The 57,671-nt window shown below is 38.8% G+C and carries 44 protein-coding genes, 1 rRNA gene and 2 riboswitches; of the genes, 42 read left to right on the top strand and 3 right to left on the bottom strand.

The window, feature by feature from the left end:
- Positions 1-296: 296 nt before the first annotated feature.
- Complete coding sequence (locus tag F4694_RS29545) at positions 297-869, top strand: integrase (RefSeq protein ID WP_257029484.1); 573 nt, start codon at positions 297-299, stop codon at positions 867-869.
- Here the strand turns inward: F4694_RS29545 and F4694_RS29540 are convergent.
- Positions 866-1,654, bottom strand: coding sequence for a hypothetical protein (locus tag F4694_RS29540; protein ID WP_179603493.1), 789 nt, complete (start codon positions 1,652-1,654; stop codon positions 866-868). The genes F4694_RS29545 and F4694_RS29540 overlap by 4 nt on opposite strands.
- Positions 1,655-2,361: 707 nt before the next feature.
- Between F4694_RS29540 and F4694_RS31910 the strand changes: the two genes are divergently transcribed.
- The 30 genes from F4694_RS31910 to F4694_RS29395 all read left to right on the top strand — a co-directional run bounded on the left by F4694_RS31910 (position 2,362) and on the right by F4694_RS29395 (position 38,637).
- A complete protein-coding gene (locus F4694_RS31910; protein ID WP_218895891.1) occupies positions 2,362-2,610 on the top strand; it encodes a hypothetical protein in 249 nt (82 codons plus the stop codon).
- Positions 2,585-3,580, top strand: coding sequence for a LacI family DNA-binding transcriptional regulator (locus F4694_RS29535; RefSeq protein WP_179603492.1), 996 nt, complete (start codon positions 2,585-2,587; stop codon positions 3,578-3,580). Before F4694_RS31910 ends, F4694_RS29535 begins: the two co-directional genes overlap by 26 nt.
- 182 nt (positions 3,581-3,762) lie before the next feature.
- Positions 3,763-5,214, top strand: a complete 1,452-nt coding sequence (locus tag F4694_RS29530) for a sucrose-specific PTS transporter subunit IIBC (protein ID WP_179603491.1) — start codon at positions 3,763-3,765, stop codon at positions 5,212-5,214.
- 55 nt (positions 5,215-5,269) lie between these two features.
- Entirely contained in the window at positions 5,270-6,748 is a 1,479-nt protein-coding gene (locus F4694_RS29525) for a sucrose-6-phosphate hydrolase (protein ID WP_179603490.1), read from the top strand.
- A gap of 27 nt (positions 6,749-6,775) precedes the next feature.
- Positions 6,776-7,744 carry a carbohydrate kinase family protein gene (locus F4694_RS29520; RefSeq protein WP_179603489.1) on the top strand — a complete coding sequence of 323 codons (969 nt, stop codon included), beginning with the start codon at positions 6,776-6,778 and terminating at the stop codon, positions 7,742-7,744.
- A gap of 243 nt (positions 7,745-7,987) precedes the next feature.
- Entirely contained in the window at positions 7,988-8,953 is a 966-nt protein-coding gene (locus tag F4694_RS29515) for a bile acid:sodium symporter family protein (protein WP_179603488.1), read from the top strand.
- A 327-nt stretch (positions 8,954-9,280) separates the two neighbouring features.
- Complete coding sequence (locus tag F4694_RS29510; RefSeq protein WP_179603487.1) at positions 9,281-9,610, top strand: hypothetical protein; 330 nt, start codon at positions 9,281-9,283, stop codon at positions 9,608-9,610.
- A gap of 29 nt (positions 9,611-9,639) precedes the next feature.
- Positions 9,640-10,806, top strand: coding sequence for a hypothetical protein (locus tag F4694_RS29505; protein WP_179603486.1), 1,167 nt, complete (start codon positions 9,640-9,642; stop codon positions 10,804-10,806).
- 64 nt (positions 10,807-10,870) lie between these two features.
- Positions 10,871-11,206 (top strand): hypothetical protein, encoded by a 336-nt coding sequence (locus F4694_RS29500; RefSeq protein ID WP_179603485.1) that lies wholly within the window; start codon positions 10,871-10,873, stop codon positions 11,204-11,206.
- A 94-nt stretch (positions 11,207-11,300) separates the two neighbouring features.
- Complete coding sequence (locus F4694_RS29495) at positions 11,301-11,636, top strand: hypothetical protein (protein ID WP_179603484.1); 336 nt, start codon at positions 11,301-11,303, stop codon at positions 11,634-11,636.
- Positions 11,637-11,695: 59 nt separating this feature from the next.
- Positions 11,696-12,499 carry a hypothetical protein gene (locus F4694_RS29490; protein WP_179603483.1) on the top strand — a complete coding sequence of 268 codons (804 nt, stop codon included), beginning with the start codon at positions 11,696-11,698 and terminating at the stop codon, positions 12,497-12,499.
- A gap of 240 nt (positions 12,500-12,739) precedes the next feature.
- Positions 12,740-17,359, top strand: coding sequence for a type VII secretion protein EssC (essC, locus tag F4694_RS29485; protein ID WP_179603482.1), 4,620 nt, complete (start codon positions 12,740-12,742; stop codon positions 17,357-17,359).
- Positions 17,352-17,603, top strand: coding sequence for a ubiquitin family protein (locus F4694_RS29480; RefSeq protein WP_179603481.1), 252 nt, complete (start codon positions 17,352-17,354; stop codon positions 17,601-17,603). Before essC ends, F4694_RS29480 begins: the two co-directional genes overlap by 8 nt.
- Before the next feature lie 43 nt (positions 17,604-17,646).
- Complete coding sequence (locus F4694_RS29475; protein ID WP_179603480.1) at positions 17,647-18,402, top strand: hypothetical protein; 756 nt, start codon at positions 17,647-17,649, stop codon at positions 18,400-18,402.
- 4 nt (positions 18,403-18,406) lie between these two features.
- A complete protein-coding gene (locus F4694_RS29470) occupies positions 18,407-19,783 on the top strand; it encodes an Mbeg1-like protein (RefSeq protein WP_179603479.1) in 1,377 nt (458 codons plus the stop codon).
- A gap of 20 nt (positions 19,784-19,803) precedes the next feature.
- A complete protein-coding gene (locus F4694_RS29465; protein ID WP_179603478.1) occupies positions 19,804-19,995 on the top strand; it encodes a hypothetical protein in 192 nt (63 codons plus the stop codon).
- A gap of 40 nt (positions 19,996-20,035) precedes the next feature.
- A complete protein-coding gene (locus tag F4694_RS29460; RefSeq protein WP_179603477.1) occupies positions 20,036-20,338 on the top strand; it encodes a WXG100 family type VII secretion target in 303 nt (100 codons plus the stop codon).
- 96 nt (positions 20,339-20,434) lie between these two features.
- Positions 20,435-20,737, top strand: coding sequence for a pore-forming ESAT-6 family protein (locus F4694_RS29455; RefSeq protein ID WP_179160617.1), 303 nt, complete (start codon positions 20,435-20,437; stop codon positions 20,735-20,737).
- Between the two features lie 115 nt (positions 20,738-20,852).
- The gene (locus tag F4694_RS29450; RefSeq protein WP_179603476.1) at positions 20,853-21,695 is read left to right on the top strand and encodes an FHA domain-containing protein; all 843 of its coding nucleotides are present in this window, start codon (positions 20,853-20,855) and stop codon (positions 21,693-21,695) included.
- Between the two features lie 16 nt (positions 21,696-21,711).
- Entirely contained in the window at positions 21,712-22,479 is a 768-nt protein-coding gene (locus F4694_RS29445) for a PP2C family protein-serine/threonine phosphatase (RefSeq protein WP_179603475.1), read from the top strand.
- Positions 22,480-22,497: 18 nt separating this feature from the next.
- A complete protein-coding gene (locus F4694_RS29440) occupies positions 22,498-24,441 on the top strand; it encodes a serine/threonine-protein kinase (RefSeq protein ID WP_179603474.1) in 1,944 nt (647 codons plus the stop codon).
- A 14-nt stretch (positions 24,442-24,455) separates the two neighbouring features.
- A complete protein-coding gene (locus F4694_RS29435) occupies positions 24,456-24,899 on the top strand; it encodes a hypothetical protein (protein ID WP_179603473.1) in 444 nt (147 codons plus the stop codon).
- A 15-nt stretch (positions 24,900-24,914) separates the two neighbouring features.
- The gene (locus tag F4694_RS29430; RefSeq protein ID WP_179603472.1) at positions 24,915-29,792 is read left to right on the top strand and encodes an Ig-like domain-containing protein; all 4,878 of its coding nucleotides are present in this window, start codon (positions 24,915-24,917) and stop codon (positions 29,790-29,792) included.
- A 286-nt stretch (positions 29,793-30,078) separates the two neighbouring features.
- Entirely contained in the window at positions 30,079-30,915 is an 837-nt protein-coding gene (locus F4694_RS29425; protein WP_179603471.1) for an ABC transporter permease, read from the top strand.
- Positions 30,908-31,687 (top strand): ABC transporter permease, encoded by a 780-nt coding sequence (locus F4694_RS29420; protein ID WP_179603470.1) that lies wholly within the window; start codon positions 30,908-30,910, stop codon positions 31,685-31,687. The genes F4694_RS29425 and F4694_RS29420 overlap by 8 nt, the downstream gene beginning before the upstream one ends.
- A 42-nt stretch (positions 31,688-31,729) precedes the next feature.
- Positions 31,730-32,770: an ABC transporter ATP-binding protein gene (locus F4694_RS29415; RefSeq protein WP_179603469.1), complete on the top strand. Its 1,041-nt coding sequence runs from the start codon at positions 31,730-31,732 to the stop codon at positions 32,768-32,770.
- Between the two features lie 26 nt (positions 32,771-32,796).
- Positions 32,797-33,855 (top strand): ABC transporter substrate-binding protein, encoded by a 1,059-nt coding sequence (locus F4694_RS29410; protein WP_179603468.1) that lies wholly within the window; start codon positions 32,797-32,799, stop codon positions 33,853-33,855.
- 82 nt (positions 33,856-33,937) lie between these two features.
- A complete protein-coding gene (locus F4694_RS29405) occupies positions 33,938-35,650 on the top strand; it encodes an adenine deaminase C-terminal domain-containing protein (protein WP_179603467.1) in 1,713 nt (570 codons plus the stop codon).
- Positions 35,651-35,655: 5 nt separating this feature from the next.
- Positions 35,656-36,978 (top strand): amidohydrolase, encoded by a 1,323-nt coding sequence (locus F4694_RS29400; RefSeq protein ID WP_308806897.1) that lies wholly within the window; start codon positions 35,656-35,658, stop codon positions 36,976-36,978.
- A 228-nt stretch (positions 36,979-37,206) separates the two neighbouring features.
- On the top strand, positions 37,207-38,637 hold the full coding sequence (locus F4694_RS29395) for an alkaline phosphatase PhoX (RefSeq protein ID WP_308806883.1): 1,431 nt from the start codon (positions 37,207-37,209) through the stop codon (positions 38,635-38,637).
- Positions 38,638-39,205: 568 nt separating this feature from the next.
- Here F4694_RS29395 and F4694_RS29390 read toward each other — a convergent pair.
- Positions 39,206-40,648 (bottom strand): glycoside hydrolase family 1 protein, encoded by a 1,443-nt coding sequence (locus F4694_RS29390; RefSeq protein ID WP_179603465.1) that lies wholly within the window; start codon positions 40,646-40,648, stop codon positions 39,206-39,208.
- Between the two features lie 481 nt (positions 40,649-41,129).
- On the opposite strand from F4694_RS29390, the gene F4694_RS29385 reads away from it, so the two are divergent.
- From F4694_RS29385 to licT, 3 genes are all read left to right on the top strand, one after another.
- Positions 41,130-43,049, top strand: coding sequence for a beta-glucoside-specific PTS transporter subunit IIABC (locus tag F4694_RS29385; protein ID WP_179603464.1), 1,920 nt, complete (start codon positions 41,130-41,132; stop codon positions 43,047-43,049).
- A gap of 68 nt (positions 43,050-43,117) precedes the next feature.
- Positions 43,118-44,539: a 6-phospho-beta-glucosidase gene (locus tag F4694_RS29380; RefSeq protein WP_179603463.1), complete on the top strand. Its 1,422-nt coding sequence runs from the start codon at positions 43,118-43,120 to the stop codon at positions 44,537-44,539.
- A 111-nt stretch (positions 44,540-44,650) separates the two neighbouring features.
- Positions 44,651-45,481: a BglG family transcription antiterminator LicT gene (gene licT / locus F4694_RS29375; protein WP_179603462.1), complete on the top strand. Its 831-nt coding sequence runs from the start codon at positions 44,651-44,653 to the stop codon at positions 45,479-45,481.
- Positions 45,482-45,576: 95 nt separating this feature from the next.
- Here licT and F4694_RS29370 read toward each other — a convergent pair whose 3' ends face one another.
- The gene (locus tag F4694_RS29370; protein ID WP_218895890.1) at positions 45,577-45,939 is read right to left on the bottom strand and encodes a glutamate ligase domain-containing protein; all 363 of its coding nucleotides are present in this window, start codon (positions 45,937-45,939) and stop codon (positions 45,577-45,579) included.
- A 179-nt stretch (positions 45,940-46,118) separates the two neighbouring features.
- Here F4694_RS29370 and F4694_RS29365 point away from each other — a divergent pair, with 179 nt between their 5' ends.
- From F4694_RS29365 to F4694_RS29330, 8 genes are all read left to right on the top strand, one after another.
- A complete protein-coding gene (locus tag F4694_RS29365) occupies positions 46,119-47,060 on the top strand; it encodes an AAA family ATPase (protein ID WP_218895894.1) in 942 nt (313 codons plus the stop codon).
- A gap of 1 nt (position 47,061) precedes the next feature.
- Positions 47,062-48,279: a DUF58 domain-containing protein gene (locus F4694_RS29360; RefSeq protein WP_179603459.1), complete on the top strand. Its 1,218-nt coding sequence runs from the start codon at positions 47,062-47,064 to the stop codon at positions 48,277-48,279.
- On the top strand, positions 48,276-50,474 hold the full coding sequence (locus F4694_RS29355) for a transglutaminase TgpA family protein (RefSeq protein ID WP_179603458.1): 2,199 nt from the start codon (positions 48,276-48,278) through the stop codon (positions 50,472-50,474). Before F4694_RS29360 ends, F4694_RS29355 begins: the two co-directional genes overlap by 4 nt.
- A 43-nt stretch (positions 50,475-50,517) precedes the next feature.
- A riboswitch (purine riboswitch) is annotated at positions 50,518-50,619 on the top strand.
- A gap of 133 nt (positions 50,620-50,752) precedes the next feature.
- Positions 50,753-52,273, top strand: coding sequence for a glutamine-hydrolyzing GMP synthase (gene guaA / locus F4694_RS29350; RefSeq protein WP_179603538.1), 1,521 nt, complete (start codon positions 50,753-50,755; stop codon positions 52,271-52,273).
- A gap of 106 nt (positions 52,274-52,379) precedes the next feature.
- Positions 52,380-52,481: riboswitch (purine riboswitch) on the top strand.
- A gap of 107 nt (positions 52,482-52,588) precedes the next feature.
- Positions 52,589-53,914: an NCS2 family permease gene (locus tag F4694_RS29345; protein ID WP_179603457.1), complete on the top strand. Its 1,326-nt coding sequence runs from the start codon at positions 52,589-52,591 to the stop codon at positions 53,912-53,914.
- A 240-nt stretch (positions 53,915-54,154) separates the two neighbouring features.
- Positions 54,155-54,997 (top strand): glucose PTS transporter transcription antiterminator GlcT, encoded by an 843-nt coding sequence (glcT, locus tag F4694_RS29340; RefSeq protein WP_179603456.1) that lies wholly within the window; start codon positions 54,155-54,157, stop codon positions 54,995-54,997.
- A 183-nt stretch (positions 54,998-55,180) separates the two neighbouring features.
- Positions 55,181-57,253, top strand: a complete 2,073-nt coding sequence (gene ptsG / locus F4694_RS29335) for a glucose-specific PTS transporter subunit IIBC (RefSeq protein WP_179603455.1) — start codon at positions 55,181-55,183, stop codon at positions 57,251-57,253.
- A 349-nt stretch (positions 57,254-57,602) separates the two neighbouring features.
- A 16S ribosomal RNA gene (locus F4694_RS29330) occupies positions 57,603-57,671 on the top strand; the annotation flags it as partial.

Here is a 57,671-nt window from a genome sequence, read left to right as displayed (position 1 = left end):
CCGTCTATATAAGCCCTATTTATTAAAAATTTCAAATTAAGCGGAATTTGTCCGTCTATTTATCCTCGGATGCTTCTTCTAACCTGATCCCCCACACCCATAAATCTTCAAATGCGGAACTGAACCAGCTTTTATCGACTAGCTTACTTGTTGCTGCCGAATTTATTTTGATATATATTCTAATAGTTGTGGGAAAGCTCATAAAATAAAATATGTGAATAGAAGACTTCCACACTATCAATTAGCGTAAAATAATTATATGCATCAAAAATTATATGAGAAAGCCAGGGGGAAAATTGAATAATAAGAGTAGAAAGAACTGGATTGAGCAATTAATACATTCAACAATGAGAGCTGTTGGAATAGAAATTGAACGGAAGCAAAACCCTACTGGGGTGAATATGAGCTATAATTTTATCCTTAACTATATAGGATATGATGTGAAACGTATAGAAGAAGCAATGAAGGAAATGCAGGCTCAAGTTTCACTCGAATGTTATATTAAAGCTTTCACATTACATGAGTTAGGGCATGCGTTGGACCGGAAAGCTTTACTCGATTCACTGACAAAAACACTTGAATTTTACGAAATGAAAAAAAACCATACAATATACGAACAATATAGTGATTACAATCTCATATCAATGTTAATCGAAGAGCATGAAATGAATATCGCATTCGAAGAAACCGCTTGGGCAAATGCTAAAAAATTGAATATGGAATACGGTATTGTTGACTGGGATAGCTTTGAAAAAGCTAAGAATCATGGAATGGCAACTTATTTGAAATTATATGAAAAAGATTTACAGATATATAACAAGCTTGTATCGGAGCAAACCGATGTCGGGAGGCCATTTCTTTTTGCTTAACTATTCAGTTTAAGGTATTTCCTTCTCTTTTGTGGATAGATTCCCTCGGTTTGAAACCACTCCCAAAGCAAGGTGCCACTCTTTCGGCCAATAATGCCACTCATAATAAGTTCAGGAACGATTATATGGGTGGGCATGCCTTTTACATAATAGGTTATATTGGTGTTAAATTCTTTTAATACAGTAATCTGGTCAATGATACTTGTAACCTCAAAAAGGCTATCCCATCTTTTCGTACATTGCTTGAAACTCTGGTTAGTTATTTCGATTTGATGCTCGGGACTAAAACCTTTCTGATGGAGTTGTGGAAAGTCTCTCAAAAAAATAGTATTCAGCACTTGCTCACATACTTTCAGGTCGGAAATTGCCTCTTTGGAATACTTATCAACGATTGCAAACCATGTTGTACCAACACGCTTATCAAGCCACTGGACGAACATCCTTAATTGGGAAAGGAAGGTTTCTACTTGTTTTTGATCAGGGGTAATTCTCATGACATGAGGAAAGTGGGTGAAAATCAGTTCTTCCCAGAATGGTCGTTTGCATTTTTTCCATGAGGGTGGACAGTCATCTTCCAAAACGGTGGTCATAAAGTTTGATAAGATACGGAGAAACTCATTGCGATCTTTGTCATAGGGGCTTATAAGTTTATAGTCGATAAAATCCTTGCCATAATATAAAAAGTGTCCCCGGGGCCTCATGTCAAATTCAGCACTTATTCTCATATTTTTTAATAGTTCTTCAGGTTCTTTGGGATTTTCAAAGTGCTTCATTAATACTTTCATCTGAGGTTCTTGCTCGTTACAAATATCCCTCGTATTATCGCTGTTCTTCATAAAATCGACCTGCTTCCATAGTGAATTGTTTTTTGGAAAAGAAAAGTGAGGGTTAAAGGAGAATTGTGCTGGGACTACTAGTATTATATCCTTCTCATAAACGTATAAAATGGTTGAATTATGTTACTTTTGTGAAAAGTTGCTACCATTTTACAAACGCAATTCAGTGAAAAACATTAAAATTCCGTTAAAGGTGTTATGGTACTGATTACCAAAACCACTTATTAATATAAAATTTTTACGGATATTTCCTCGACAATAAATTTTTTTGGGAAACAGATTATAGCTTGGTTTGAAAGGGTTTTCAGCACTTTTAAACAAATGATTAATTAGTTTACCATTTGTTGCTATTTGCCGGTATATGTATTTTACTAGTTTCTATTGTCAGTTTTAAAGAAAATTCCTAACAACCACAACTATTATTCGATAATTATTTCTCTTGGAAACAGCCCTTAGCAGTTTGTTTAAAGAGTTTACCACTTTTTAATCAAACGTTTAATTAGCTAATTTAGTTTTAACCAAACGATTGATTAGAAAAACTTTAAATGCTGTTAATACTGTGTTTAATTCTCCTTATTTAGGCAGATTTTGTCGAGAAGTTGACTAGTGAAGAACGGTGGTAATCATTTTAACTTTTTTAACAGATTTATATCCCTGTGTTCAGATGGGCATATATTGGTCCATTGGAAACAGCTTATTTTGGGGGACTTGACATTTGGAAGAGTGTCGTTGAGAATCTTGCCCCAGTATTATCAAATGAAATAAAGATTCCAGCATTTGTTGAGGAAAACTTAGATGCTCATCATTGCTCCATTGTGGATAGTGCCATTTATGTTACTATAATGATATCGAAATTGAAATGTTATGAGGTTGAGGACAATGAGTACGATTTTAGATATTGCTAAGCTTGCGGGTGTGGCGAAAAGTACAGTTTCTCGGTATTTAAATGGCGGCTCTGTTGGGGAAGCAACAAAGAAGAAAATTGAACAGGCCATCAAAGAAACTGGGTATTCTCCGAATCCATTTGCGCAGAGTTTAAAAGCGAAGAAAACGAATATTATTGGCACGATTGTCCCGCGGCTTGATTCCTATGCTTCTTCACAAACGTTAATTGGCATCGATGAACAATTAAAGAAAATGAATTATCAGATGCTTATTTCCAATACTAGCCAAAGTCTAGAGCGAGAGATTGAAAGCATTTATAGCTTCGCCAATCAAAAGATGGCGGGGATTATTTTGCTTGCTACCGAAATCACAGATCAGCATATCCAGGCATTTGAAAGTGTAAAGGTTCCTGTACTGTTAATTGGACAAGAACATGAAGACTTTCATAGTCTGATTCATGATGATTTTCATGCTGGTTATGCGATGGGGCGGTATGTACTAGAAAAAGGATATCGGAAAATTGCTTATCTAGGCGTAACGGAACGGGATATTTCAGTAGGCGTGAAACGAAAGCAGGGTTTTAAAAAGGCGATCCAAGAAGTAGCCGATTGTGATGTTCGCTTCTATGAGACATTATTCAATATTCCAGCTGCACAAGAGAGTGCAAAGGAAATCATCGATGAATTTCAGCCTGCCATCTTTGTTTGTGCAACGGATAATATTGCTCTTGGTGTTTTGAAGGCGTCATACTCAGAAGGGATTACAATACCTGAGGACTTAGCTGTTACAGGTTTTGGCGGCTATGATGTGACAGGAATCATTCATCCGGGCATAACGACAGCGAAGTTTTTTTACAAGGAAGCAGGGGAAAGTGCTGCAAGGCATATTGTAGGGTTAGTTAATGAACGCAATGTGGAAAAATTAACCGTCTCTAAATTTGAAATTATTGAGCGGGAAAGCGTTGACAATCTCTTTAAACGTCCCCTATAATAAAAGTAACGAAACCGGTTCCAATTAAGAGAGCCTATTCATACTAACAGTTGGATATGGTTTCTCTTAACCAATTATTTTTTTAGATAATTATGGAACCGGTTCCTCTTATAAATGGTTTTTTATTTTTTTATCCTTAAATGGAACCGGTTCCTAATATGAATGAAAAGAGAGGGATTAAGATGGATCATAAAAAAATTGCTCGGGAAGTTTTGGACGCCATTGGCGGTAAGGAAAACGTATCAGCTGCAGCGCATTGCGCCACACGTTTACGTCTTGTTTTAGAAGATGAATCAGCCGTTAACCAATCAGCGTTGGACAACATGGATGTTGTAAAAGGTACCTTTTCAACTGGTGGTCAGTTCCAAATAATCTTAGGTTCTGGAACGGTGAACGAGGTCTATAAACACTTGGCGGAGATGTCTGGTCAAACGGAAATGTCAACGGGCGATGTAAAAGACGCAGCGACAAAGAAATTAAATCCCATTCAGCAGTTCGTCAAAATGCTATCAGACATTTTCGTTCCGATTATTCCAGCCATCGTAGCTGGCGGTTTATTAATGGGGATAAACAATGTCTTAACAGCTCCAGATTTATTTATTGAGGGAAAATCCTTAGTGGATGCCAACCCAGAAATGGCAGATTTGGCGGCACTTATTAATACTTTTGCAAATGCAGCCTTTGTTTTTTTACCGATATTAATTGGTTTTTCCGCTACGAAGCGATTTGGAGGGAATCCATTCCTTGGGGCAACTCTTGGAATGCTTATGGTTCATCCAGACCTATTAAATGGATACGGTTACGGTGCAGCGGTACTTAATAATGAAGTCCCAGTTTGGAATTTATTTGGCCTAGAAATAGAAAAGGTAGGCTATCAGGGAACCGTTTTACCTGTTCTTGCCGCGTCTTTTATTCTAGCAAAAATTGAAACATCCTTACGTAAGGTTATTCCATCTGCTTTAGACAACCTATTAACACCATTATTGTCTATTTTTATTACTGGGCTTTTAACGTTTACTTTGGTAGGACCGCTGACACGTTCAGCAGGTAATCTATTAACGGATGGAATCGTTTGGTTATATGACACGACAGGTGTGATTGGGGGTATTATTTTTGGATTACTGTATGCACCAATTGTTATTACAGGTATGCACCATAGCTTTATTGCAGTAGAAACACAATTGCTTGCAGATATCGCGAAAACAGGTGGATCATTTATCTTCGTCATTGCGGCGATGTCAAACATTGCACAAGGAGGAGCGACTCTTGCGGTGCTAAAAACAACGAAAAATGCCAAGATCAAAGGAACTGCTTCAGCAGCCGGAATCTCTGCGTTACTTGGGATTACTGAACCAGCGATGTTTGGGGTTAATTTGAAATTACGCTATCCATTTATTGGTGCGATTATTGGTTCTGCTGTTGGATCTGGCTTTGTTACGTTGTTCAAGGTTAAAGCGACTGCACTAGGGGCAGCAGGTATACCAGGAATCATCTCGATTCGCCCAGATACGATCATTTCATATATTATCGGAATGGCCATCGCATTTGTCGTAGCATTTATCGTCACGATTGTTTTAGCGAAAAGAGACGAGAAAAAAGCAGTTAAACAAACATCCGATCAAGCAGCAGCATAATAAAAATAAAAAGGAGAATCCTATGATTCTCCTTTCTGTATTAGGAGTGAACAGCATGGAATGGACAAAAGAGCAGCGATACAGAACCATGGAAGACGTGTCCGAAGATGAAATCCAAGCGTTAGCCAAAACAGTGAATCAATGCCCATGGCGCCAGTCTTTTCATATTCAACCGGTGACAGGTTTGTTAAACGACCCGAATGGATTTAGTTATTTTAATGGGGAATATCATTTATTCTATCAATGGTTCCCGCTAGGGCCGGTTCATGGATTGAAGCATTGGTATCATACGAAGTCTAAAGACCTGGTTCATTGGGAAAATGTTGGAATGGCCATTGAGCCTTCGAATGAGTTTGATCGTCATGGGGCCTATTCCGGAAGTGGAATTGAGCATGATGGTAAATTATATTTAATGTATACGGGCAATACGCGCGATGAATATTGGAATCGACACCCTTATCAATGTTTGGCTGTGATGAATCGTGATGGTAGTATTGTAAAAATGGATACACCGGTCATTGCAGAAGTTCCGAGCGGTTATACCGATCATTTTCGGGATCCAAAGGTTTGGAAAAATGGGGATCTCTTCTATTCAGTCATTGGTGCCCAAAGGAAAAATGAGACTGGTAGTGTAGTTTTATACCGCTCTAGGGATTTAATTGATTGGCAGTTTGCTGGCGAAGTGAAGACGGGGTTAGGTGAAGAGTTCGGTTATATGTGGGAATGTCCGGATTACTTTGAGATGAATGGGCAAGGTGTATTCCTTTTCTCCCCACAAGGGTTAATTGCAAAAGGCGACCACTATCAAAATATTTATCAATCAGGGTATGTAATAGGAAGTCCTATAGATTTAGAGAATAATGAACTGGACCATGGTGATTTTCATGAGCTAGATCGCGGTTTTGATTTTTACGCACCGCAAACAACGGTGGATCACCAGGGAAGGCGGATTTTAGTCGGCTGGATGGGATTACCTGAGATTGACTATCCTACTGATAGTAATGGCTGGGCACATTGTTTAACACTTCCTCGTGAGTTAAAGATTAAAGACGGAAAATTGATTCAACAACCAGTTCCGGAGTTGAACTTGCTTCACGGGAAAATGGTAGAAATTAGCCGAAGTGTTGAGAATGAAAATGTTCGATTGGATAACTTTGAGGGAGACGTATATGAGCTTCTTGCGGAATTCTCTGATAGTAATGCTCGTGAGTTTGGTGTGGAACTTCGGGTGGGTGAAAATGAGAAAACCGTGATTAAATATGATGCCGTCGAAAAAAAGGTTGTATTTGATCGGACTAGTTCTGGTGAATCTTTTGCTGAAGAGTTTGGTGCGATTCGGAAATGTACGATGGACAACGCTGAAAAGATTTCGTTCCGAATTTTTGTTGATGTTTCTTCTGTTGAAGTGTTTGTAAATGATGGAGTGGAAGTATTTACTGGAAGGATTTTTCCTGATAAAAATAGTAATGGAATCTCTGTGTTTGCACGTGGCGGACATACGAATGTAAAGGCTGTTAAATGGAATATCAACTAATCTTTTAGACATACTTGAGGTGACAAAATGGGAAGGCTATTTTCAATCGGTGAAGTGTTAATTGATTTTATTCCTCTTCAAAAAGGGGTGGCATTAAAGGATGTTCTCGCATTTGAGAGGGCTCCTGGGGGAGCACCGGCAAATGTGGCTGCGGCTGTTGCAAAATATGGGCAGGAAGCAGCGATGATTTCTAAATTAGGGAAGGATGCGTTCGGCGACTTTTTAATCGAGAAGCTTGTCGAGGCCGGTGTTGAGACAGATAAAATATATCGGACTGGTGAAGCGAATACGGCCTTGGCTTTCGTCTCGTTAAAAGAAAACGGGGAACGTGATTTTTCATTTTACCGTAATCCATCTGCTGATTTGCTGTTAAGCGAGGAAGAGGTCGAGTCAACATGGTTCCAAGCGGGAGATATACTCCATTTTTGCTCCGTGGATTTGGTGGAAAGCCCGATGAAACTGGCTCATAAAAAGGCAATTGCCGCTGTTTCAGCTGCTGGTGGCTTGATAAGCTTTGACCCAAATGTGCGGCTTCCGCTTTGGGAAGACCCAGAGGACTGTCGTAACGCAATTCTTGAATTTTTACCTTCTGCAGATATCATAAAGGTTTCGGATGAAGAGCTTGAATTTATTACAGGTATAAAGGAAGAGTCAGAGGCGATACAATCCTTGTTCGCTGGAAACGTGAAGGCAGTTGTCTACACGAAGGGGGCTGCCGGAGCGGATTTGATTTTAAAAGAGCAAAAGTTTGAATCAAGCGGATACGCTGTTGAAGCGGTGGACACCACTGGAGCAGGTGATGCGTTCATTGGCGGATTTTTATATCAATTACTAGAATTGAATGCCAATCCGGAAAACATTGAAGGAGTGCTGCGAGACCACCAGGCCTCTATCCTTCAATTTGCCAATGCTAGCGGTGCCCTTACTACAACAGGAAAAGGAGCTATCTCTGCACTGCCGAATAAGAGGGCAGTTGAAGAGCTCATAGGGTCATAATACTTTTACTTGGATTAAACGCAGCCAAGGTTGAAATCACATACTGTGCTGTCGCAAATGAATTTGAAAAGAGAAGGTCTTTCATCCGTTCACTGAACGGATGAAAGACCTTCTCTTTATTTTCATACCTATAAGGATTACGAGGTTTTTTGTTATTTTATAATGAAAAATGTCATTGATATTGTCTGAATATAATGTATAATGAAATAATCAAAAAATTCTATAAAAAGGTGTGGACTTCAAATGAGAATGCTAGCAAGAATTAGCACAGTAGCAGGTAACACTTTTATCTACTGGGTTTTACTTTTCACGGCATTAGCCATGATGTTTCCAGGCGGTTTTACCTGGATTGCCCCATATATCTCAATTCTGCTTGGAATTATCATGTTTGGGATGGGATTAACGTTATCTGTAGAAGATTTCAAGGCCGTATTCAAACAGCCTTTAGCAGTTTTTGTAGGGGTTGCGGCTCAGTACATAATCATGCCGGGTGTAGCTTATCTTCTGGCAGTAGGATTGAATCTCCCTCCTGAAGTGGCAGTTGGTGTTATTTTGGTTGGTTGCTGCCCTGGGGGAACAGCATCGAATGTAATGGCGTACCTAGCAAGAGCAAATGTCGCTCTATCCGTTGCTGTTTCATCGATGGCTACTTTGGTATCACCAATTCTAACCCCTGCGCTTATTTATTTATTAGCTAGCCAGTGGCTTCCTGTATCAGGAAAAGCTATGCTTATGTCAACGATTCAAATCGTTCTTCTACCTATTATTCTGGGTATTGTCTTTAAATGGATTTTGAAGGACAAAGCAGAAGAAGGGGCGAAAATTCTGCCGCTTGTCTCTGTAATTGGAATTGTCGGTGTTATCTCTGCGGTAGTAGCAGGTAATAAAGACAATATCCTTGAATCCGGTTTAGCGATTCTTGGTATAGTTATTCTTCATAATTTTGTTGGTTTGGTTTTAGGTTTCTTTATATCAAAATGGTTCAAATTCCCATATGCTGATCAAAAAGCAATCTCAATCGAGGTCGGAATGCAGAACTCAGGACTTGCCGCGGCACTAGCGTCTGCCCATTTCTCTCCACTTACGGCAGTTCCGAGTGCGATTTTCTCAGTGTGGCATAATATTTCTGGACCATTGGTTGCCACCTACTGGGCAAAAAAGGCGGCAAAGAAAAAACAGGAAAACGAACAGGCTAAAAAAGTATCCTAAAATGTTAGTGGACTCAAGACCAAGATGTAAAATTGAATCCTAATAATGTTAAAAAAGAGGTTTTCCAATTGTTCTTTGAACTCTTGGAGAGCCTCTTTTTTTATCTGTTTCCTCGTATGCAAAGAGTGGTGAACAGGGGTAAAGGAAAAGCCTAGGTCTTCAGGCGTTATTTTTTATATATTTTGGAGGACCACCGGTACAAAATAACCAATTTCTTCTTTTTTATAGAATAATAAAAAAATAGCTTTTATAATAAATAGGAAAATAGAGGGAATAAACCGGGTGAACCGTCCCCATTGTAATGGAAACCCAAGAGCAGGTGATGATGTGAGTATTAATGTTAATGTAGCCGCGTCGCAGGCAAATAGAATCAACGATTATTCCTCTAAACTAATTGAGGTTAAAAACAACTTAAATAGGGTGAAAGGGGATCTCAACAACGGTTGGACCGCAAAGGAAATGATCTATATCAACCAAAGTATTGATAGTATTAATCAGGAAATCGCAGCACTTTCTTCTAAATTAAGTTCAATTGGAACGGATGTTCTCTCGGCTGCACATCAAATTCAGCGCCAAGAGGAAGCTGAGGCAAAAGCAAAAGCAGAAGCGAAGGCAAAAGCGGAAGCGGAAAAAAAGGCAAATGCCGCTGGGAACTAATTTACTAGAGTACATGGAGGTGCAAAAAATTGCCGCCTATAAAAATTCATACAGATTATGTTAAACAGACTGGTGCCAGTATTGGTCTCATGTCTCAAAAAGTATCAGAGGTTAGCGATGGTTTAAGCGTTCTTAGGTATTCAATAGATCATGAGATTATGAATCGGGGGAATTTACGTTCAAGCTTCAATGCTGCAATTACGTCAGCTAATCAATTAGAGACGCGGATAAGAAACTTGGACCGGTTTATTGCTCAATCCATGGATCAGTATTGCCGGACAGAAACTGAGTTAACCAAAAAATCTGAATCTGCCTTAACCCCTGAATCTAAGAAATCAACAATCGCTAGTATCCTGAATGTCTTTAACTACATCAATGGAAAACTTAGTATGGGGGATGCCGCCTTAGTTGGCACGCAACTTTTCACAATTGCTCTTAGTGCTGGGATTTCACGGAAGCTTAAAATTAATTACATAGGCGGGAAGCCAAAGTTTTGGAAGAAAATTAAGGGTGATTATAAATTTACAATAGGAGCTCATCCATCCTGGAAAAGTAGAGGAAGAGGAAGATATGACTCGAAGCTGGCTCGTGCCATTTACAATTTTTCAAAATCGAGCCCTACCAACCCTATTGTAAAACAACTTCATAAGTTGGCAGCTTCTTATAACAACCCTTCAGCTTTATTAAAGCATGCTGCTGGTTTTCCAAAGAATTTGAATCTGTTAAAAGCTGATACCTTATCTGGTACATTCCAAAATCGAATAACAACTGGTACAAAGGAAATTGCTGAGCACTTAATCGATGCCAAGGGATGGACCAAAGCGGCCAAGAAAGTCCCATTGGTTGGCTGGGGAATTTCAATTGCTGCAAACACTGCAGAGTTTTTTGATCCTGATAATGCAGGTAAGACAGGTGGAGAAAAGACCGGACGCGCAGTTGCTGGACTTGCCGCTGATTTCGTCGCAATCAGCGGAGGCGCTAAAGTCGGTGCCATGATTGGGAGTGTGGGCGGCCCTGTCGGAATCGTAGTTGGCGGTGCCGTTGGTGCCTTAGTCGGCGGAGTCGGAAGTATTGTCTTTGAGGACCAGATTAAAGGTGTTGGCGAAAAGCTTGGAGGAGCCGTTGAAGAAGGAATTAAAGATATAGGTGCGGGGATTAGTAACACTTTTAAATCCGTAGGAAGCTGGTTCAACTAAAAACGTTTTTTTTATAAAAGCGAGAAATCTTCAGCAAATCTTTTAATAAAGGATCGGATGAAACATGACTTTAGAAACGATGAAACTGATTCAAGGCTTATTATCCTATTATCTGAGTATTCAAATAATGTTCAGTATCTTGGTATTTTTACTCGGAAGGATCGTGCTTGATGTTTATGAAACAGGTGTTTATGAAAATCCTAAAACGGTTTTCCAACGGACGCTTACGTTTGTGACCAATGCTTTTCTTGGTATAGGACCGTATCTGAACAAGAAATTTTTTAAGTACTCTTTCTTAAAAAGAAAGTTCTTTATGTTGCTTTCTATTGTTGTCCAAATTGTTGCCTCTATTATTGTTTATTATGTAATTAAAAATCTCCTCCGGGCGATTTTTCTATAAACTGCCTATATATGTAACTAGGTAAAAACACAACTAAAAACGTTTTGTCCCTGTGTTTTCAGAAAATCCCATATTAAAGGTTAAGGAATGAAACATGACTTTAGAAACATTGGAACGAATCGAAGAATTACTAATTTATTTTCTCGGAGTTCAAGTGATTTTCAGTATCTTAGTATTTTTGCTAGGCAGAATCATGCTTGATGTATACGATGCAGGTGTTTCTGAAAATCCAAAAACGGTATTTCAAAGGACATTTACGGTTGTAATCAATGCTTTTTTTGGTATAGGACCGTATTTGAACAAGAAATTTTTAAAGTACTCTTTTTTTAAAAGAAAGGTCTTTATGTTGATTTCAATTGTTGTCCAACTTTTTGCCTCTATTATTGTTTATTATGTAATTAAAAATCTGCTCCGAGCGATTTTTCTATAATTACTCTTTCGAGAAACTATGTACAAAAAGGCTTTATAACGAAAAGGAATGTGAAATAAATGGATTATATCATGACTTGTACATCAGCGGAGCTCGCGCTCTTAGTCACACTTAGTGGATATCCTGGTGTAGCAAAAGGTATTGCAGAAGCTTCCGTAGGAGAAAAAAGTCAAAAAGAATGGGAAGCAATTATGGAGGTAACTACTCATCAATTAATCCTAAAGCAGCTCTGGGATGATGACCAAGAGAGTAAGGGAGAAATCCCATTAAAAGTTGAAATTCAGCAATTTATTCAGGGCTATGTTAAATCCAAATGGATGATTCGCTGCTCAAATAAGGGACAATCGAACATTCTAATGGTTCACCATATTGAAAATGATACGTGGATGACTCATATCATCGATCGTGACATTATCCACGAATTTGCCTATATCAAAGGTACTGATATTCCAAGCATAATACGAAACTATTACTCTTTTTCGGAAAAGGGCATTGATAGAGCTCAGCATTTCCATCTTTCCGATCAGGCATTTGATTTGCTGAGTGAACGCCATAACATAAGGAAAGTAAGGAAAATAAGCAGTTTTACACCTGAAGAAGAGCAGAGCTTCAGAGCATTTCTCAATGATTTAGAATTGCAGGGCTGGTCTCTTTATAATATTTCACTGTTTCATAATCCAAGTATTGAAAGAGACCCGATTCTCGAAAATATTGTCTTCTTTCTTCCCGCAGCGAAAGGGATTTGGGTCGTAGAATATACGGACCATCCAACTGCACCAGTAAGGGTTGAATTAAATACCTTTGAGCAGTGGTGTGATTTGTTAAGTGGTGTAGGGCTTGAAGCTTCAAGTGTAAATAGTTGATAACGAAAATCCATATGAGAACTCTCATGTGGTTTTTTTATAGGATCAATGGTTCTTTATTCTTATCTCATCTTAGAAAAATCACTAGGAAGAAAAGGCTAGACAGGCTCTGTATCAGTCATTGAGAGGATTGGAATGGATTTGGCAAATTGTGTCTAAAGTATGACAGACCAAATGGAAAATTGCATTATAATAACAAATATAGGAAATTGTTTCTACTGGAGCAGGGAGAGAATTGTTTTGATAGTAACGCTGTTTGATAGAGGTAAAGCATTTAATCTTGTTTTACCTGAGAAAATAACCGGGAGATATGTTCTCTCTACGGTTGATAAAGATGACAATACGATTGATTTAATTGCCGTGGAAGCAGAAAACGGTAAGTGGTTTGTAAAATCAAATAAATATGCCTACCTGAAAGGCACTACTGGTGAAAAGATTGGAAAAGTCCCAGTAGAGCCCTTTATGACGTATACAATCTACCGTGATCAAGATTCGACCGCACTATTATATGTGGAACCAGCAAGTGAAGGGCGAAATGAGTTTACTAGACATATGGTATCAGCCGATGTGATTAGGATTGGAAGGGCCAAAGAAAATGATATTTGTTTTACCGACAAATTGGTATCCAGCTCACACTGTTCCATTGAATATGATGGGAAAGGGCAAGCCGTAATCCGGGACAATAGCAGTTCAAATGGTACATATGTCAACGGAGAAAGAATTAAGGAAAAAGTGCTCGCCATTGGGGACGTGATTTCGATTATGGGCCTGAGGATTATTTACAATGGACGATTACTATCGTTAAATAATCCTCATCAATTAGTGCTTTTAAATCGAAATGCTTTTAAACCTTTTGTTGTTGACCAGCCAATTGTTAAAGAGGAAGAGGAGCTCGATGAATTTTTAATCGAAGAAGAACAGGACGATTTGTTTTTTCGTTCACCGAGGTTTAAACGGGATATTGAGCGAAAGACCATCAAAATTGACCCGCCGCCGCAGCAAAATAATTCCGAAGAAACACCATTAATGCTGATGCTGGGACCATCCATTACGATGGGGATGGCTTCTCTGTTTACAGGAATATTTGCGGTTCAAAATGTAATGCGGACGAATGGGGACATTATGTATGCTATGCCTACGCTAATCATGTCCTTAAGTATGATGTTTGGGATGATTCTTTGGCCGATTTTAACAAAAAGGCATGAGAAGAAAAGGCGGATTGCACAGGAGAAAATACGTCAGGAAAAATATAGCAGGTACATAGAAGAGATGAAACAAGTGGTAGCCGACGAATGCAGATATCAGAGCGAGATCCTGCATGAAAACCATATTCCCCTGTACCTTTGTTTAAAAAGGATTCGTAATCGTGAACGTAATTTATGGGAACGCACACTAGGGCAAAATGATTTTCTTAAAATAAGAGTCGGTTTAGGTGATTTGCCATTAGATGCAGAAATCAAATATCCAGAGAAAAAATTTACCCTTGAGGATGATAATCTCCAGGATGAGTTGTATCAATGGGTAGAATCCCCTCAAATTATAAGACAGGTGCCTGTCACCCTATCACTTATCGACGAGCGAGTAACCGGGATTATTGGAAAAAGGGAAACTGTTGTTGAGTTCGCTAAAGGGATTATTTTTCAATTGGCGGCATTACATAGTTACGACGAGTTAAAGTTAGTGTTTATTTACGATAAAGAAGAACAAGAGTGTTGGAAGTTCGTCAAGTGGCTGCCGCATGTCTGGGATGATGGCAAAAATGTCCGCTTTATGGCCTCTGATTCGAATGAAATAAAGGAGCTTTCCGCTTATTTTGAAAAAGAAATCACCCATCGGGCCGCCGTGGCTGATAGTAACGAAGCAGACATTAAGCAGCATTATGTAGTTTTTTCGATGAGCAAAGAGTTAGCAGGAAAAGCTGAAATGGTGAATTTACTTTTAAAAGAAAAGAAAGAGTTTGGCTTCAGCTTGATTACATTATATGACAGTTTGGAAATGCTGCCGAAAGAATGCACAAATGTGGTTGAGCTGAATGACAAAATCAGCAAAATCTTCGACAAAGACGACATCTCAGGGAAGGTTCAAAGCTTTACCGCGGATATTTTTTTACAGCAGGGGGCGGAACCCATTGCTATAGAGTTGGCCAATATCCAGCTGGCTTCTTCGGTGAAGGCCTACACACTTCCTGATATGATCACCTTCTTAGAAATGTTTGGCGTTGGAAAAGTTGAGCATTTAAATTCACCGACGCGCTGGAAGGAAAATAATCCGACTCAGACGATCGAAACGCAAATTGGTTTTAACCAGGCAGGGGAGCCTTTTAAGCTTGATCTTCACGAAAAATACCATGGACCACATGGATTGATTGCTGGTATGACTGGTTCTGGTAAGAGTGAGTTTATTATGACTTTTATCTTATCGTTAGCGGTAAACTATCATCCAGATGAAGTGGCTTTTATCTTAATTGATTATAAAGGCGGAGGGATGGCAAATGCATTCCTAAACCTGCCTCATTTAGCTGGGACGATTACCAACCTTGATGGTGCAGCTGTCAAACGTTCATTAATTAGTATTCAAAGTGAACTAAAACGGCGCCAGGCTATTTTTAGTGAAACAAGCAGGAGACTGAATGAAAGCAATATTGATATTTATAAGTATCAAAAATTATACCGTGAAGGTGCCGTTACAGAGCCATTACAGCATTTATTTATGATTTCCGATGAGTTTGCAGAATTAAAAACGCAGCAGCCTGAATTTATGGATCAGCTGGTCAGTGCTGCACGGATTGGAAGAAGCTTAGGCGTCCATTTGATTTTAGCGACGCAAAAGCCTTCAGGGGTTGTCGATGATCAAATTTGGAGTAACAGTAAATTCCGTATCAGCTTGAAGGTACAAGAAAAGGCGGACAGTATGGAAGTCATCAAACGGCCGGACGCTGCAGAAATTTCACAAACCGGACGTTTCTACTTGCAAGTCGGGTACAATGAACTGTTTGAACTTGGTCAATCGGCATGGGCTGGGGCTCCGTATTACCCTGCAGATAAGGTTGAAAAAACAAAAGATGATGGGATTACAGTCATTGATAATTTAGGACGCGTAATGAAATCCGCTAGAATCGATAAGCGGAAGAATACGGTCAATAACCCAGCAAGTCAAATTGATGAGGTCACAAACTATTTAGCAAATCTTGCAAACCAAGAAAATATTAAAGTAAAACAACTTTGGTTGGATCCAATCCCAGCCAATATCTACCTAGATGAGCTAAAGGAAAAGTATCGTGAAGCAGCATTGCAGCCGTTTGAACTGAATCCTGTGATTGGTGAGTATGATGATCCTGCAAATCAACGCCAGGCATTGTTGAGGCTGCCAATCTCGCAAGAAGGCAATACCGTTGTATATGGGGTAGCTGGAAGTGGGAAAACAACTTTCTTAACCTCACTTATTTACTCCTTGATGGAAGAACACACGCCTGAAGAAGTAAATCTCTATTTGCTAGACTTTGGGTCAGAAACGTTAAGTTGGTATCGTGAGTCTCCGCATGTTGGCGATGTAATGCTGTCACATGAAGGGGAAAAAATCGACAATCTATTTAAAATGATAACCAGTGAAATCGCTGCGAGAAAGAAAGTATTCTCAAATTATGGAGGAGACTTTAAAACCTTCAATCAGCAGTCGAACGAAAAGGTACCATCGATTATTATGATGATTCACAATTACTCTGCTTTTTCAGAGATGTATGAACACCATGAGGAAGCCATTTCATTTTTGACTCGAGAAGGAACGAAATACGGCATTTATTTCATCGTAACTGCATTAAACACAGGTGCAATTCGATACCGGCTTCTGCAGAACTTTAAGCAAATGTATGTCCTGCAGCTGAATGACAAAACTGAGTATTCCGGTGTGTTAGGCAATGTTGATGGAGTCTATCCATCGAAAAATAAAGGCAGAGGAATTTTTAAAACAGAGAATGTTTATGAATTCCAGGTTGCTCAAATTTCAAAAGAAGCTTCGGACTTGTACGGCTTTGTAACAGGTTACTGCCGTGAGTATCAGCAGAAATGGAACAAGAATTCAGCCAAACGAATTCCGATTCTACCAGATAAAGTAGATACCGAGTATTTACAAGATGAAATACGTTTTAACCAAACAAATAGAATTCCGATTGGGGTCGAGAAGGATTCCTTACGTATCTATTCTTATGACTTTACTGCTTCAGAGGTCAGTCTTGTAACTTCGCTTACGGGTGATGAATGCTCAAGCTTCATGCAGGGACTTGCGGAAGTGATCTCGATGAAAGACAGAAGTGAGGTAATTGTCATAGATGCTGATGACAGCTTTGTTTATGACAGCAGCCGCATGTATCAATATGTGACAGGACCAAAACACTTAGAAGAGACGATAGTCTATTTGTTTAATACATTGGTGTACCGCAATAACACTACAAAGGACGCAATTGCAGAAGGCAAGCAAGCACCAGAGTTTGAAAACATCACCTGTATCATCCATTCATTCACAGAATTGAATGCACAGCTCTCTGAGGACGGAAAAGATAAACTAAAAGTCTTTTTAGAACGAGTAAATGGACTGAATGTGACGATTATCTTCTCCGATGCTGTCGACAAACTAAGCTCCTACACATATGAACCGTGGTTCCAAAAACAAGTTTCACTAAGTGATGGGGTTTGGGTAGGAAATGGTATTGCTGAACAATATACTCTAAAAATCAATAAAATTACCAATGATATGTATGGTGAACTACCAGAGGACTTCGGCTATGTAGTGAACAAAGGGAAAGTAAAACTAGTAAAACTTCTGACCACTTCAGCGAGTGAAGAGGAGGCGGTACAATATGCATAAGATTTTAGTCGAGATCTATAACCCGGCTTCAAACAACACTTATGACGTATTTATCCCGCTGAAAAGTCCCGTATATGAAGTTGTCTATCTGCTGACACATACAATCTCTGACCTTTCACAAGGGCATTACAAGGCCACAGAGCAAAGTGTTTTATGTGATCGAATGACTGGAAATGTATTCGATATCAACATGACCATCGAAGAACTTGGTTTAAAAAATGGATCCAAGCTGATGTTACTCTGATTGGTTGTAATCATCTAAAATTTCCGCTAAGGGAAGGTGCGCAATGAAAATTACAAAGAAGGTACGATTCATCCTTCTTCCATTTGTTTTATTAATAGGAGTGACAGGCTGTATGAATAAGAAATCTTCAGAGAACGCGATACTGAAATATTTAGAAGGGACCTATAATGAAACCTTTGAAGTGGAAACCTTTAAGGAAGGAAGCACCATTTTTAAAAATATGTACGGTGCCGATAAAGTAATTGTTCATCCGAAGGGTAAGCCTGAGCATGTCTTTTTAGCAGGTGAAGATAGAGACCATGAAGGGGAATATTACGATAACTATGTGTTGTCTAAATGGTCAGATGAACTGACAAAAAGGTTAAAACCTGAAATTAGCAAACTTCTGCCTGAGGACGCTGAATATAGAGTTTTACTATTTGTCGAGGATGGAAAATACGATAGCTCCATGAAGGATATGTCAGTCGATGATTATTTAGCAAATGTAAATAATGATGTAAGTATTGAATTAAAGGCAGCCATTAAAAGTGCAGGGAAACCAAATGTAACTGCCTATAATGAACCGATTTATCAGCTGTTACAGGTGCTTAAACAAATGGATGTGAAATCAAGCCGTGTTTCAATAGGGTTTGTTGACAGCAGTGCGGATATTTCCGATTATATTCGAACCTCAAGTGTTAACAATACACCTTGGTCAAATTTGGATGCAAAAGTTTACGCAACAATCATGGTTGATAAACGATTTGCGATATCTGATGCAAGTCAAATAGAAGAATATTATAAAGAGTTTAAGGAGTGATTCCATGTCACTTTCTAACTTAAATGATGAAGAGAAAAATGTTCTTCTCCAGATATCTTATTTTGACTTACCAGGAGATTTAACAGGCTTGACTGTTAAGGAAATATGGGAAGAAGCAATGCGAACTCCTAACAATGGCGGTGAGGCAAGAAGAATCAAGCTTGAGGAGTATTTTACTTCTGATACATACAAAAACTCCAGTTTGGTTGAGGTTAGGCTCCAGGGGTATCAGAACAACAATCCAACTATGGGTGGCGAGTCGGAATCAGGCTTTGTTGGCTATGCATGGGTTGACAAAATAGGTAGTGCAGCAGCGGTTTATCGCGGTAGTGAAGATCCTACAAATTGGGACCATTTTAAAACAGATTGGGTATCAAATGGATCTGCGGGAATTGGAAATGAAATTCAGCAACAAAAGGAAGCTAATCACTTCTATGATGAATTTGTAAAGGGTGCAACGGGAGAAAAGTTAATAGTTGGTCATTCAAAGGGTGGCAATTTAGCTTCATATGTTTTTGTAAATAACTTAGCTGATAACCCTAGTGGCTATGTGGTTAACGGTGCTCCATTATTTTGGCCAAGTTTAACCGAGGAACAACAAGAAGCATTAAAAAGTAATAAATTTGATTTTATTGCTTATGAAGGTGACTTTGTACATGATCTAGGGTTTGCACCTTATGTGGATAAGACAGTTGCGATTAATAAAGATGACTATGATGATCCATTTTATCCACATTATGAAACGAGTGTAGACTTCTTCAATGGCTCGTTTGAAAAGTCCCAAAAAGGATCAATACATTCACCTAATGATATTAATCCAGAGGTAATTAAGTATGCAATTGTTTATGCCGTAAATGGAGTAAGAGAAGCCTATAAGGTAGCTTTAACTATAACAAACACAGCATTAACGGTTATTCATGCTACTTGGAAAGGCATGGAGACGGCAGCGAAACTTGTGATTGATGGCTGTGTAGCGTTCATCTCTGGATTGAAGAATGTCACCACTAAGGTAATCAATGATCTAAAAAGTTTCTTCAGTTCAGTAAAAAAATCGGCGAAACGGCATCTCAACAGGAAAGTCAGTGCCTTTTTAGGGACCAGCTTCGCTTTCGAACCATATCTTAAGGTGGATTTACATAGATTGTCCTATTATGCAGATAGACTGGAAGCGATAAAGCGAAAGACGAGTGCTTTGAATAATAGAATAGATGATTTGTATTTAGAAGCAGGACTCTTCGGGCTGGACAACGTGTTGAAAGCAGATATTCTAACAACGTTTAACACCGGATTAAACCAAAATATTACCTACTTAATTACAGTAAGAAATCTGCTAGAAAGAACAGAGTCCATTTTAGTGAATAAAGCACGGTCAATCCAATAGTAGTGATTCGGGGGAAACAAATGGATAAACATGTTCAAAGTAAGGTTAGTAGTATTATTGCAGAAATAAATGAGATTGCTAGAGAGTTAGAGGAGATATCACATGATATTGGCCGAGAGTTTAAAGGAATTGGCTCAATGAAGAGTGCACAAAGCCTGCAGCAGGCTGCGAATAAGTATCGTAAAGTGTCGTATGAATTAAGGAAAATCTAATCGATCCAGCATGGATCGCACTTTAAAGGAGGTGAGAAAAATGGCAAGAACAATCACAGTTGATCCAGCAAAGCTAGACACTGCTGCAGCAAAGATTGACCAGCAATCAGCTGATTATGAACGAATTTATAAAGCTCTTTTCAGCGAGGTTGAAGGGATGCAGGCTGCTTGGCAGGGTACTGATAACTTGGCTTATGTTAATCAGATTAAAGGATTTATGGATGATTTCAATCAGATGACTAACTTAATGAAACAATACTCTGAATTCTTGAAAGTAAGTGCTCGCACTTATCGTGACACTCAAAATGAGGTCATTAATGGAGCGAGACGTTTAACTAACTAACTAACTAACTAACTAACTAACTAACTAACTAACTAACTAACTAACTAACTAACTAACTAACTAATAGAGTCTTAATGTGAATGTGAGGTGGAAACCATGGCAGTAGAAGGAATCAAAATATCTCTAAATGAGGTTAGCAGTACAGCCAATCAAATCCGTAATTTAAACCAACAATTAACAGGCAGATTGGATGAGATGAAGAGAGAAATGAATGCATTAGCTAATTCGTGGAATAGTGATGCATCAAATACGATTCGAAATAATTTCAATGCACTTACACCAAAGTTTGATAACTTCCGTGAAATTGTTGACAGCTATGCAAAATTTCTAGATCAAACTGTAAATGCCTATAACTCAACAGAATCCGCAATCAACAGCAACGCGAGTGCATTTAAATAAGCCTGCAGGTTGTATTGTTCCTAACTCTCTTTTTAGAGGAGAGCTAGGAACAACACCCTTTTGGGAGCTAGGAATAAAGGTTAGTGTTGAAACCCTAGAGATGGAGAGGATTAGGATGAAAACTGATTTGGAGAAGCTTTTTTCAGGGACGCTTACGAAAGAACAGTTGATAACTCATTTAGTAAACATTGTCGACAGTTTGACGGAGTTAGTGAAAAGCGGTGTAGATTTCGAAAACATTTTGCTAGACAAGAAACATATTTTTCTTGATCACTTTTCAAATAGATTAGTATTTATGTGCCTTCCCATAAAAGATAATGTCTTTGAAAAGGTATCAATGAATGGATTTTTTAAAGAATTAATCGCTTCTACATCCTATGATGAAAATGACGATTTACAGTTTTTTATCAAGCTTCATAATTACCTAGCGAGTCCACGGGTATTCCATCTGCAAGAGTTTAAAGAAAAACTGACTGAGTTTTCAGGCGGATGCGGAGAGAAAAACGACGCTGTTACGGAAAAGCACTCCAACTTTTACAGTCCAGGATTAATCACGCGTGCATTGGCACTCGCGGATGAGGGGACGCCAGTTTTAGGGACATGTAATGAACTGGACGAGTATGAAGAAGGTACCACAGCATTAGGGATAGACAATGGGCGTTTGCCAAAGCCATTCCTTTTAGAGGTGGAAACCGGTGCTAAAATCGTCGTAACGAAAGATGTTTTTAAAATAGGAAGAGACCCTGAACAAGCTGATTATGCTTCGAACAATAAAGTGGTTGGACGGATCCACGCAGAATTGGTTACCTCTGATGGAGAATATTTTTTAATTGATAAACATTCAAAAAATGGAAGCTATCTTAACGGAGTCAAACTGTCCCCAAATGAAAGGACTAAGATTAAACACGAAGACCGTATTAAACTTGCTAATCAGGAGTTTGTTTTCAAGTTATTTTAAAAATGGGGGTTAGCCAATGGCATTCTTAACAGCGCACCATACGGATGTAGGTATCAAAAAGAAGACAAATCAAGATGCCTTATTGCTAAAGACAGCTAACACTCTGAAAGGTTCAGTCGGCCTTTTCATCGTTTGTGATGGGATGGGCGGCTTGTCGCACGGGGAACTGGCAAGTGCGACGGTAATTAGAGGAATGGCAGAGTGGTTCGATGCAGAAATGCCAAGACTCTCGCACTCAGCGCACATCGAGGAAGAGATCTTTTGGGAATTAGAAAAGTGCATTAAACAATTGAACGAGAAAATACTCAACTTCGGCGAAACAAGAAAAGTGAAATTGGGGACAACCTTGACAGCCTTGTTAATCGTCCACCAAAAATATTATATTGCACAAATCGGGGATAGCCGTGCCTACAGGATTTCTGACTCTTTAAACCAACTAACAAAGGATCAAACGTTAGTAGCCAGGGAAGTGGCCCGTGGGAATATAACGGAAGAGCAGGCTAAATACGACCCGCGCCGAAATGTGCTGCTGCAATGTGTAGGTGCTACAAAGGAGATTGAGGTTGATTTTTCAAAGGGTGATGTTCAACCAAACACGGTGTTTATGTTATGTTCGGATGGATTTTACCATCAAATCACGGAGGAAGAGTTAGCGCTGAATCTCAAACCAGAAACGATAAAGAACAATCAGCAATTACAGGGTAAAGTTGTTCAATTAGTTGAGTTAGTAAAGGCAAGGAAAGAAGTAGATAATATTTCGGTTGTAGCAGCAAAAGTTTTGTAAGCAGCGGGGGCGTTTTACTTGATAGAAATTGGATCAGTAATCGATGAAAGATATGAAATATTAAAGGAAATTGGCCGCGGCGGTATGAGCATCGTTTATCTCGCGATGGATAACAGGCTGAATAAATCCTTAGTCGTAAAAGATATACGGAAACGCGCGTCTAGTAATAACGAACTTCTAATCAACAGCTTGATTGTCGAAGCCAATATGCTCAAAGTTCTCGATCATGGAGCGCTGCCAAAAATCTACGATATTATCGAATCTGAAGGCGATATCTATGTCGTCATGGACTATATCGAGGGCGAGTCTTTAAAAGAGAAACTGAAGCGTGAAAAGACGATTTCAGCGAATCAGGTAATTGATTGGGCTAGGCAGTTAAGTGAAGTTTTAGAGTACTTACATACGAGGAAGCCCTATCCGATTATTTATCGGGATATGAAGCCAGATAATATTATGCTTACCCCTGAAGGGAAAATTAAGCTGATTGATTTTGGAATCGCAAGGGAATTCAAGACCGAGAGTTCTACGGATACGACCAATTTAGGAACGAAATCCTATGCCGCACCCGAGCAAATGTCAGGCAAACAGACGGACGCGCGTACGGATATCTATAGCTTAGGAGTCACCTTGTATCATCTTGTCACCGGTAAGAGTCTAAATGAACCGCCATTTGAGCTTAAGCCAATCCGTCATTGGGACCCAACCCTGCCTGAAGGCCTTGAGCATATTATTAGTAAGGCGACACAGTCGGAACCAGCCAACCGCTATCAAAGCTGCAGTGAGCTATCCTATGACCTTGAGAATATTAACAAGCTGACAGACGGGTATAAAAATAAGCTGCGCAAGAAGCTCTCAATCTTTCTAGTACCAGTCGTCTTGTGTCTTGCCTTTATGACAACAACAGTGTTTGGCTATAAAGGTGTGAAAAATACGCAGTTCCAGGATTATATGAGTTTGGTTAATGATAGCTCGGTATATTTGATGGATGGCGAGGATAAGAAAGCAATTGAAATGTTAGAAAAAGCGATTACGACAGTTGACAAATCCCGGGCAGAAGCATATATCAATTTACTAGATTTATATAGCAATCGAAATGAGACCGATACGGGATTAGCAAAGATAGAGGCCTATATCGAGGATGAGTACGGAGATATCCATGAAAATGATGAAGTCCGCTTTAAAATGGGGATGACCTATTTTGATATCAAACGTAACTACTCGGAGGCGTTAAAGCATTTTAATCAAGTCGATCCCGAAGTAATTCCTGATGCACAGTATTATGAGGCATTAGCGACAACGATGATTTCGATGAATATTGACTATAAAAAGTTCTCCGAAAGTCTGCTTGAGTTTGAAAAGTTCAATGACCAGCTGCCAAATGAACGTAAGAAAGTGGATAACTATAATTCCTTAGCGAATATCTATATCTCGTATAAAGGACAAATTTCTGATGCCAATACAAAAGCAATTGAAATTGTTGAAAAAGCCTATGAAGTTCTCCGTTTAGTCGAAAATGAGAACTTATTAATCAAGTATGAATTGGATTTTGAGCAAAAATTAGCACAGGCTTTCTACAGTAGAGGTGTTAATTCAAAAGATAAAGAAAGTGCAAAACAGGATTACGAGAATGCCATACAGCATTATCAGAACCTTTTGGATTTAAATGCGAGTAATGAAGAAGAAATAGTCGTGAAAATAGGTGTCATCTATCAAGAAATGGGTGAGCCAACCCGAGCGGTTGAGCAATTTCAAAATGCGATAAAAAAATATCCCGAAAGTATTGATGCATATGTTAAACTCGGTAATTTATTGTTAGATACCGAACAAAGTAAAGACGATGGAAGCAGAAATTATCAAGGTGCGCAACAGGTTTATGAACAAGTAAAAACGTTGAATGGAGCAGGAGAGGATGAAGCTTTTAAAAAGCTAGTAAGGAGGTTTGATAACCTCGGTATTAAGTAGGAAGGGGTAGGATAATGGAGTACCAGATTATGCTTTATGGGGGAATGGCCGGTACGATCATTACCTTGATCATTTCGATTATTCTCTACATCAAAATGGGTATAGCGCAAGTAGTTGAGGATTTAACAGGTATTAGCCTTCGGAAAAGATTACATAAAAAGAAAAAGGTCCAGGAGGAATCAAATGAACAGCGGCTGACAAAAGAAATTATGTTAAAAAAGCAGTATGCCGGGGAGGCAGCAGCTAGTCAAGAGACGGAACTTATGAGCAGTGAGGTTGAGGAAACAGCCTTACTTGGTGACGGATATATCGAAGAAACCTCTTTGTTAACAGCTGACCTTGAAGAAACGACAGTTTTATCGGCGGATATAGAGGAAACTTCATTATTAGTAGAGGAAGAAGATTTTTTCAAAAAAGAAGTAGATGTGATCGTTGTTCACTCCACCACGATCATCTAAGGGGAGTTTAGTAGAATGGCAGATAGGTTAGCTAAAAGGTACAAAAGTAAAAAGAACGTCATCTGGACATTAACGATTAGCCTTTTGCTTATTTCAGTGTTCGTATTTAGCACAAATGCATTTTCGCTGGATGGGGCAAAGCGATATATTGTGTTTAATGATGACAAATGGGATATGGAGTCAATGGACCAGCCCGACTGGATGACAAATAAAGACAGCATTACCTTTAAGGTAGATCTAAAGGAAGACTTTGAGAATAGCAGTCAGGGTGAAGGTATTACGGAGGTAGAAGAACCGTTTGCTGTTAAAGCTGCATATCAAGGCAGTGAAATCACAACAGCAAAAATTGAGGGAATAAACGATTCGGAGTTAGGTTTTATAGGAGAGTATTTGGTTACGATTCCATTACAGCCTGATAGTCCCGAGGGCAGCTTACATGTAAATGTGGAATTTGCTGAAGACAATTCATGGAATATCCCTGCTTCAACGAATACATTTTCCATAAATCGAGATGCTGTTAAACCTGTAGTGAATGTTACGTCTTGGTTCGAAAATGGAAGATTTAAAGACGGAGAGTTTACGAACAAGCCAGTCTCGATGAGTATAAAAGTAACCGACAGCAATTTCATTCCTGGAAAGGATACGATTTCAATTTTAAAAGATGGGATTGCCTACGAACCTGCACAAGAACCTGAATGGAATGAGAATGAAACGTTCCTTACCCTTGATAATACTGGGTTCTATGAAGTGACGATTGTTGCTGCTGATAGAGCAGGAAATAAAAGTGATCCAGCAAAAGTGAACTTTGGTATCGTGAAACAAGGTCCACGATTAACGATAAAAGATAAAAATGACAGTGGTTTTTATAAACAAGTTGAGCTAAAAGTTGAAAGCGACATTCTCATTTATGATGCAAGTGCGACAATTGAGAAAACGATTAATGGCGAGAAGACAACAGAAGTGAAAAATTTCGAGAGAAAAGGTAAAAATGCTGTCCTTTCCCTAACGGAGGATGGGACTTACAAGGTAAGTGTTACAGTAAAAGATCGGCAAAATATTGATCCTGGACATCAGTTAGGGATTACAAGTTTTACAATTGATCAAACAGCACCAGCACTTGTCATTAATGGTGTTACTGATCAAGGTGAATACCGTGAATCAAAAGAAGCCGAAATTAGTGTCACGGATGCGAATGTCGATGAAAGTCTAACAGAACTTAAAGTAACGGCAGGAAACCAAGTAACAACTTATTCGGGGGAAGAAGCCTACAAAAAACATCATTTCACCGAGGAGGGTGTTTATACACTTGAATTAAGCGCCACCGATAAAGCAGGGAATTCCGCAGTTAAAAGTATAAAGTTTATTATCGATAAGTCTGCGCCCAAACTTGATATCAGTGGGGTTAATGCTGAGGAATTTTTCAACTCCGATAAAAATAAAAAGGAAGTAACCATATCAGTTGAGGATTTAACCCTCGATTTAAATCAAACTAGTTTAAAAGTTGAGAAAGACGGAGCAGCCTATCCAGAATCAATTCAGTTAAATAGCGTAACAGAATCAAAAGCGGAGGCAAAACATACCTTTACAGCTGAAGGAAAATATAAGATTATCCTCACTTCAACCGATAGGCTAGGAAAAGCTGCACCAGCAAAATCAGTTTCTTTTACAATTGATAATACCCATCCAAAAGCAGTGGTTACCCTTGATGGTACGGTGATGGCAGAAGATGAAATAGTGGTTGATGGCGAGAAAACAGTAAAAATAGCGATAACCGATAAGCATCATGAGTTTTACAATGTAACTGTAAAGAAAAATGGAGAAGAGTATAAGATTGATCCATTGGTTCAAGACGGAGAAAACGTTGCAACGGAACATTTATTTAAAGAAGATGGAGTCTATGAAATAACAGTAGAATCTACAGATAAAGCTAAAAATAAAAGTGTATTAACGAAAACAATTACGATTGATACGGGTAAACCTGATATTCATTTTAAAGGTGTTAAACATCAGGCACATTACAATAGTGAAAATGTGGATGTTACTGTGACCGTTAATGATTTCACGTTTGATAAAAACAAAACAACCCTTGAAATGACAAGAACAAATGGTAGTCAGGTCACCGAAATCAAACCTGGCAACTGGAACATCTATGATTACCTAAAGTGGCTTTATTACGGTGAAATGGATCTGTCTTTCAAAGAAGAAGGTATTTATCAACTTAAAGTAACCGCAAAAGACAGATTTGGAAAAGTAAGTTCTAAAACGATAGAGTTTACTATCGATAGAACTACACCAAAAATTGATATTACTGGTATTAACGAAGGTACTTTTGTTAAAGGCGGTGAGGTTGTCATCGTGGTTGACGAATACTACTACGACACAAACAATGTCACCGTAACAGTTCAGAAAGATGATAGTCTAAAAGAAGAAACGTTTGTGAATAAAGCTGAAAAGTCTAAGGTTGCATTGAAATTTACTGAAGATGGGGATTATCAGATTACAGTAAGTGCAGAAGACAAGGCTGGAAACAAAGCCTCCGACACGAAGTTATCATTTACGGTCGATACGATAAAACCGGTAATCGATATTATTGATCTGAAAACAAACTCAACTGTGAAGGATCAATCTTACGACGCTGAGAGCAAAGATGTATCAATCAATGTGAATGAACATAATTTTGCGAACAACATGGTTCAGTATGAGGTAATAGAAAAAAATACAGTTACCAATGAAAGTAAAAGTATTTGGATCGGTGAGTGGAGGAACGTTGCGGAAATATCCAGTCTTACCTACAATTTTAAAGATGATTATGAGTATTTCATCAAAGTGATGGCAGAAGACGCAGCTGGAAACACCGCAGATGAAAAAACCGTAACCTTTACCATTGATACGATTAATCCGCTATTAGCAACTGATGGTATTGAGAATGATCAGAATTACCAAAGTACGACTGCATCATTTTGGGTAAAAGATACGAACATCGACCTATCCAATACAAAACTCGTCGTGTTAAAAGATGGGGAGCCTTATAGTATTGGTGATATTGCTCTAAGCTATATAACAGAAGGTGCACTACGCTACACGTTTAAAGAAGAAGGAAATTATACCGTGACGTTGGAATCAACTGATAAGGCAAAGCGAAAAAGCGTCCATGGACCAATTAGTTTTATTATTGATTCAACAAAGCCAGTTGTAAAAGTGGAGGGCGTGGATGATCACTCCTTTAACCCAGCGAACAAAAACGTAACAATTTCTGTTAATGAGAAGAATTTTTCAACCAATAAAGTTGAATTAGCGGTAACAAAAGATAATAAGCCATATGATTTGGGTCCGTTTCATACAAATGAAAAACAGCTTTCTTCCATTGCCCATAATTTTGCAAATGATGGGTTGTATGAAATCTTTGTGAAATCGACAGATAAGGCTGGCAATGGACCTGTCACTGTTAATAGGACATTCACGATTGATAAAACAAGACCAGCTATTGAAATTACGGGTGTAAATCAAGATGCGTATTACAATGAGGATAAGCGTGTTAATGTCACCATTCGCGACGTAAACCTAGATATTAACAAAATAACAGTTACAAGAGATGGTGCCCGTTATAATGCCGGCGGCTTCTCTGTCAGCAATAACACGGCGTCGCTTAGTCACAATTTTAGTGAAGAGGGAGTCTACAATGTCTTGGTAGAAGCTACAGACAAAGCGGGAAACAGCTTCACGCAGCAAGTGAGCTTCACGATGGATAAGACAAAACCAGTCATCACTCCAAAATTTAAAGGGCAAACGAGAGTCATTAAAGACGGTGAATATATAAACGAAATTTTTACACCGGAATTTGCTCTAGATCAAAAGGATGATACAATCGTTTCCGTTACATTAAACGGTGAGAATGCCGGCAGAACGGCTCCGACTGCATCGAAGGAAATGGAATATCACTTTAATGTCGTGGCCCGAGATAAAGCAGGAAATGAAACAACATTGGAGATTCATTTTACGGTAGATACGACAAAACCAACATTATCAATTTCCGGGATTCTTGATGGCTTCTTTAATGAAAACTTAACACCAATAGTTTCGTATTCTGACATTCATTTAGACCCTAACAGAACTTCTGTAACATTAAATGGTGCTCCTTATAAAAACGGAACAAAGCTAGAGTTGGAAAAAGACTATGTTTTCAAAGCAACTGTAACAGATTTAGCAAACAATGTAAGTACGAGAACAATTGTCTTTACGATTGATAAAACATCACCAGTTATTAAATTCAAAGAACCTGTCTCGAACAAGTATTTTAACAAGGATTTAATACCTGATCTGTTAATTGAGGATTTGAACGAATATGACATCATTGCCCTAACCTTGGATGGCAAGGAATATAAAATTGGCGATCCAATTACTTCTGAAGGTAAGCATGTCTTGTTCTTTGAGGTAAAGGATAAGGCAGGTAATATTAAGCAATTAAGTGTCGAGTTTATTATTGATAAAAAGGCTCCAAAGGTCATTTACGATGGAATTAAGCAGAATGAGCAATACTTCGAAACTGTTAAAGCAGCGATTCGCCTTGATAATCCGAGCGATACAATCAAATCCATTCTGGTAAATGGCAAGCTGCATAACTTTGATGAAGCAACCGATGAGAATGGTGTTGCCGTCTTTACGTCAACTTTCTCAGAAATTAATTCGTATGAAGTGGCAGTGACTGCGGTAGATGATGCAGGAAATAAAACGACTACAGTCATCCCGTTTGAAATTGCCGAGAAGACTGCTTTGGTGAAGTTTTATGAAAATAAACCATTGTTTGCAGGCTCGTTAATTGGGCTTTTCGGAATAATGGGCATTGGGATTACTGCTTTGGTTAGACGAAAGAAAACAGTAGCAGTTGAGGAATAAAGTGATCGTAAGACTGTGAATGATGAGACTATCATTCACAGTCTTTTTTTTGCGCAAACATTCGTGAAGACGGATTATGTGTAATCGGAAATTGGTGTTAAATGAAATTTATTCATCAATTCACGAACATTAATTTATAAACCAAAAATAATATTCGCTTTTTTGGTTGCCAAATAGTCTTTTATTCTTTATAATCGTAAAGGTGTAAGAGATAAATAAAACAGAATCCAGGATGGTGCTAATCACCATCAATAATACTTTTTTATATTGGAAAGTGAGGCCAGATATGACGCAGCGAAGAGTACCTTATCTCATCTTGGCTCCAGGATTGATTCTCTTGATTTTATTTTTGGTGTTACCTCTTATCTCAACCATTTTCCCAACATTCTTTAATGGAGGGTTTACCTTTTCAAATTACACTTCATTCTTCTTGGATGAGTATAATTTTGGTATTTTTTGGCGGACGATAAAGATTTCACTGATTGCAACACTGATTTGTGTAGTGTTAGGAGTTCCGACTGCCTATTACATTTCCCAAAGTCCGAAAAAATGGCGCGGTCTATTAATGTCGATCACATTGTTTCCGTTGTTAACGAATTCGGTTGTGCGGAGTTTTGCGTGGATTACAATCTTGGGACAAGACGGTATTTTAAATAATGCTTTGATGAATATTGGCTTACTTTCTAAGCCGCTTACGATGCTTTATACAGAATTCGCCATTGTCATTGGCTCTGTGTATCTCTTCCTGCCATTAATGGTGATTACGTTAGTGGGAATTTTAGAGAACATTGATTCTGAAATTATGGAAGCAGCAGAAACGTTAGGTGCCAATCGCTTGATTGCCTTTGTGAAGGTTATCCTGCCATTAAGTGTACCGGGGATTATTGTTGGCAGTATTTTAGTGTTCACAGGAAGTTTGACTGCTTATACAACCCCGCAATTATTAGGCGGAAATCGAAACATCATGTTAGCTACCTTTTTATATCAAAATGCAACTGCACTAGGAAACTGGCAAGGTGCAAGTGTCATTGCCTTGATTATGATTGTGGCTACTTTAATTGTTATGAAGTTATTCAGCTGGGTTGCGGGACGCATGGATAAAAGAGGTGAGGCGAGTGCGTAAAAATATTGGTTTAAAAATCTTTGCTGGCCTAGTTTTTGCATTTTTGTTAGTTCCTTTGTTCATTATCATAGTGACCTCTTTTGGAACAAACTCTACTATTCAATTTCCGATTAAAGGTTTTACCCTTGATTGGTATAGTAAGGTATTTGACAATGAAGCATTTATGGACAGCTTCTTTCTTAGTCTGCAAGTAGCATTTTTTGCGACTCTCTTGGCATTAATTATTGGTGTTCCAGCTGCTTATTCTTTGGCACGTCACAAGGTGTTTGGACGAAATTGGATTAAGAGTTTTTTCCTTTCTCCAACCATTGTACCTGGCTTGGTTGTTGGATATGCTATGTATCAATTTATAGTCATTAAGTTTCAATTTCCTATCATCCAAGGATTATTTTTAGGTCATTTCTTGATTTGCCTGCCTTACGTTATCCGAGTGGTTGGTTCAACAATTGAACAGCTTGATTTTTCAATTGAAGAAGTTTCGTGGACGTTAGGGTGCACAAAATTACAAGCTTTTATAAAAGTGGTATTACCGAACATTACTTCTGGAATTTTTGCTTCCTTCATGTTGGCATTCATTAATTCCTTCAACAATATACCTGTATCTCAGTTCTTATCAGGACCAGGTGTAACAATGCTGCCAACTAGCTTAATGAATTATATCGAATACAACTATGATCCATCTGTATCTGCTTTATCAGTTATTTTAATGCTTGGTACGATTGTCCTTATGTATGTTATTGAGAAGACGCTAGGGTTAGCAAGTATTTCATAGGAACAACCAGGATGTTAACATCGAAGGGGGTAAAACAGCATTATGTCCTATGTAGAACTAAAAGATATTCGTGTGAGTTATGACAACAAAGCCAATATTTTAAAAGATTTAAATCTATCAATTGAAAAGGGCGAATTGGTTTCCTTGTTAGGACCATCAGGCTGCGGGAAAACAACCACTTTACGTGTTATTGCCGGCTTAATTGAGCCTAATGATGGTGAGTTTCTTGTTGACACACAAAACCTAACAAAGGTGCCCGTTCATAAACGTGAATTTGGAATGGTATTCCAAAGCTATGCATTGTTTCCACATCTAACGATTAAGGAAAATGTGGCGTTCGGCTTAAAACTACGCAAGGAAAAAAAGAATTCCATAGAAAAAAAGGTAAAAGATATTTTAGCGATTACAGGCTTAGAAGAGCTGGGGGACCGCTATCCCAAACAACTTTCAGGCGGACAGAGACAACGTGTAGCTTTAGCGCGCGCCTTAGTCATCGAACCAAAATTATTATTATTAGATGAACCATTAAGCAACTTAGATGCAAAATTACGCTTGGCAATGCGTATCGAAATTAAACGGATCCAAAGGCAATTAGGCATTACATCCGTGTTTGTAACGCATGATCAAGAGGAATGTTTCTCGATTTCAGACAGAGTTGCTGTTATGAATAAAGGCGTAATCGAACAGTTCGACACACCTGAAGAAATTTATAATAATCCAAAAACGGAGTTCGTGGCCCGTTTTATCGGGTTTGAGAACTTCTTTGAATTAACACCAACAGAAGAATGGAACTATAAAGCTATTGATGGAACAGTTTTCCATAGTACTCGTGATTGGGAGCCAGGAAAGCATACGGGAACCATTCGTCCGGATGATATCGAGATAACAAGAAATAGTAAACAAACTGAAAATAATATGGTGTCAGGGATTATAAAAGTTCGTACGTTCCTTGGCAAGTCCTACCAATATGAAGTCGAAACACCTATTGGAAAATTACTCGCAAATAAAACAGATGATGTGGTCTATCAAGTTGGAGACGAAGTTACATTATCCATGCCATCTCACAAACTAATCATAGTTTAAAACATCCAAGAAAAGGGGAGAACAAAATGAAAAAGAAATTAGGTTTAGTAAGTTTAACTTTAGTATCTGCTGGTATACTGGCTGCATGCGGAGGCGGCGGCGACAAAGATGCGAGTAAGGAAAAACAGACATTGGTCATCTCCACTTTTGGTTTGGAAGAAGATAAAATGCAAGAAGATGTTTTCAAACCATTCGAAGAAAAATACAATGTAGACATTGTGTTAGAAACTGGTACAAGCTCTGAGCGTTTGACAAAATTGAAAAGCAATCCAAACTCAACGGTTGATGTAATTGAATTGTCGCAATCAAATGCGGCTGATGGTGTATCAGCAGATTTATTTGAAAAAATCGACAGCTCAAAGGCTCCAAATATGGACAACTTAATCGATAGTGCAAAAGAATTAGCTGCAGATGGTTCTGGACCAGCCTACACGCTGAACAGTATCGGGATTGTCTATAATAAACAGACGGCAGGTAAAGAAATTAAGGAATGGAATGATCTATGGGATTCTTCTTTAAAAGGGAAAATCTCAATTCCTGACATTACTACTACATTTGGTCCAGCGATGCTATATGTAGCAAGCGGTCACGAAACTGTTGACCTTACAACGGATAATGGAAAAGCAGCATTTGAAGGAATCACTGATTTAGCTCCAAACGTTGTAAAAACGTATAGCAAATCTTCTGATTTAGCCAACATGTTCCAATCAGGAGAAATTGCAGCTGCTGTTGTCGGTGACTTTGCTGTTCCGATTATTACAGAATCCAATCCAGATGTAGCCTATGTTGTTCCGGAATCTGGAACCTATGCAAACTTTAACACGATCAACATCAACAAAAACTCTAAAAATAAGGACTTGGCCTATAAGTATATCGATTGGAGATTAAGCCAGGAAGTTCAAGAAAAAACAGCTGTGTCTCTAAATGAAGCTCCAACTAATAAAAATGTAGTACTAGACGAAGAAACGGCTAAAAATAAAACGTATGGTGATGTGGCAGAACGTACAAACAAAGTGGATTCATTATTCGTAAATAAAAACCTTGAATCTTGGATTAATCAATGGAATCGAATTTTGAATAAATAGAAACGATAGTAAGGAGAAGGGCTAAGGATAATTCTTGGCCTTTTTCTCTTTTATAAAGGAATCAGAGGGCGGGGGAATATAAATGAAAGTCGATCTAGCAATTGTAAATGCTCAAGTTTTTAATACTTTTTCCAAAAGGTTTGAAAAGAAAAATATATTTATTGTTAAGGATAAATTTTACTATATAACGGCGGACGAAATAGATGATTGTCAGGCAGCGGAAGTAGTTGACGCGAAAAATCAGTATTTGATTCCTGGCTTAATGGATATTCACATGCATATTGAAAGTTCAATGACTTCCCCTTCTATTTTTTCAGAAGCAGTGTTAACCCACGGAGTAACAACGGTTATCGCAGATGCCCATGAAATTGCGAATGTGTTTGGTATGGAGGGGCTGGAGGCGTTCTTTTCCCAGCCAAGTGCCATGGATATTTTCTATGCGATCCCTTCCTCTGTTCCTTCGACGACACCAGAATTAGAAACAATTGGCGGTTTTATCGGTGTTGAAGAAGTGAAACAGCTCTTGAAGCATCCGAAAGTAATGGCACTAGGGGAAGCGATGAACTTTAATGGCATTGTTAATGAACCCGATTCTTTGATTCGGCAGATTTTAGGTGCAGTTCAAGCGGAAAGGCCGCTTATGCCTTTAGAAGGGCATGTTCCGCGGGTGTCAGGATTAGAATTATCAAAGTTCTTATATGCAGGTATAACGGCTGATCATACCCATCAATCGCCCGAATCCATTTATGAGAAAATCACCAATGGAATGTTTTTAGAATTTCAAAAGAAATCAATTACCCCTGAAAACATCAGCGTTGTTGTTGAAAATGATTTCTATGAATATATGGCCATCATTACGGATGATGTGATGGCGGACGACCTGTTGGAAGGACATTTGGATGCCAACGTTCGATTGGCTATTTTCTCCGGAATGCCAGCAGAACAGGCTATCTATTGCGCTACTTATACGCCTGCAAGAAGAATGGGATTTCAGGACCGAGGTGCGATTGTTCCGGGCTTTAAAGCTGATTTTCTCTTGCTGAATGATGTTGAAAGCTTTGAAATTGGGGCGGTTTATAAGGATGGGAAATTAGTCTATACACAAGGAGATGAAATCAAGTATCCAGCTGTGAAACCTAATTTTCCAGAACACTTCTATCATTCTTTGAATTGCAGGGCATTAACGGCAGAGGATTTACGTTTTAAGGTGAAGGTTTCTGAAAAGGCTGTAGTCAACGTAATTAAAATTTCGGAAGTCGGTACGTTTACTGAACATGTACAGCAAGAAGTTAGGGTCGCAGATGGATTTTTAGATTGGGAGAGTAGCGGGTTAGCCTTAATTGTTGTGATGGAACGATATGGGAAAACAGGTGGCATTGCCTACGGATTTGTTGATAAAGCTCTATATGAAAAAGGAGCTGTCGCCACTACATGGGCTCATGATCATCATAATTTGATGGTAATGGGAACAAGCTTGGAAGATATAATAGCTGCACAAAAACAATTATTGGATATGCAAGGTGGTTATGTTGTGGTACAAGGCGGGGATGTTCAAGCAGTTTGCCCATTGCCAGTGGGCGGTATTATCAGTGACGCACCAATACAAGAACTAGGTGCGCAATTAATGGAAGTTCGTCAAGCGATGAGTAGGTTAGGCTACCGCAACAGCAATGAAATTATGTCCTTCTCGACATTATCTCTGCCGGTTTCACCTGTTATCAAAATTACAGACAAAGGGATGATGAATGTGCGGTCTCAAATGATGATCCCGCTAATTGAGGGTGAACAACTTTGAAAATAGTGTTTAAAAATGCCTGGATATTAACAATCAATGAACAGATGGAGCAGTTTCCGAACGGCTATATATTGGTGGATGGCGAGAAAATTTTAGATGTTGGCGCGATGGATTCACTGCCAAAGGACATCACCTATGACCAATGCATTGATGCCAAAGGGGCAATTTTGTTACCTGGCATGGTCAATACACATACACATATTGGCATGATTCCGTTTCGTTCATTAGGGGATGACTATCCAGACCGTTTACATCGCTTTTTATTTCCGTTAGAAAATGAATGTATGAATGAACAGCTGGCATACACGAGCGCAAAATATGCCATTGCTGAAATGCAGCTTGCCGGTGTGACGACATTCTTTGATATGTATTATTTTGAACAACAGTTGGCAGAGGCTGCAGAAGAAATGCATAGCCGCAGTATCTTAGCAGAAACAGTCATAGACACAGTAACCGTTGATGTGCCAGAGCCAATGGGTGGTTTACAGTATGCTCAACGTTTTCTACCGAAATGGCAAGGGAATAGTAGAATTCAAGCCTCAGTAGCACCACATGCCCCCTATTCTAATACAATGGAAGTCCTCCAGCAGGCCGACGCTTTGTCTCGAAAGTACGATGTGCCATGGATGATGCATGTTAGTGAAATGGACTTTGAAATGGAAAAGTATCGTATAGAATACAATCAAACTCCGATTGAATTTTTAGAGGAGATTGGCGTATTAAGTCCAAGGCTAATTGCTGCCCACTGTATTCATTTGTCAGACCATGATATTGAGGTGTTGAAGAAGTATGATGTAAAGGTTGCGCATTGTATCGGTGCTAATACTAAATCTGCTAAAGGGGTAGCCCGTGTTCGGGATTTATTAGCTGCTGGTGTAACAGTTGGGCTGGGAACAGATGGGCCAAGCAGCGGGAATACCTTGGACTTATTCAGCCAAATGCGATTGTTTGCCAATTTTCATAAAACGTTTTTACAGGATCGCAGCGCCTTTCCAGCTGAAGAAATTGTAAAGTTAGCCACATGCGGAGGAGCGAAAGTTATAGGTATGGAGAAGCAAATTGGCTCTATTGAGGCAGGGAAACAAGCAGATTTCATCCTAGTTGAAACCGATTCAGTCAATATGTTTCCTATTTTTGATCCTTATTCTGCACTAGTGTACTCGGCTAATGCTGGTAATGTTAGAGACGTGTTTATCGCTGGGAAGCAAGTGGTTGCGGGGAAAAAATTAGTGGATTATGATGAAGTTCAATTAAGAGAAGAGCTTGCTGAAGCCATGGAGCAATGCGGATTTAAAGCAAAGGCATTAAAAGCATTGTCGGAAAAATAGAGGTAATTAAATATGACTACTTCCTTATTAAGAAGGTTGTAGTCATTTTCTTATTATTGGTTATTTAGGATTATGATTTTTTCATAATACTCTTCTCTTGGAGATAAGACCTATTTACAATTCCTTATCATTAATTTACTGAATTTTTACAAAAATCCTATTTTCCCTTAAAACTATTAATTTAATCTATTACTAGATTCATAATTAATAGTTGAGGAGAGATAGTCTGTGAATAATGAAACTTCTAAAAACAGCTTGAACAGAAGAGACTTTTTAAAAGCGGGAGGAATGGGTACACTTGCCCTCACATTAGGATCAACAGGGGTATTAGCACTTGGTTCAAAAGCATTTGCGGATACGACGAATAATCCGACTAGCGGATTTGGCGGTTACGGTCCTTTGGTACCGGATCCGAACGGAATACTCGACCTTCCAAACGGTTTTCATTACAAAATAATCTCTAAAGAAGGCGAGCTAATGTCAAACGGGTCAGTAATCCCGGGGGCTTTTGATGGAATGGCAGCTTTTGAAGGTCCAAGCAATACGACCATCCTTGTTCGTAATCATGAATTAGGGGCAGGTCCAGCATTTGGAAGTAATCCTTATGATGCAAATGCACAAGGCGGTACAACGGCTCTAGTTGTAGGAGCTAATCGCGAAGTTATTAAAGAATATGTAACCTCTTCAGGAACAATCCGAAATTGTGCTGGTGGTGCAACACCTTGGGGCACTTGGCTGACTTGTGAAGAAAACCGTTCTACGGGACACGGATATGTATTCGAAGTAGATCCACAGCAGCCAGAAAACGATATGTCCAAAACTCCAATCAAGGAGATGGGCCGTTTTGCACACGAAGCCTGTGCAATTGACCCTTCTACAGGATATGTATACTTGACAGAAGATGCGAGCCCAAGCTACCTTTACCGCTTTATTCCTAATAACACGAGTCAAAAGCCTGGCGCGTTACAAGAAGGCGGCACGCTGTATGCAGCTGCGATTGAAGCGGTAACTGATCCAGCAGCAAGCACTTTCAAAACAGGACAAACATTTAAAATTGTTTGGAAGAAAGTAGATCCTCATTTGTGCCGTGAGGAAGCAGCTGAACAAAACTGCATTAAATTCTCAAGACTTGAGGGAGCGTTCTTCCAAGAGGGTGTTTTCTGGTTTGATGATACCTCTGCCGGAGACAAAAAACTCGGCCGCGTTTACCGTTACATACCTCATACTAATACATTGGAGCTTTTCTATGAGGGAAATGATGCACGAGAAATGGAATATCCAGATAATATCTGTATGACTCCATGGGGAGACCTTTGGTATGCAGAAGATGGTTCAGGTCAAGATCGACTTATGGGAATCACCCCAGAAGGCAAAGTCTATCCTTTTGCCGCCAACCGTTTAAGTGATTCTGAATTGGCAGGACCAACCTTCTCCCCTGATGGAAACACGCTTTTTGTTAATATTCAAAGTCCAGGCCAAACCTTTGCTATCTGGGGACCATTCCAACGCAGAAACTCAGCGCGCGCAAGAGAAATGTCCTACGCTGCTCCTGCCAATCTTGCACCGCAAGTTTCGGAAAAAGTGGCTAAGGCTGCAGAGGCGCAAGGTATGTCCGTACTTGAAGCTGCAGCATTTGAGCGTCATGGCGTAAAGTTATAATTTAGTAATAAACAACTTAAAAATACCAAAAAAACAGAGATCAAATAAAGAAACTCGCCATAGAATTGGCGAGCTTCTTTATTAGGAAAATAAGATGTCCTGTCAGTAATCTAGTGACAAGTAAAAGTTAAAATAAGCGGAGCTTTTCCGGTTAAATGCAAAATGGAGCTCGTTTCGGGGAAAATAAGCGGAGCTTTTCCGCCTATGCAAAGCAAAGTCTCCCATTTGCGGCTTTTTCAGGCCAATAGGCGGAATGTCTCCGTCTATTTAAGCCTTTTTTAATAATAATTACGAATTAAGCGGAAATTCTCCGTCTATTTATCAGCTCAGGGGCTAAATCTAATTTGACTCCCCAACAGATAAGTCTGGACCCTCTTGATCCTAGCCTCAGCAATCAGCAGCGTAGGAAGTAAATTGCTATGTCAAAAAGTAATGAAATTTTGTGGAAACCTTGATAAATAAAGAAAAAGACGTATGCCAATTCATACGTCAATTCTTGTGTCTATTAATAAGGAATCGCATAGAAACCGAACCCTATAAAGTATTCTTGGTCTCTGCTTTTTGATTCTTATAATTCTTGCCCGTTTGTAGAAATCACGTTTTTGTACCAGAAGAATGATTTCTTCTTACTGCGGTTAAGTGTACCACTTCCATCATCATGCTTATCGACATAGATAAAGCCATAACGCTTGGACATTTCGCCTGTTGAAGCACTCACTAGGTCGATACAGCCCCATGGAGTGTAGCCCATTAAATTAACACCATCTTCAATGGCTTCACCCATTGCATCGATATGGCTTCTTAGGTAATCAATACGATAATCATCATTGATTGAGCCATCCTCTTCAACTTTATCATAAGCACCGAGTCCATTTTCTACGATAAATAGTGGCTTTTGATAACGGTCATATAATTGGTTAAGAGCGATACGAAGTCCGGTAGGGTCGATTTCCCAGCCCCAATCACTAGCGCTTAAGAATGGATTTTTAACACCGCCAATCAAATTACCTTGGCCAATTTCCTCTGGTGTTTTATTCTTTTTATCTGTGCGTGACATATAGTAACTGAATGAAATGAAATCAACAGTACCTTCCTTGATGATTTCTAAGTCACCCTCTTTAATCTCAAGGTTAATGCCGTTTTCTTTAAAGAAACGATTTGCAAACGCTGGATATGCTCCTCTAACTTGTACATCACCACAATAATTGTTAAATAGACGTTCCTCTTGTAGTGCATGTAATACATTTTCAGGATTGCAATCATAAGAATAGGTTGGTGCATAAATAAGCATACAGCCGATTTGGCTTCCTGGAATGATTTCATGACCTGCTTTTACTGCAAGGGCACTTGCAACAAATTGGTGATGTAGTCCTTGGAAGCTATCTTGTAACTTTGTTTCTTCCGTCTCTGGTGAGAAACCAAGTCCTAGAATAGGCATGTGTGTTGCACCATTAATTTCGTTAAATGTTAACCAGTATTTTACTTTGTTTTTGTAGCGGTTGAACAATGTTGTTGCATAACGCTCAAAGAAACCGATGACTTCACGGTTACGCCAGCCGCCATATTCAGTGATTAAATGAAGCGGAATCTCATAGTGAGAAATCGTAACAACCGGTTCAATATTATATTTTTTTAATTCATCAAATACACGATCATAGAAAGCTAAACCTTCTTCATTTGGTTCGAGCTCGTCACCTTTAGGGAAAATTCGGCTCCAAGCAATACTCATACGATATGTTTTGAATCCCATTTCAGCAAACAGAGCGATATCTTCTTTGAAACGGTGATAAAAATCAATACCATCGTGGTTCGGATAAACGTATTTCTCATTATCGATTTTAAAGTCAAAACCAGGTTCTCCAATAACCTTTAATCTTACTTTACCGCCAGGCATGACATCGGCAAGATTCATTCCTTTGCCGCCTTCAAGATAGGCACCTTCTAATTGGTTTGCAGCAGTAGCGCCGCCCCATAAAAATCCTTCTGGAAATTGATAAGTAGATTTACTCATATTAGTATCCCTCCATTTTCTTGGTTACGCTTTCTACTAAAGCAAATAAAAAAACCTAAACCACGTAACGAAGACAGAAAAGTCTCATAGATTACGTGATTTAGGTTTTGCCTGCATAACCAGTAACAATCCTAAAAGGTTGTTTTGTTTAATTGCGTTTACTATAACATGATTTTTTTGGTCAAGCAAGTATTTTGTAAACGGTTATTTTTTTGCATTTATATATAAATAAGAGGCTTATTGGCAATCTATAAAATTATTAATTTTTTTAAAAAGAAAGCGTTGACACATACCAAATACCCGTGATAAATTACACGTATCAAATAAAACTTAATAAAATTCCTTTGCAGGAATGTTACCTTAAGTGGGCATAACCTGATCTGATTAGAAAACACGCACAAAATCTCGTGTGTTGTTTCTAATTGGATCAGGTTTTTTATTTGAAAAATATATATCAAATAAAAGAAGGAAGGTTAAAAATATGAAATACGAGCAGTTAGCAAAAGATATTCTTGCAAATGTCGGCGGAAAAGAAAACGTTTCCAGTGTTGTTCACTGTATTACACGCTTACGCTTCAAGTTAAAGGATGAAGGAAAAGCAAACACAGAAGTGTTAAAAAATATGGATGGTGTTGTTACCGTTATGAAGAGTGGCGGACAATATCAAGTGGTAATCGGAAATCATGTGCCAGATGTGTATAAAGATGTTCTTGCTATAGGAGGATTCCAAGGGCAGGCACCTGTTGATGAGAAAGAAGAAGGCCCAAAAGGATCCCTGTTTAGTCGATTTATAGATATGATCTCAAGTATTTTCACTCCAATACTCGGAGTATTAGCTGCAACAGGGATGATCAAGGGTTTAAACGCATTGTTTGTTGCACTTGGATGGTTAGAAAATACTTCAGGTACGTATCAAATATTAAACGCTACTGGAGACGCATTGTTTAACTTCCTGCCAATCTTCTTAGGGTATACGGCTATTAAGAAATTTGGCGGTACTCCGTTTGTTGGTATGGCAATTGGTGCAGCGCTAGTATATCCAACTCTGTCAACACTAACAACTGGTGAACCATTATATATGTTATTTGAAGGAACGATGTTTCAGTCACCAATTTATGTTACTTTCTTTGGTATTCCTGTTATTTTAATGTCTTATACTTCATCTGTAATTCCGATTATTATTTCTGCTTACTTTGCAGCCAAGGTAGAAAAAGGGTTGAAAAAAGTTATTCCGGATGTAATAAAAGCATTTTTCGTACCGATGTTAACATTGTTAATCGTTGTTCCACTTACGTTCATGGTGATTGGACCTATTGCAACATGGGCAGGGGCGTTATTAGGGAAAGGTACGCTTGGAATCTATAATTTGAGCCCAATTATTGCAGGTATTTTCATTGGAGGTTTGTGGCAAGTATTTGTTATCTTCGGTCTACATTGGGGATTAGTACCGCTTGCTATTAATAACCTTACAACAATGGGTGCTGATCCAATACTTGGAACAATGTTTGCTGCATCGTTTGCTCAGATTGGTGCGGTTCTTGCAATTATGATCAAAACAAATCAACAGAAGTTAAAAGCGTTAAGTATTCCTGCCTTTATCTCTGGTATCTTTGGTGTTACAGAACCCGCTATTTACGGAATTACACTGCCATTAAAGAAACCATTTATTATTAGCTGTATTGGTGGAGCAGTCGGCGGTGGAATTCTCGGATTTGCAGGTTCGAAGTTATATATGGTTGGCGGACTTGGAGTCTTCGGTATTCCGACTTATATCGGCCCTGAAGGAATTACATTCGGTTTCTGGGGAGCAATCATTTCAATTATCGTTGGTTTTATCGTTGCATTCGTTCTAACCTATTTATTTGGCGGAATTAATAAAGAAAAATCTTCAAAAGCTACAAAAGAAACCAATACAGCTTCTAGTGAAGTTGCGGTAACTAAGGTTCAAAATGAAGCATTGGTAAGCCCATTAAACGGTATAGTACTTGCATTATCAGAAATTGAAGATGCAGCGTTTTCATCTGGTGCACTAGGACACGGTGTAGCGATTGAACCAAGTGAAGGGAAGTTACTTGCTCCTGTATCTGGAACAGTATCCGCGTTATTCCCAACCAATCATGCGATTGGAATTACAACCGACTCAGGTGCAGAAATTCTAATGCATATTGGGATGGACACAGTTCAATTAGAAGGAAAGTATTTCACCGCACATACTACTCAAGGTGAGTATGTGAAAAAAGGTCAATTACTAATTGAGTTCGATATCGAGCAAATAAAAAAAGCAGGTAAGCCGCTAACAACTCCTGTTGTTGTGACGAACCATAAGGAATACAGTTTAGTGTTAACAAATCAAAAGCAAGTCAAAACTGGTAGTCAATTAATTAACCTAGTAGCGAATTAGTAATTATTATTGAAGAAAGGAAAGGTTACTTTTCCTTTCTTCCTGTCGTTTAAGAAAGGAAGGATACTATGGCTTTTCCAAAAGGATTTTTATGGGGTGGCGCGATTGCGGCAAACCAAGCAGAAGGTGCTTATTTAGCAGATGGAAAGGGATTAACCACGGTTGATTTGTTACCAACAGGGAACAAACGCTGGGAGATAATGTTTGGAAATCTGCCTTCGTATGAACCACTTGAAGGTGAATTTTATCCATCACATGAAGCAATCGACTTTTACCACACTTACAAGGAAGATATTGCTCTTTTCGCTGAAATGGGCTTCAAAGCATTGCGTTTATCGATCTCTTGGGCAAGGATTTTCCCGAATGGGAATGACGCCGAGCCGAACGAAGCGGGACTTCAATTTTATGATAATGTTTTTGATGAACTCTTAAAATATGGTATCGAGCCCGTGGTAACGATTGCTCACTTTGATGTTCCGGTTAACTTAGTAAAGAATTATGGCAGCTGGAGAAATCGCAAATTGGTTAGCTTTTTTGAAACATATGCGACCACTCTTTTTAAGAGATATAAGGACAAAGTGAAGTACTGGATGACGTTTAACGAAATCAATATGCTTCTGCACTTGCCGTTCGTTGGTGCTGGTCTTGTCTTTAAAGAGGGAGAAGATAAGAAGCAAGTAAAGTACCAAGCTGCGCATCACCAATTGGTGGCAAGTAGCTTAGCGGTAAAAGCTGGCCATGAAATCATTCCAGATGCTAAAATCGGCTGTATGCTCGCAGCAGGTCAAACGTATCCTTACTCATGTAATCCTGATGATGTCTTCGAGGCAATGGAAAAGGACCGTGATTCCTTCTTCTTTATTGATGTTCAATCTCGCGGCCAATATCCAGGCTATGCAAAGAGATTTTTCAAGGACAACAATCTAACCATTGAAATGGAAGAGCAGGATGAAGAGCTACTAAAGAGTCATACGGTAGATTATATTGGTTTTAGCTATTATGCAAGCCGTACAACCAGTACCGACCCAGAAATTAATAAGACGACTGCAGGCAATGTATTTGGGTCAATTGAAAATCCTTACCTCGAAAAGTCTGAGTGGGGTTGGACGATTGATCCGAAGGGCTTCCGTATTACTGCTAATCAATTATATGACCGCTACCAAAAACCTCTTTTTGTTGTGGAAAATGGTCTAGGTGCTGTCGACGTTCCAACAGAAGATGGGGCGGTTAACGACGATTACCGTATCCAGTATTTACGAAAGCACGTGGCAGAAATGTCTGAAGCGATTGAAGACGGAGTTGAAATTCTAGGGTATACAAGCTGGGGACCCATTGATCTCGTCAGTGCTTCAACGGGTGAGATGAAAAAGCGTTATGGATACATTTACGTGGACAAGGATAATGAAGGAAACGGGACGCTCAAGCGTTCAAAGAAGAAGAGCTTTGAATGGTATAAGAGTGTCATTGCAACCAATGGAGAAAAACTTTAGTATATACTATAATGTAGGAAAGCTGTTATGGCTTTCCTTCTTTTGAATATCCAGATTTTAACGATCACTATTCAAGTTATTAAAACCAATTTAACATATATAGGTGGTCAAATGAAAATAGCCAAAGTATACAATAATAATGTCATAAGTACGTTTAATGAAAAAAACGAAGAGTTAGTTGTCATGGGGAAAGGTCTTGCTTTTCAAAAAAAACCTGGAGATCTTGTGGACAAGGACAAGATTGAAAAGATTTTTGCTTTAAAAAATGAAGATATATCTGAGAAGTTTAAGACCCTTTTATATGAAGTTCCCGCAGAATATATGGAAATCACTGAGGAGATTATTAAGATTGCAAAAAGCAGGCTAGGGAGAACTCTTAATGATAGCATCTATATCTCTTTAACGGACCATATTCACTTTGCAGTTGATAGAAACCAAAAAGGCTATGACATAAAAAATGCTTTATTGTGGGAAATCAAAAGGTTTTATAAGGAAGAGTATTCAATCGGTTTAGAGGCAATAAAATTAGTTAATGAGAAGATAGGTGTCCTCTTACCCGAGGATGAAGCTGGTTTTATTGCGATGCACATCGTTAACTCAGGATTGAATGAGGAAATGCCAAATGTCGCTAATATTACGAGAGTCATGCAAGACATCTTAAACATTGTGAAATATCATTATAAAATAAATTTTGATGAGGAATCATTAAATTATTTTCGATTTGTGACGCATTTGAAATTTTTTGCCCAAAGGCTTTATAGTAAAAATTATATTGAGGACGATGATCCTTTTCTTTATGAGTCCTTTAAACAAAAGCATAAAGAGGCTATTGAGTGTACGGAAAAAATTAATGATTATATCGTAAATCAATTTGACCATAGTCTTACGAATAATGAAAAATTATACTTGGCTATCCATATACAGAGAGTGGTAAATCGCTAATTTTGGTCATTAAGAAGAAGGGTCTTTCATCAGTACATTGAACTGGTGGAAGACCTTTTTTTATTGGCCATTCTATAATTGGTTTGCGAATAAATTTAGGCATCTCCATATCTGGCTGTTAAGAAATTAACTACATCCTCCATCTTGGCTTTGCGGGCACCTTTCACTAAAATAGTCGTTCCTGGGGATAAATTAGTAAGGGCTTGAAATAGCTTTTCTTTTTGTTCAAAATGAATAACGTTGTCCGGAGACATTCCTTGTTCCAGCGCTGCTTGTGAAATCATCATGGCAAGCTCACCACCAGTCGTATAAAGATAATCTACTTTATTCAGGGCTGCATATGAGCCAACTTCCTTATGTGCTTCCTGTGTAATGACTCCTAGTCCTTTCATGTCTCCTAGTACTGTAACCGCAATGGTCGGTCTTCGATTACTAGGGAATAATTTCTTGTAACACAAGTCATATATTATTCTGCCATAAATAGGTTATGCCGCTCGAAGATTATCAGTGTGGGATTTCATTTGGTTTTTGAATATTGCGTTACTTTTGACAGGAATTTCCCAAAGAAAAATAGAATACATGAGATATAATGTTCTATATAGAGATAATGAGGAGGATATACGTGGCTCTTGAAAATATGAACCCAATAATAGAAAAAATTCTTTTAAACATTGAAAAGGTGATGATTGGAAAAAGGAATGTAGCAGAACTTAGCCTTATTGCTTTATTAGCAGAAGGCCATGTGTTGCTGGAGGATGTGCCAGGTGTGGGGAAGACGATGATGGTCCGTGCTCTCGCAAAGTCTGTTAATGCGAACTTCCGCAGGATTCAGTTTACCCCTGACTTATTACCATCAGATGTTACGGGAATTTCGATTTATAACCCAAAGGAAATGGAATTTCAGTTTCGGCCCGGACCGTTGATGGGGAATATTATCCTTGCAGATGAAATAAACAGGACCTCTCCAAAGACACAGTCTGCTCTGCTTGAAGGAATGGAGGAGGCCAGTGTAACCATTGATGGGGTCACCCATCGATTGGAAAAGCCATTCTTTGTCATGGCGACACAAAATCCTATTGAGTACGAAGGGACTTATCCGCTGCCAGAAGCACAGCTGGATCGCTTTTTATTAAAAATGAAGATGGGCTACCCAGAAGTGGATGAAGAGATAGAAGTTTTAAATCGAGCACAGAAAGTCCCGCCGATTGAAGACCTTCATCCAGTGGTGGATCTCGAAGGTTTACAATCCCTGCAAAAAGAAATAAAAGAGGTTTATGTCGACCAAACAATTAAGCGCTATATTGTAGATATCGTTAACCTGACTCGGAAATTTCACTCTGTCTACCTTGGCGCTAGTCCAAGGGGATCCATTGCTTTAATGAAAGCTGCACAAGCCTATGCTTTTATGTATGGTCGTGACTATGTTATTCCTGATGATATACAATATCTAGCACCATTTGTTTTATCTCATCGGATTATTTTAAAATCAGAAGCAAAGTTTGAGGGATTGACAGCGGAGGAAATTGTAAATCGAGTGATTGCAAGAATTCCTGTTCCTGTCCAAAGGCTCGTGAAGTAATATGAAGAAATTATGGATTCCATTCAAAAAAGTATGGAGGTTTGTCGTCTTACTCTTTTTGATTGTGCTTACCTTTTCATATGCCATGTTTCAAGGCGGTTTTGTAAGCTGGTTTTTATTTTATAGCTTCTTACCTTTTGCCCTTTATTGTATTGGTTTATCCTTTTATTCTTTGAATGAGTTGGAAATAACCCGACATATACCCAAAAATGATTACAACGCTGGTGAACCGTTGAAGGTAACCATAACCGTAAAGAGAAAATCATTTTTCCCGATATTTTATCTGCTGATTGAAGATGATGTAGATGACGCCCTAAAGCATTCCCAGCAGAAAAAGAAGGCAAAGGCACTAGTATTGCCGGGTTTTAGGAAGGAATTTTCCTATGAATATGTCATTGATGAACTTCCACGGGGCGAGCATATATTTCATGGTTTTATCGTCAAAACAGGTGATATTTTAGGCTTAGTTGAAAAAGTAAAATCGCAGACAAATGAAAGTAAAATCATTGTCTACCCAGCTTATACAGAATTACTGTACCGGCCCTTTGAAACCCATTTTGATCAAGGCATGACTGCTTCAAGAGAACGGGTACAGCGTGATACAACATTGGCGATTGGTGTCCGGGATTACCAGCCTGGCGATCGGTTTTCGTGGATTAACTGGAAAGCCTCTGCAAAACGAAATGAAATTATGACAAAGGAATTTGAACAGCGTCAATCCCATGATGTATTTGTTGTGATGGATTGCATACCTGATAAGCGCTTTGAAGCAATCGTTTCCTTTACGGCATCTTTATTACGAGCCGTTTTGAGGAAGGGAGCACAGATTGGGCTCTTGACCATTAGTCGAGAAAGGGCCTCCTTTCCTATAAGGGGCGGTGAAAACCAACTGCAACAGCTTTTCTATCATTTAGCAAAGATAGAAGCAAAGGGTCCTTCCTCGTTTGAAAAAGTGTTAGAGACCGAGGGGATGTTTGTTCAACAAACGGTATCCTTCTTACTAGTAAGTGCCCAATTAACGAAGCCTTTACTAGAGAAGGCTGGCTACCTTGGGCAAAGAAAAGGAAAGATTACACTTTTTCTTATAAAGGGGGAAAAGGAGTGTCCTACACAAGACGAAAGATCATTGATTGCACTGGCCAACGCACGGAATATACGTGTAGTAATGGTACATGAAGGTCAATTTGCATCTGCCTTTTCGGAGGTGAATTTGCGATGAAAAGAGATTTTCAGTCTTTTACTTTATACATGTTTGGTTTTTTGCTTTTGTGGGAATGGCTTCGTCCTGTCGAGCAATTAACCACTACAGATCATATTGAAATGTTTGTGATTTTTATCCTCTTATCCTTTACATTAGCTTTTCTCAGGATGAAGTGGATTTGGCAGACAATCATAAAATTATGGTTTATCCTCTTCTCAGTCAATATGTTTCATTATGAGGAAGGGTTCTTTCAATTCAGCTGGATAACATTTTTTACTGATGATTTGACCACAAATTTCAGTAGGATTGTTGCTCGCAATTGGTTAGGGTTGACCAATGAATTCAGGACTTTTTTGTTGTTTATTCTTCTCTGGTTAATGGCGTACTTAGTTCACTATTGGCTTTTGAATCGGAAAAGAATCTTCATTTTCTTCTTTATGACGCTTATTTATATTACCGTATTAGATACATTCACGCTTTATAGTGCAAAAACAGCCATTGTCCGAACCGTGATAGTTGGTTTTGCGGTTTTGGGAATGTTAACCTATTACCGAATTCTGGCCAGGGAGAATATAAGTGGTAATTCCTTTACGGTACGAAAATGGATAAGACCGTTAGTTATAATGATTACGTTTAGTGTTATCGTTGGAATTATTTCTCCAAAATTCGCACCCATATGGCCGGACCCTGTTCCATATCTTAAGGCTGCCGGCAATAAAGGCGGTGAGGATGGAGTCGGTAAAGGGGTTGCTAAAGTAGGGTACGGAACAGATGATTCCCGTCTAGGTGGTTCTTTTATTGGGGATGACAGTGTCGTGTTCCGCGCTGAAGCAGCTGAAAAGAATTATTGGAAGGTAGAAACGAAGGACCATTACACAGGAAAAGGCTGGATTCCTTCAGAATCCACTCTCTCCCGAATAGGAGGAGAAGATTTAATACCTGTGTCTTCTATCCCTTCAAATGTTGAAACCCGGGATGAGAATGCCTCCTTATTTATGTTCATGGATTATGATCATCTCATTTATCCCGCTGGTATTCAAAGGGTGCAATTTCAACGTAATTATATTTTAGAGATCGATTCCATAAAAGAAAAAGTCTCAATATTAAACGGCTTTGACTCAGCTCCAATCGCTCCTGATTCCTATTCAGTGGAGTATAAGGTGCCAAAATATCAAGCAACTGAACTAAGAGAAACAGTTGCGGCAGACCCTAATCAGATAGATGCAGAATTTCTTGCAAGATATACGCAATTGCCTGATAACCTGCCTGATAGAGTGAAGGAGCTGGCTGAGAGTATTACGGAAAAAGAAACAAATTGGTTTGATAAAGCCAAAGCTGTGGAGCGTCATTTTGGCGGCTCTGGGTTCACGTATAGTCAGAGTGATGTAGCTGTTCCGGGAGAAAATGATGATTACGTCGATCAATTTTTATTTGAAACAAAAATAGGGTATTGTGATAATTTTTCGACCTCAATGGCGGTTTTGCTCCGATCAATAGGAATTCCTACACGGTGGGTAAAAGGGTATACTGGCGGGGAGTTTCTGAAATACAGTGAAGACGATTCGAAACAAATTTATGAAATTACCAATAATAATGCCCATTCCTGGGTTGAAGTTTATTTTCCTAACCAAGGATGGGTGCCATTTGAGCCAACAAAGGGCTTCACAAATAGTGTTTCGATCGATTTTACAAATAATGATGGAACGACTCCTGCTGTCGAAACAACTGCTCCGATGGCGCCAAAGCCACAGGAGAGCCTTGAGGAAGATAACAGCAAGACGGAGAAGACTGAACAAACTTTTTCATTTAGTAATTTCTGGCTTAGTATAAAAACATTCTTTAATCAAGAATGGAAATGGGTATTCGTTTTGTTTGTGGCAGTTATTGGTACGACCGGCCTAATGTATAGGCTGCGTGGAAAATGGATACCCCGCATATATTTACTTCAGTTCCGATTAAGAAAAAGGGATGAAAATATCGGCAAAGCTTATCTAATCCTTTTAGAACAATTAGAAAGATATGGCTTAAAGCGTAATGAAGACCAAACATTGAGAAATTATGCCCGCTACATTGATACCTTCTTTGCATCCAGAGAGATGTCAAAGCTGACGGAAAGATATGAGCAATATCTATACCATCAAAAACTTCCCGAAGGAAGCTGGAAGGATACACAGGAATTATGGGAAAATTTAATTAAAAAGACAATTGCTTGACCGATAAAACAACCTATTGTTACAATGAATTCTGACTTTTAATTAAATAGGTTTGTTTTTCCTTCATATATCCTCGAAAATAGGGTTCGAAAGTTTCTACCGGGTCACCGTAAATGACCTGACTATGAAGGCAGAAAATTCGGTTATAGCTAATGCGAGAAAACTAGAGTTCTGCCTTCCTGGTTTATTTGGAGGGGGAATTCTAGTTTTTTTTTGTAATTAAAGTAAATACTAACCTTATTATTTTGGAAGAGGTGGACGTGTTGACAAATACAGATATGATTGTGGTTTTAGACTTTGGAAGCCAGTATAACCAGTTAATTACACGCAGGATTCGTGAGTTCGGTGTATACAGTGAACTACACCCGCATACCATTACCGCTGAGGAAATTAGAAAAATGAATCCTAAGGGAATCATTTTTTCAGGCGGACCGAATAGTGTTTATGATGAGAATTCATTCCGCTGTGATGAGGAAATTTTTGAAATGGGTCTGCCTATTTTAGGGATTTGCTATGGGATGCAATTAATGACTGTTCACTTTCAAGGGAAAGTTGAAAAAGCGAAGAACCGTGAATATGGGAAGGCTGTAATGAACCTTCAAAATCAAACTAAACTTTTCCATGATATGCCCGAAGAGCAAGTGGTTTGGATGAGTCATGGAGATTTGGTTGTTGAAGCACCAGCTGGCTTTACTGTTGACGGAACAAACCCACACTGCCCAATTGCTGCTATGAGTGACGAAGCAAGGAAACTTTATGCGGTTCAATTTCACCCAGAAGTTCGTCATTCCGTATATGGCAATGAGCTGCTTAAGAACTTTGTTTTTAATGTATGTGAGTGTAAAGGCGACTGGTCAATGGGGAATTTCATTGAAGTGGAAATGGCAAAAATTCGTGAGCAGGTTGGCGATAAAAAAGTACTTTGTGCTCTCAGCGGCGGAGTAGATTCCTCTGTTGTAGCTGTGCTTATTCATAAAGCTATTGGCGACCAGCTAACTTGTATTTTTGTCGATCATGGTCTACTTCGCAAGAATGAAGCAGAAAGTGTTATGAAGACTTTTGCTGAAGGCTTCCATATGAATGTTATTAAAGTGGATGCTAAAGAACGTTTCTTATCCAAATTAGAAGGTGTATCTGATCCGGAGAAGAAGCGGAAAATTATTGGCAACGAGTTCATTTATGTATTCGATGATGAAGCAACGAAGCTTGAAGGAATTGAGTTTTTAGCTCAAGGAACACTATATACTGATATTATCGAAAGTGGAACTGCTACTGCTCAAACAATTAAATCCCATCATAATGTCGGCGGATTACCTGAAGATATGCAATTTAAATTAATTGAACCTTTGAATACCTTGTTTAAAGATGAGGTCCGTGCGCTTGGTACTGAGCTTGGAATTCCGGATGATATTGTTTGGAGGCAACCATTCCCTGGACCAGGTCTTGGAATTCGTGTCTTAGGAGCGATTTCTGAAGATAAACTTGAAATTGTCCGTGAATCTGATTGGATTCTTCGTGAAGAAATTAAGAAGGCGGGACTTGATCGTGATATTTGGCAATACTTTACGGTTCTCCCAGACATTCGCAGTGTTGGAGTTATGGGCGATGCGCGGACTTATGATTATACAATTGGTATCCGCGCCGTTACGTCTATTGATGGGATGACGTCTGATTGGGCGCGTATCCCATGGGAAGTGCTCGAAGTTATTTCAACCCGAATTGTTAATGAAGTAGCTCATGTTAACCGAGTGGTCTATGACATTACCAGCAAACCGCCTGCAACCATTGAGTGGGAATAAATTTAAAATAACACTTCTAAAAGCGAACGTTTTTAAATATAATTTTAAAAACGTTCGCTTTTTATATTTACAAGCTTGGGAATCCCTGATAAGATAATGGAGAAGTAAATAATTTGTCGATTTAACTCGTATAATATTGGGAATAAGGCCCAAAAGTTTCTACCGAGCCACCGTAAATGGCTTGACTACGAGGCAGTGTACAAAACAGAGGTAACCCCTCTATTTATTTGCACTTGCCCCCAGTCAAGCGTTCCGGTAGATATCGGAGCGTTTTTTGTTTTTATTAAAAGAATTATTTGATAGGGGGAAGAGTAAATGCAAAAATATTTTATGTTTAAAGAATTAGGAACGAATTATCGTCGTGAGATTATTGGCGGCATAACGACCTTTTTGGCAATGGCCTATATATTAGTGGTTAACCCGCTAACATTGACACTATCAAGTGTAGAGGATTTTCCAGATGCACTTCGAATGGACTACGGAGCAGTTTTTGTAGCTACAGCCTTAGCCGCAGCGATTGGATCGATTGTGATGGGGCTACTCGGAAAGTATCCACTGGCATTAGCGCCTGGTATGGGATTGAACGCATTCTTTGCTTATACCGTTGTATTAGGAAGCGGTGTTCCATGGCAGCATGCATTAGGTGCAGTATTCATTTCTGGTGTATTCTTCTTTTTATTAACGCTAACAGGTTTACGTGAGAAACTAATCAATGCGATTCCAATAGAGTTAAAGCATGCCGTTGGGGCAGGTATTGGTTTATATATCACGTTTATTGGATTACAGAGTGCTGGTATTGTAGTAAATAATGATGCAACTCTAGTTGGATTAGGTGATTTGACAGCTGGACCAACATTACTAGCTATTTTCGGAATTGTTGTGACGGTCATTCTAATGACTAGAGGAATTAACGGAGCAGTATTTCTCGGAATGATTATTACTGTTATTGTAGGAATGATCTTTAACTTAATTGACACACCTGATAAAATCGTCGATACCGTTCCAAGTTTAGCACCTACATTTGGAGCAGCGTTTTCTTCTTTTGGTGATAGTTCATTTTACACAATGGGGATGCTTGGAATTATCTTGACTTTACTGTTTGTTGATTTCTTTGATAATGCTGGAACACTCGTTGCAGTGGCAAATCAAGCAGGAATGATCAAAGACAATAAATTACCTCGTGCAGGTAGAGCGTTACTTGCTGACTCAGTAGCAACAACTGTGGGTGCAGTACTTGGTACTTCAACAACAACATCTTATATTGAATCATCTGCTGGGGTAGCGGCAGGTGCAAGAACAGGATTTGCTTCACTCGTTACAGCAGCATTGTTTATTTTATCATTGTTCTTCTTCCCATTATTATCAGTGGTTACAGCAGCAGTTACAGCACCAGCATTAATTATTGTTGGCGCCTTGATGGTTGGATCATTAGGGAAAATTGAATGGACGAAATTTGAAGTGGCTGTACCAGCCTTCCTAACTATGATTGCCATGCCTTTGACATATAGCATTGCTACAGGTATTGCCATTGGGTTTATCTTCTACCCAATTACAATGATCGTTAAAGGACGTACGAAGGAAATTCATCCAATCATGTACTTGTTCTTTGTTATTTTCATTCTATACTTCTTATTTTTATAATTGAGTCTAAAGAGTCTGTGATGATCACGGGCTCTTTTTTTAATACTGTGAAATTTACGAATTAGTTTTATTTCTTGAAAAAAAAGAAATCAGTGGCAGACTTCATTGGTTGGATTCTTGTTAATAGCGATAAGAGGAGTTGCGTATATGTAAATGTGTCGAATATTGTCGTTGACTTCTTGTTTTGACTCTTATAACATGAGAATACTAAGGTAATTCGGACGATGTAGGAGGAAGGCAATGCCAAAGCTATTAATTGATAAAGTATTAAATAACAATGTTTTGATTGCCGAACATCCTTCCTATGAAGAAGTTGTCTTAATCGGTAAAGGAATAGGCTTTAATCGAAAACATGGAGATTTTATTGAAACAGATTCGGTAGAAAAACTGTTTGTACTTAAAAATGAAAAGGAACAACAAAATTATATTAAACTGCTTCCTTTTATTGATAATGATTTATTAGAAGTAATTATTTCTGCTATAGGACTAATCAAACAAAGGACCCATACACAGTTAGATGAGCATATCCATGTTGCATTAACGGACCACTTAATGTTTGCAATCAATAGAGTATCTAAAGGAATGGAAATGAGTAATCCCTTCCTGGTAGAAACGAAAACGCTATATCGGCATGAATATGAAATTGCTGCGGAGGTTGTTGAATTTATCAATGAAAAAACAGGGATTTCTCTGCCTGTAGGGGAGACCGGTTTTATTGCTCTCCATATTCACAGTGCCATGACAAATAGAAACTTATCTGAAGTGAATCAGCATTCACAGCTAGTCAGCAGATTGGTAGGTATGGTGGAAGAGCAGTTTGAAATCGAGATTGATAAAGAAAGCATTGATTATATGAGGCTTGTTCGCCATTTGCGATTCACCATAGAGAGGGTAGTGAAAGGGGAAAAAGTAGAGGAACCAGAAAAAATAAATTCCCTATTGAAACAAGAATATCCTGTATGCTATAATCTCTCATGGAAGCTCATTAAAGTGATGCAACAAACATTGAAAATGAAAGTATTTGATGCAGAAGCCGTGTATCTAACGATGCATTTGCAAAGGATACAGAAAAAATTTAAATAGTTATTATTTTTTACGTGTTACTGATTCGATCAGGCATGAGTGAAAAGTATTAATTGAAACAAAGGTTTTTGGGTAATCTATACCCGTAGCCTCATTTCAATTGAACTTTTACTCATGCCTTTTTTGTGTTTTTGTGGTAAATGAAAACGCTTAATGAGCTATATAAAAATGGAGGTATATATTATGTTTAAAAAAGCTTTTGGCGTCTTGCAAAAAGTCGGTAAAGCGCTAATGCTCCCGGTTGCGCTATTACCTGCTGCAGGTATTTTACTTGCCTTGGGGGCTGCACTTAGAAACCCGGCACTTATAGACTTAGCTCCTTTCCTTGATAACAGTACGGTGGATATGATTGCTGCTGTTATGCAAAAAGCTGGGGATATCATCTTTGGTAACCTCCCGCTCCTATTTGCGGTTGGTGTTGCAGTTGGTTTAGCTGGGGGAGAGGGTACAGCCGGACTAGCGGCAATTATCGGATACCTGATCATGAATGTAACGATGGGAACAGTCCTTGGAATTACAGCAGAAGATGTAAACGGTCTAAACTACGCAAACGTTTTAGGGATTCCGACACTGCAAACTGGAGTGTTTGGAGGAATAATCGTCGGTATATTAGCTTCTGCGATGTACAATAAGTTTTTTGAAATTGAATTACCATCATATTTAGGATTCTTCGCAGGAAAACGTTTTGTACCTATTATTACAGCTGCTTCTGCTCTTGTTTTAGGTTTATTAATGATTTTTATTTGGCCGCCAATTCAAAATGGCTTAAATGCATTCTCGCAAAACATGGTACATGCAAACTTAACAATTTCTGCCTTTATTTTCGGAGTAATTGAACGTTCTTTAATTCCATTTGGTTTACACCATATTTTCTACTCTCCATTTTGGTATGAATTTGGAGAATACGCAACAAAAGCAGGAGAAGTGGTTCGTGGAGATCAACGTATCTTCATGGCACAAATCACAGACAATGTTCAAAATTTAACAGCAGGAACATTTATGACAGGTAAATTCCCGTTCATGATGTTTGGACTTCCAGCAGCTGCGCTAGCCATTTATCATGAAGCAAAACCTGAAAAGAAAGTTTTTGTTGGAGGATTAATGGCATCTGCTGCCCTTACTTCATTCTTAACGGGTATTACAGAACCAATAGAATTCTCATTTTTATTCGTAGCACCAATTTTGTTTGGTATTCATGCAATATTCGCCGGTTTCTCGTTTATGATTATGCACTTGTTAGATGTAAAAATCGGGATGACTTTCTCAGGTGGTTTAATTGACTATATTTTATTTGGATTAATTAACCCGCAAACAAATGCGTGGATCGTTATACCTGTGGGTCTTGTTTTTGCAGTTGTATACTACTTTGGTTTCCGATTTGCAATTCGTACCTTTAATCTAAAAACTCCAGGACGTGAGTTAGAAGAAGAGGAAGAAAACCAAGCACCAACAGGTAAAGCTGGATCTGGTGATTTGGCGTCTAATATTCTGGATGCAATGGGTGGTAAGGGAAATATTGCTCACTTAGATGCATGTATTACTCGACTTCGAGTATCTGTTAATGACATCAAAAATGTTGATAAAGATCAATTGAAGAGATTAGGTGCGGCTGGTGTTTTAGAAGTCGGAAACAATATACAAGCGATATTTGGACCGCGCTCCGAAACCATTAAGGGCCAAATGAAAGATATTATGAATGGTAAAAAACCAAGCACTACTGTAAAAGCGCCTGAAAAAGGTGTGGAACAGCAAATCGAGGAAATTAATCCAGAAGCACTTCAATCTGCTCGCAGTAATGAAGACCAAGGATTTATGGCTCCGTTGAAAGGTGAATTAAAGCCAATTACAGAAGTGCCTGACCAGGTATTTGCAGGTAAAATGATGGGTGATGGCTTTGCGATTGTTCCAGCAGAGGGTACAATTGTATCGCCTGTAAACGGGAAGATCGTTAACCTGTTCCCAACTAAACATGCAATTGGAATTCTTTCTGATACAGGCCGCGAGATTCTAATTCATGTTGGAATTGATACGGTGAATTTAAAGGGTCAAGGGTTTGAAACTTTAGTATCTGAAAATGACATTGTTGACCAAGGTCAGCCATTACTAAAAGTTGATTTGGATTATATTAAAGAACATGCTACATCAACCATTACGCCGGTTGTCTTCACTAACTTAGCTGAAGGTGAAAAGGTAGTGATTGAAAAGCCAGGTCAAGTTAATCTGAAACAAACAGGAATTATTAAAATTACGAAATAAGATGGAGCCGACTCTGAATATGAGAGTCGGCTTTCTTCTATATAAAAGACGAATATGTAAAGTGAAATTAATTTTAATATACTGTTGACGTTGGTTGTTAATGGTGTTATTATATTTTAGCGGTCGTTAATGACGATTTAACAACACGCAAGCGTCGGAAACATTTTAAAAAAATGTTGACGCCGAGTTAACGAAATGATATAGTAATAGAGTTGCTTCTGAGCGAGATTGCTCTTGAAGTAAAAAAAGAAACTTTGCTCTTTGAAAACTAAACAAACAAGAACGTCAACAAAAAATATTAGTTTCTACTATAGAAACTAGCCAACGTAACAAATGAGCTAAATCAACTTTCTTGGAGAGTTTGATCCTGGCTCAGGACGAACGCTGGCGGCGTGCCTAATACATGCAAGTCGAGCGA

Source organism: Neobacillus driksii (assembly GCF_013409995.1).
GTDB lineage: Bacteria > Bacillota > Bacilli > Bacillales > Cytobacillaceae > Neobacillus > Neobacillus driksii.
Note: the sequence above shows the minus strand (reverse complement) of the source record. Positions and strands in the feature narration are given on the sequence as shown.

What these genes read in the sequence shown, in the direction of transcription:
- F4694_RS29455 (WP_179160617.1), top strand. Translation starts at nt 20,435, where the DNA reads ATGGCAGTAGAAGGAATCAAAATATCTCTAAATGAGGTTAGCAGTACA.
- F4694_RS29535 (WP_179603492.1), top strand. Translation starts at nt 2,585, where the DNA reads ATGAGTACGATTTTAGATATTGCTAAGCTTGCGGGTGTGGCGAAAAGT.
- F4694_RS29540 (WP_179603493.1), bottom strand. Translation starts at nt 1,654, where the DNA reads ATGAAAGTATTAATGAAGCACTTTGAAAATCCCAAAGAACCTGAAGAA.
- F4694_RS29520 (WP_179603489.1), top strand. Translation starts at nt 6,776, where the DNA reads ATGGGAAGGCTATTTTCAATCGGTGAAGTGTTAATTGATTTTATTCCT.
- F4694_RS29515 (WP_179603488.1), top strand. Translation starts at nt 7,988, where the DNA reads ATGAGAATGCTAGCAAGAATTAGCACAGTAGCAGGTAACACTTTTATC.
- F4694_RS29380 (WP_179603463.1), top strand. Translation starts at nt 43,118, where the DNA reads ATGGCTTTTCCAAAAGGATTTTTATGGGGTGGCGCGATTGCGGCAAAC.
- F4694_RS29530 (WP_179603491.1), top strand. Translation starts at nt 3,763, where the DNA reads ATGGATCATAAAAAAATTGCTCGGGAAGTTTTGGACGCCATTGGCGGT.
- F4694_RS29435 (WP_179603473.1), top strand. Translation starts at nt 24,456, where the DNA reads ATGGAGTACCAGATTATGCTTTATGGGGGAATGGCCGGTACGATCATT.
- F4694_RS29490 (WP_179603483.1), top strand. Translation starts at nt 11,696, where the DNA reads ATGGATTATATCATGACTTGTACATCAGCGGAGCTCGCGCTCTTAGTC.
- guaA (WP_179603538.1), top strand. Translation starts at nt 50,753, where the DNA reads ATGATTGTGGTTTTAGACTTTGGAAGCCAGTATAACCAGTTAATTACA.
- ptsG (WP_179603455.1), top strand. Translation starts at nt 55,181, where the DNA reads ATGTTTAAAAAAGCTTTTGGCGTCTTGCAAAAAGTCGGTAAAGCGCTA.
- F4694_RS29385 (WP_179603464.1), top strand. Translation starts at nt 41,130, where the DNA reads ATGAAATACGAGCAGTTAGCAAAAGATATTCTTGCAAATGTCGGCGGA.
- F4694_RS29495 (WP_179603484.1), top strand. Translation starts at nt 11,301, where the DNA reads ATGACTTTAGAAACATTGGAACGAATCGAAGAATTACTAATTTATTTT.
- F4694_RS29345 (WP_179603457.1), top strand. Translation starts at nt 52,589, where the DNA reads ATGCAAAAATATTTTATGTTTAAAGAATTAGGAACGAATTATCGTCGT.
- F4694_RS29360 (WP_179603459.1), top strand. Translation starts at nt 47,062, where the DNA reads ATGAAGAAATTATGGATTCCATTCAAAAAAGTATGGAGGTTTGTCGTC.
- F4694_RS29500 (WP_179603485.1), top strand. Translation starts at nt 10,871, where the DNA reads ATGACTTTAGAAACGATGAAACTGATTCAAGGCTTATTATCCTATTAT.
- licT (WP_179603462.1), top strand. Translation starts at nt 44,651, where the DNA reads ATGAAAATAGCCAAAGTATACAATAATAATGTCATAAGTACGTTTAAT.
- F4694_RS29525 (WP_179603490.1), top strand. Translation starts at nt 5,270, where the DNA reads ATGGAATGGACAAAAGAGCAGCGATACAGAACCATGGAAGACGTGTCC.
- F4694_RS29475 (WP_179603480.1), top strand. Translation starts at nt 17,647, where the DNA reads ATGAAAATTACAAAGAAGGTACGATTCATCCTTCTTCCATTTGTTTTA.
- F4694_RS29390 (WP_179603465.1), bottom strand. Translation starts at nt 40,648, where the DNA reads ATGAGTAAATCTACTTATCAATTTCCAGAAGGATTTTTATGGGGCGGC.
- F4694_RS29425 (WP_179603471.1), top strand. Translation starts at nt 30,079, where the DNA reads ATGACGCAGCGAAGAGTACCTTATCTCATCTTGGCTCCAGGATTGATT.
- F4694_RS29445 (WP_179603475.1), top strand. Translation starts at nt 21,712, where the DNA reads ATGGCATTCTTAACAGCGCACCATACGGATGTAGGTATCAAAAAGAAG.
- F4694_RS29415 (WP_179603469.1), top strand. Translation starts at nt 31,730, where the DNA reads ATGTCCTATGTAGAACTAAAAGATATTCGTGTGAGTTATGACAACAAA.
- F4694_RS29450 (WP_179603476.1), top strand. Translation starts at nt 20,853, where the DNA reads ATGAAAACTGATTTGGAGAAGCTTTTTTCAGGGACGCTTACGAAAGAA.
- F4694_RS29480 (WP_179603481.1), top strand. Translation starts at nt 17,352, where the DNA reads ATGCATAAGATTTTAGTCGAGATCTATAACCCGGCTTCAAACAACACT.
- F4694_RS29410 (WP_179603468.1), top strand. Translation starts at nt 32,797, where the DNA reads ATGAAAAAGAAATTAGGTTTAGTAAGTTTAACTTTAGTATCTGCTGGT.
- F4694_RS29470 (WP_179603479.1), top strand. Translation starts at nt 18,407, where the DNA reads ATGTCACTTTCTAACTTAAATGATGAAGAGAAAAATGTTCTTCTCCAG.
- F4694_RS29465 (WP_179603478.1), top strand. Translation starts at nt 19,804, where the DNA reads ATGGATAAACATGTTCAAAGTAAGGTTAGTAGTATTATTGCAGAAATA.
- F4694_RS29405 (WP_179603467.1), top strand. Translation starts at nt 33,938, where the DNA reads ATGAAAGTCGATCTAGCAATTGTAAATGCTCAAGTTTTTAATACTTTT.
- F4694_RS29355 (WP_179603458.1), top strand. Translation starts at nt 48,276, where the DNA reads ATGAAAAGAGATTTTCAGTCTTTTACTTTATACATGTTTGGTTTTTTG.
- F4694_RS29460 (WP_179603477.1), top strand. Translation starts at nt 20,036, where the DNA reads ATGGCAAGAACAATCACAGTTGATCCAGCAAAGCTAGACACTGCTGCA.
- F4694_RS29365 (WP_218895894.1), top strand. Translation starts at nt 46,119, where the DNA reads ATGAACCCAATAATAGAAAAAATTCTTTTAAACATTGAAAAGGTGATG.
- glcT (WP_179603456.1), top strand. Translation starts at nt 54,155, where the DNA reads ATGCCAAAGCTATTAATTGATAAAGTATTAAATAACAATGTTTTGATT.
- F4694_RS29430 (WP_179603472.1), top strand. Translation starts at nt 24,915, where the DNA reads ATGGCAGATAGGTTAGCTAAAAGGTACAAAAGTAAAAAGAACGTCATC.